Genomic DNA, 57,671 nt, shown 5'->3' with positions numbered 1-57,671 from the left:
TGTCCCACTGCTTCAAGGAGGCAAGCAGGAAGAGATAGTTGGCAAAGAAGTCAGGTTTACCGAACTTATCAAATCCGAGCTTTGCGTACTTAACGGCCCTCTCGGGCTCCCTGTAGTAGTAATAGTAGATAACGCGGGTAAAGTCGGTCTCATCTGCCTTGTCGAGCTCTATGAGCCTTTCGGCAACCTCTACAGCCGTTTTAAAGTCGCCGAGGCTCCAGCTCAGAGACTCCAGAGTGTTCAGGTAGTCTACGCTGTTAACTTTCCGCCACTCCTCCTTTAAGGTGGCAAGGGCCTCTTTAAGCCTGTGCATGGCAAAAAGGAGCCTTGCCTTTGCGAGCCTGTCCTCAGGGGATAGGCCGAACCTCTGCTGTATAAGGTCGAGGACCTTTAACGCCTTTTGAAGCTCTCCCCTGTACCAGTAGATATTAAAGGCAAGATGAAGGGCATCGGGGTTATTGGAAAAGTGCTCAACCAAAAAGTCGGCCCCCTCCTCGGGCCGACCGACCCTGTGGAAGAGGTCAACTATATCAGTATAGTCAACGTTTCCTTCCCCGGAAGCTACAAGGAACTTCACACTCTTAAGGGCAGTTTCAAAGTCTCCCACCGCAAGGGCAACAGAGTAAAGGGGCCGAGCATACTCGTAGCGGTGGAACCTAAAAACAAGCTCCCTGTAAGCTTTCAAGGCCACTTTCGGCCTGTTCAGCCACACGGCCACGGTAGCAAGCCTCTTCCACCACTTTAAACTGTCTGGGTGGCGTTTTACGGCGAGTTGGGCAACCTTTAGCGCCCCCTTTAGGTCTCCGTTACCCAGGTAAACGGAGTAGAGAAAATCGAGGCCCACATGGCCCTGCCTGCTCTCTTCCGGTTTCTCAGGAACGGAAGGGGCAGAAACTTCACCGGCAGGTTTCTGCCCTGCTCCCCGTAGCTTTTTCACATCGGTTTCAACGAATGAGTAACTCTTTATCCCGAGCTCTTCAAGTTCGGTAACTTTCTCCCTTAAAGCCCTAACCGTAGGTGAAACAAGGTACCTGACCGTGTAGTACCCCGAGTCTGTCCTGTAGACAAACGCCTTTCTCCTTATAGCCGGGGGCAACTTCTTTAAAAATGCTTCCGCCCTCCCGTAGGAGTTGGTGGTAACAAGTTGAATGGAGTAGAACTTCCCTAAGGCGGGAGCGGTAAGAGCCAGCCACAGGGAAGCGGCAATAAGCACTCTCCTCATTTCTCTCCTCCGTACTGCTTCAACAGCCTATCGGCAAGCTCCACAGAGAGCCGCCTTAAGTTCTGGGCAACGGCCACCTTCAGGAAGAAAGAGAGGGCATCCTTCGAGGTGTAACGGCCGAGGTTCTCCCTGATTAACTCCTCAACTACACCTCTGTTACCCGACCACATTGCAAGATTCAAACACTCCTTGAGGACCTTAAACGAGCCGTTGCGTTTTAAAAAGGCCCTACAGAAGTCGAGGGCCCCCCGATAGTTACGTTTTGCAAGCTCAACATCTATTAGCTTCTTCAGGTCTTGGTAGGTAAAAACACCCCTATCGATGAGCCTACGGGCAACCTCAGTGTAGAGCTTCTCATCCTTAATCTGAAGCGCCACGGTAAAGAACTTCTTCAAGTCGGCATCGGAGAGCCGACACCTGGAAAGACAGAGCTCCAAAAGCCCTTTAAGGGTGGAAGTATCCCCTTCGGCCCATGCAAGGTCTATGGCCTTGCGGAGCCACCGCTCCTCCCCGGTTAAAAGGGCAAGCTTATAGGCAGCACTCTCTGCAACATCAAGGGCCCCTATGGTTAAAGCGGTTGAGTAAACCGCTTCAAGGCTTGAAACCCCGCCGCTGTTAAGCAGCTTCTTAAGCAGTGCAACAACCTTCTCCTTATAGAGCTCCTTCTCGGCGGGCCTTGCGGTGGAGTAAAGCCCCAAAAGGGCCTTCAACTTCAGAGCGAAGAACTTATCCCTGTAGCCGGGAGCGTTTAAAATGCCGGCATACCTGTTCAGCAGGTCGTAAGCCCTGCCGAACTCTCCAACCGACAAGTTCTTCTCCACCAGAGTAAAAACGAGCCGGGGGCTCTTAGAGTGGGCAAGAACGCTCTCAACGTAGTACTTTGCAAGGGGGTAGTTGTAGTTGGGGTCCTCAACGAAAAACTCCTCTATCTTCCCCTTCGGAAAGAGGAGATAGGCCACAAACAAAACGAAAACCACAAAGGCCAGTATCTCCCAGAAACTGAAAACCTTAACCCTTGCAATGGACTTCCAGTCTAACCTCTTTCTCTGGAGACTCAACCTTTAAAACCTCCCCCTCTTTTCTTACCTTTGCACCCTTGGAAAGGACCTTCACACTGCAAGCAGGGGAAACGTCAAAAACGGCCTCAAGGCCGTCTGTCTCGCTCTTAAGCGATAGGAAATAGCCGTCTCCCTTTCTGTCAAAGGAAGTAACAACGCCGTTGGAGCGAACAAGCCTGAACGGACTGCCGCCGCCAAAGCGCAATACCCTACATTTTTCCGGAGACAGGGTAACGTAAATCGAACCGTTAATACGCCTGTAACCTACAACTCCCCGAGAGGCCGAAACGGAAGGAGCGCTGCCACTATCAATCCGAACAGTTTTTAAAGAACCGGCAGAGCAGACAACCAAACCGGGCCTGCCGTCGTTAAAGGAGGCAACAGCCGTACCCCTAAATTCAAGAACCCTCTGAGCGTACTGAGATAGGTAAAGGGGAACAACCTCCTGAGAGAGTGCCCACCTGTAAACGGCCTTCAGAGCGTTAAAGGCACTCGGGTCCTCTCCGGAGTAGAAGTGGTAGTAAATCGAAATGGGTTTTAACCTTCTGGGAGAGTCGGTGAGCTTAAAACCGGATATGACTCTCAAGTAGCCGTCTTTAACGGTCCACTCGTTTGTGTAAACGTTTTCGTTCTGGAAGGGAGCGTAAACCTGGAAGTAACCGGCCTTGTTTATCCCCATGGGGGAAACTCTGCACAGGTAAGGAAAGGTGTCGCTTATGGTGGTATCGCCGCCGTTTACGTTGTAGAGCTTCAGGTCGTAAACCCTCTTTACAACCGGTGCAGGCGGGTCGCAATCCCCCGACCAGAGAAAGTCCTTAACCTCTTTCCCGGGTGGAGTAAGGTAACGGTCTATAAAGTGAACAGAGTAGTCTATCTCCTTGGAGATGCTCACCTTCGTATAGCCGGGAATGTTCAGGTGGTAGCCGTAGGGCAGCTCCTTAGGGTTGGGAGGTGGAAGCTTCTTACCGAGGCTCATAAGGTATATATCCCACCAGTTAAAGGGGTGGGAGTAGGTGTGGCTTGCAGGCTCAACGTTGGGTAGAGCAAATATAGAGCGGGCAACGGCCATCAGCCTTTCCGCCTTATCCGGGTAGAGGCCATGAGGGTCGAGCTCTCCCACTATAACCGAAACGGTATGGGGAACCTTAAAGACCTTGAAAATCTTATCCCTCAACACCTCTCCCGTATACTCTCCGGGAACAACCGCAGACTTATCGGCAAAGCCGTCGCCGTCGAGGTGAACCGTGAGTATCCGGCTTCCCGACTCAGTAGTTACGTCGGGCACAAGGGGGAGAGAGCCGAAAACCTCCCTGAAGAGGACAAAGGGGTTACAAACCCAGAGGACGTCGTTGAACATGTCCTTTACAAGGTACTGGCTGTAGCCGTAGCCTCCCCAGTCGGTTACGGCTACAGGAACAAAGCGCTGCCCCAAGGGGTTGACGAACTCCAAAAGGGCCCTGTAGTTACCCTCGGGAACCACAAAGGTATCGGTGGGAGTCGGATAGGCCTTAACCTCAAAAGGGTAGCCCTTAAAGTGGTAAACGAGCTTCAACGGAGCAAAGGGTTTTTTATTGGGGAAAGACTTAACGCCGAGCCTCTTCAGCTGGGAGTCCGTAAAGGAGCTGATATCCATAATGAACACCTTTACTCCTTTAGAGCGCAGGGCAAGGAGCTCTTCTGTAAGCTTCTCGGAAAGCTCCGGCCTGAAGTTCCATACAACAACCCCTTTGGGCAGGTAGTGGGTCTTCAGGTAGTCATCAAGGCTGGTTATGGGAACGGGAGTGGGAGCGTAACCGAGCCACTCAAGGGGCGTCTGAACTATCCTGTGAACGTCGGAGTTGGAGGCGGAAGAGAGCTTCGGGTCGTAAAGGAGCAGTATCTTCCTGTTAAACAGGTGGTAAACACCCTCCCCGAGGGCGGTAAGGCTCTTATTTGTTATCCAAGGTATAAAGCCGAGCCCCATTATCCTCCGGGCAAGCTCCCTTGCAGCGGCAGACCTGGGCTTCTCCATGTAATCCACAACTACAACGGGCATCCACCCCGCTATCCGCTTAAGGAGGGTAAGCCTTACCGTCTGCTCCCGACGAGGGACGCTAACGTAAGAGAGGTTCCTTCCGAGACCGGAAAAGAGGGACTCGGTAACGAAAGCGTTAACCTCTCCCTTAACCTTACCGACTATCCTAAACTGACCGTTTAAAAGGAGGATTTTCTTCGGATACCGGGCCCTGAGGGCCTTTATCAGTCTTACTTCAGCAGACTCGTAACCGGCCCACTCACTCTTAGGCAGAACGAGCTGGTAGGAGTTCAAAGTATCGAGGAAGAGGCCGTCGTAGAACGAAAGGAGGCTCTCGGCCTTCTGAAGCTGGTATTCAAAACAGCTCTGCTTCCTGAGGTCGATAACCGCCGTATGCCAAACCGGGTTTTCACCGATTACACAGCCGGCCGGAAGGCTCTGGAGCCGACTCTTTAAAACCTCTCCGGTGCTAAAGTAGGCAACGAGCTTAGCCCTCTTTTTTAAGTAGAACCGCTCGGAGACCCTTTCGGGGGTGAAAACGCTCGGGTCAACAACCACCCAGTCGTAGGCGTAGAGCAGCTCATCCGGCACGTCGCCGTAGAAGAAGGCAACCGACGGCTTTCCTCCCAAAGCAGCACCGGAAAAGAGCGACAGAAACAGGCTAAGCAAACATAAAAGTCTTATAGTGAACATCGTAGAGGAACCTCCTCAAGAATATCAGGGCAACAACAAACGAAACCAGCAGAGAGAAGAGGAACCCGTAACCGTAGAAATAGGGACCGAGGTGAAGAGTAACGTAGGTAAAAAGGGCGTTTGTCACCAGGAAGATGGCCGTAGAAATCAGAGCTTCACGCCTTAAATCGAAGTAAAAGAGCAGAGACAACACAACTATAAAGAGTAGCTGAAGGGAGGTTGCAACGGCCAGTATGTTAAAGAGCGGGATGTAAACCAGAGAGAGGCGAAAGAGCTTAAAGAGCCCCACTTCCAGCAGGAAGATAATCACAAGAGTAACGGCCTGAATCCTTAAAACCTCCTGAACGAAAGTCCTTACTGAGTTGATAAGGTCGTAGCCTATCTCAAAGATTCTTATGAGGGTCTCACCCTCCCTTACGGCGTCGTAGTAGCGCTGGTAGTGCTGAGCAAACTCACCCTCGAGCTTCAGGAAGAAAAACCCCATACCGGGAGCTATGGAGAGGTAAGCGAGGAACATCGGAATGTCGTAAATAAACGAAGCCTTAAACGGCCCCAAGATGGTAACGCCGGTAACCTTGGAGTGCCAGAACTCAAACTTATCAATCCAGATTGCGAGGTTGTAAAAGAGCCCCGACAGGGCAAGGGAGTAGAAAACCCTGTTCCTCTTCAGGAAGTCAAACTCCAAAAGCCTGTTAGAGGGAAACTCCCTGAATATGGCGGCAAGAAGCAGGAAGTAAACAACGAGAAAGCCTATAGCGTAAGCGTAGAGGAAGCCGTACTCGGAATACTCCTGAAAGTAGGGCGCCAACAGAACCATGAGCAGGAAACCGAAGACAAAGGAGAACAGGATGTACTTGTAACTCTTAAGGGAGGTCAGCAACGTGTTCGCAACCCAGAAGGAAGAGGCGAAAACGGTTGTCACAGTAAACAGGATAACCAAGTGAGGCGAAAGCTCAAAGAGCCATCCCCTCAGAAAGAGCAGCGAGACGAAAAGCCCCAAGAACATGCTGAGTATGAGGGCACCGAGCAGGTTCGGAAGGACCCTGTCGCTCTGCTTCTCAAAGAGCCTATCTGAAACGTAACGGCTGAAAAGAAGCTGAAACGGACCGGAGGCTATAAGGCTCAAGGCCATTATGTAGGTGATAATAACCTGGGATGTCCTGACGTTGGTCACATCTCCGGTAATTTGGGCAACCCACACCCCTGCGAATATTATGGCGAGAATCGAAATGACCCACGGCCCCGCAGCAAGGGCGGTAGAGTAGAAGAAAGAGGCTACTATACTCGAGAAGCTCCTCTTTGCAAGGAGCTTCCTAAGTTCGAAACTGATACCTGCCATCGGCTACACCCCTAAACACTTACCCGAATAAACTCTTCGTATATGGAGCGGTAACTCTCAAGGAAAGAGTCGAAACTGTAGAAGCGACTCACCCTGTTAAACGCCGTTTCGCTACACCTGCTCCACAACTGCGGTTTCGTAAGGAGCTCCACGTAGGCTTCGGCGGCTGCCGCCGGGTCTGCAACGGGAACCACCCTGCCCGCCCTTCCGAGGGCAACGTCTTCCTCGGAGAGCCCGCCGTTTATCAGCTGAGGGCACGCCCCCACATCGGTGGCAACAAACGGCACTCCGGCGGCGAACGATTCAAGTATTACAAGGGGCATCCCCTCGCTTATCGACGTAAGGGTTGCAACCTTAACCTGGGAGAGGACTTCCTTCACGGGACGGAAGCCGGTAAACTTGACAACTCCGTCGAGCTTCAGAACCGAGACAAGCCGCCTACACTCTTCGTAGTAGGAAGGGTCTTCGTCGGTAGGCCCTACAATCCAAGCCTCAAAGTCGTCTATCTTATCTGCAACTATTCTGGCGGCTTTAATGAAGGTTTTCACATCCTTAATGGGAACCACCCTGCCGATGAGGGCCACAACGTTTTTCCTCCTCTTAACGGCCCTCACCTCCTCAAACTGTGAAACGTCTATACCGTTGGGGATAACCCTCGTCTTCTCGGGCGGCGCCCCGAGGGATATCTGGGCCTCTCGGGCCTTATCGAAGAGGGAGATTATGACGTCTGCAGAGAGGTAGGCTATTTTTCCCAAGCTGTAGAAGAAGTTGATAAGCATCTTCTTGAAGTAATCTATCTCACCGTACTCCCTCTGGAAGAAGTAGCGGTGCTTTGTAAACGTTTCCGAGCTGAGGATGTCTATTTTCCTCTCCCTTGTGTAAATACCGTGCTCTGTGAGAACGAAGGGAATCCCCCGACTGTTTTTCAACATCGACGCCACAAAGCCGGCATAACCGGTAGAAGGGCTGTGGACCAAGTTGGCACTGGGCAGCTCCCCAACGCTTGTGGCAACCCTCCACAGGGGCAGGTGGGAGTTCCTCACCGACCAGAAGTAATCTACAAAGGGGAGCTCGCCGGCGTACTTTATGCACGCCTCACAGATGTACTCCCAAGAGCTTCTGCCGTAAAGGAACTCCTCCTCCTCGATAACGGTGGTAAAAGTCTCAGGGTCAACGGCAGGGTAGGGAACCTCATCGTAGTCGGTTTTTAGGTAGTCGTGAAGCGTTCTCACCCTGTGGAGGAGCTCCTCGTCGAACTTCCTCGGGGCGGGAGGAGGAAGCTCACTCTCCTCAAACAGGAAAATCTCCCTGTAGAAGGTGAGGTTATCGGGGAACGTATAGGCCGGCTCCCCGTAATCTTCACGGCGACTTCCTATGAAGAAAACTCCGAAACTGTACTCCTTAAGGTTCCTCACTAAAGAGTCAATCCACGCAGAAACACCTCCCCTGATGTAGGGGTAGGTTCCCTCGGCAACTATAAGAACGTCGGGCTTAAACAACTTTCCTCCCCTGCCAGAAGTTCTTCATAAACACAACATCCGGGTGGAGGGAAAGGGGAAGCTCACTGAAGAGCTCTTTCACCCTCTCTACGTTCCCCTTCTCAAACTCTGCCTCGGCAAGGTAGGGAATGGCCCGCTTCCTCGTAACCGGGTCTCCCGATATGTAAGCCTTGCGGAGAAAGGGATACGCCTCTTCTTTCTTGCCGTACTTTAAGAAAAGCCTACCGACGAGGAAGAAGGTCTCCGGGTCTTTTATCCTCTTAACCGACTCCTGGGCCCACCTGAGGGCCTCCTCTATTACGAACTTCTTAAGCTCATCGTCTACAAGGTTGTAGTAGAGGAGCTCCCAGTAACTCTGGGCTATCTCTTTGGCCAGCTTTCCCTTTTCAACCTCGGAAGAGGCCACCGAGAAGCGCTCCTTCAAACGGGCTATCCGCTCGTTCAAGCGCCCCTCAAGCCTGGAGACTATCGAGAAAGCGGCAAGGCGCACCTCATCGGCACCGTTAAGCAGGGCCTTTTTTGCTATCTCTATTGCAGAAGGAGTTCCAAGCTCCTCAAGGAGTACAAGGGCATCCTCCTTAAGGGCTTCCGGCTTCTGCGAGAGGAACCTAACAACCGACTCCCCGTACCTGCGGGGAGCCACCCTCACCTTTTCGAGGGTAAGCTCCTCAACCGGTATCTTCTCTAAGCCCAAAGGCTCCTCTTCCCTCTGGAACCTCAGAACAATCAGGAAAAGCGGAATGTAGAGCAGGTACCCGATAACCGGCAGGAGGAATATGGAGAGGAATATTCCGAGGAAATTCACAAGCCTTCTCGAGTAGCGCTTCGGAAGGAACAGGAAGATAATCAGCGAAGTAACCAAAGAGAGAACGAAGTGAACGCCGATAAAAACCAGCGGCGAGTACAGAAAGAGGGTCACAACAAAGGCCGCAAAGAGAAGAATTAAAGAAACAAAGGCCTTTACTATGAACTCCATTCTACACACCCACCACAGAGCGGATTTTCTCCTCTATAGCGTCGTCAACCTTAAGGACCCTGTAGGGAGGAAGCTCATCGGAACCGAACGTCCTCTCGTAATCCCTGGCTATCCTATCGAGGAAGCCCTTAGCCGACGACGCATCGGAGAGGGGAAGGAGAACAAAGTAGTAATCGCTACCGTTACCCCTGAACGAATCCATAAAGTCTACAGCCCGTAAACGCTCCTTAAGGAAGAACCCGAAATCCTCTGAAGGGTGGGGCAGCTTAAAAACGACAACCGTACTATCGGCCTTGAGCCTGGAGTAGAGCTTCTTCAGGATAACAACCTCCCTCAGGAAGTCGTAAGAGAGAGGTAACGTTGCAAGCTCAACCGGGTTAAGGTTTGAGAGCCTCTCAACCTCGTTGAGGAACCAGTAGAGGATAACGCTCAGCGAGAGAACAGTATCGGAGTTCAAGTAGTTAAAGGGAATCTTCCTGAGGACAAAAAGGCCCAGGAGCCTATCGTCGTTAACGTAGCTGTAAACCGGGATAACCGCAAGGTAGGAAGAGTTACCGTTAATCTCCGAAAGGAAAACCGATTCTCTTGAGTCGAGGGCCTTCCTCACAAGGGGGTCTTCAAGGTTCAAAGGTTCCGACGGCCCAACGGCGAGAATCGAGTGGAAAGAGTCGTTGGAGTACCTGTAGAGCTCGCCGCTCTGAACGTAAAAGGCGGCATCGAGTATATCCCTGAGGACTTGGAAAGGGCCCTTATCACCTTGAGAACGCCCCATAAGGGCCTCTTTCACCTGGGCAACAAGGCTACGTATGCTCACGGGCTTTACAAGGTAGTGCTTCTCAAGCTGGTCGTGAGATAGCTTAAGAATCATAGAGTCGGAGGCGAAACGGCGGAGCTTATCCTGAAAGTAATCGTTCTTCTCCTGGAGAATCTCTATCTTCTTGCTCCAGAAGTAGTGGAACTCACCTACAACCACAACGTTAAGCAGGTGCCACAGTATCGTCCTCAGTGGGAAGTTGGGGTAGAGCAGTTTGGCCAACAACACCTCCACGATAAAGGCAACAATACCGTAGGCCAAACCGTAGTAGAGGGTTATAACGAGGAGGAGCAGAAAGACCGGACTTATGGGCCCCGTCAGGTAAAGGGGGTCCGACGGGTTAAAGTAGTGACCCACAAGAGTAAACAGGACAACGAAGAAAACAACCTCAACAAGGACGAACTTTACTCCCAGGTCCCTAAACAGCATCTTAGAAAGCCTTCCTAAAGAGTTCTTGGGTCAGAACGCCGAGGGACTTATTGCCCCATTCGGTGGCAGAAAGGGTTCCGGACGCGTAAGTCCTGCCGGTTTTCGGGTTCTCAACCATGTAGGTAACGCTGACGGCAGGCTCTCCGTCTATCCCAACCTTGTAACGCCACTCGTTTACAGAACCCCTTATTACACAGTCGAAACGCTGAAGCTCAGACTTGGGAACCTCATTCTCGAGGAGGATAACCTTGTACCCCTTAGAGCGCAGAACTCCGTAAGCGATGGCAGCTACCCTTTTACCTGCCAGAGGGGTTTCGGAGTAGTTATCAAAGGGGACTATGACGCAAACCTGGCGCTTAACTTGAGTGACGGGAGAGGTATTGGTCACAACGGTCGCACACCCGGAAAAGAGTAACCCAACGGATGCAATAGCTAAAAACTTCTTCATGGCTAACCTCCGGAAGTTTAATGTTTAACTAAATATAAAGATAGCAGCGGTGAACCCCGATTCCCCCACGAAGTTTGTTTATTATCAGGTTGAGCGTATTCTAACTAAATGAGGCATTAGATATGTTTAAATATTTTAAAAGAGTCAACCTTCCAATAGGGAAAAAAGGGCACGAACGTGAGAAAAGGAGGAGAAAACGGAACGCAAAGAGCGGACGGATACGCATAACCACCTCAAATATAAAGGTTTTTTAACTTAGTTCTGAATCAAAACTTCCCTAATCAGATTGGAAAGACCCTCTTTAACCGAAAACCGAGGGGAAAAGCCGAGCTTTTCAAGCTTCGATATGTCTGCAACCGAGCGTTTAATATCACCCGGCCTCTCGGGAAGGAAGCGGATTTCCGGAAGTGTACCTACAATATCCCTTATGTAGTCAAGGAGTTCAAGCAGTGAAGTCTCCTTCCCCGTTCCCACGTTGTAGACCTCTCCCGGAACGCCCCTCTCTTCGGCGATGAGGAGGGCCGAAACCACGTCTTTAACGTAGATGAAGTCCCTGGTCTGCCTACCGTCTCCGAAGATATCTACGGTTACAGGCTCTCCAGTTAAGTAACGCTTTACCCGGTCTATGAAAATAGAGATGACCCCCGAGTAGGGAGAAGACGGGTCCTGCCTCTCCCCGAACACGTTGAAAAAGCGCAGTGCAACACCCTCTAAGCCGTAGAGCCGAAAGGAGTTTACAACGTAACGCTCCGAAGCGTACTTATCAACTGCGTAAGGGGTAAGAGGGCTCACCGGCATCTCTTCCCTTTTGGGAAGCTGGGGGAGGTCTCCGTAAACGGCCGCAGATGAGGCAAAGATAAAACGCTTCACCCCCCTACTTACCGCAGACTGAAGCAGGTAAAGGGTTCCATCGCAGTTAACCCTGTGGCAGTAAAGGGGTTCCTCAACGGAGCGCTGAACGGAGGCAACGGCCGCAAGGTGAAAGACCGAAGAGAAGTTAAACTCCTCAAATAACCGCCTCACCAACTCTTCGTCTGTAACAGAGCCCTTTACAAATTCCAGGGAAGAAGAGTCGGGAAGGTTGGAAAGCTTTCCGGTAGAGAGGTCGTCGAGAACTACCACTTCCCTTCCCTGAGAAAGTAGGACCTCTACAAGGTGGGAGCCTATAAAACCGGCACCGCCTGTAACGAGAACTGACATGTTTCCCCCCTTGTTCTATCTTATCACTTCGGAGATATCCCCCCAACGGCGGAGAATTATAATACCTTCCAGCCCTCAAAGGAGGCCTCAGTTGAGGATACACATTGTAGGAATAGGCGGAATAGGGATGTCGGGCATTGCCCTGATACTCAACGAAAAGGGGTACAGCGTTCAAGGGTCGGACCTGAGAGAGAGCCCCATAGTAAAAAGACTGAAGGAGCGGGGTATAAAGGTCTTCATCGGTCACAGCCCGGAAAACGTTAAAGGGGCCGACGTGGTTATACACTCCTCGGCGGTAAAGCCTTCGAATCCGGAAATAGTGGAGGCCAAAAAGCTCGGGATTCCAGTGATTCCCAGGGCAGATGTGGTTTCGGATATCATGCGCCTTAAAGAGGGTATAGCCGTAGGGGGAACCCACGGAAAAACCACAACCAGCTCTATGATAGCCACGATACTCCACTCGGCCGGCACGTCGCCTACAATCCTCGTTGGCGGGAGGCTCCCCTTCCTGGGAGGTGATAACGCCGCCCTGGGCAGCGGCAAGTGGATAGTTATTGAGGCCGACGAGAGCGACGGGACGTTCCTGAAGCTAACTCCCACCCTATCGGTGATAACGAACGTAGACAACGACCACCTTGACTTTTACGGCTCACCCGAGGAGATAGATAAGGCCTTCACGGCCTTTGCAAACAGGGTGGCGTTCTACGGCAAGGTTTTTCTGTGTATCGAGTGTCCAAGGGTCAGGAAGATTTCTCCTAAAGTGTACAAGAGGAAAGAGACTTACGGGTTTGAGGGGGCGGATTTTACCGCAGAGGAGGTAACTCAGGTAGGGCTCAGCTCTATTTTCACGGTTAGGTATAAGGGGAAAAAGCTCGGGAAGGTAAGGCTCAACGTTCCCGGTAAACACAACGTCCTTAACGCTTTAGGGGCTATAGCCGTTGCCCTGGAAACCGGAGTTCCTTTTAAGGAAGCGGCAGAGGCCCTCGGGCAGTTCAGGAACGCAAGCAGACGGATGGAGTTAAAGGGCACCGTGAAGGGGATAACCTTCTTCGACGACTACGGCCACCACCCCACGGAGATAAAGGCTTCCTACGAGGCGATAAAGAGCGCATTCCCGAATAGAAGGGTGGTGGTTCTCTTCCAGCCCCACAGGTTCAGCAGAACGAAGCTCCTGTGGAGAGAGTTCGTAGAGACCCTCAAAGGGTTTGAGAATTTGTTCCTGTGCGATATTTACCCGGCAGGGGAGGAGCCGATAGAGGGGATAGACTCCAGGAAGCTGGCCTCTGAATGCAAGGCCGTTTACGCAGGCGGCCTTGAGGAGGCCTGCAAGTTAATGGCAAAGGTGCTAAGGCCGGGAGATGTGTTCCTGTCTTTAGGTGCAGGCTCCGTCACGAACGCTTTCAACCTCATATCGAAAGAGATGGGAGAGTAGTATGGATAGGGTTTTCCTGTTCGACGGCACCGGGCTGGCCTACAAAGCCTACCACGCCATTAAAGGGCTATCGACAACCGACGGATTCCCCACAAACGCCGTTTACGGCTTCGCAAGGCTTTTTTTAAAAATGCTCAGAGAGCTGAAACCCCGCTACTGTGCGGTGGCGTTCGACGCCGGCCGGAAAACGTTCAGGAGTGAGATTTCAAAGGACTACAAGGCCAACAGGAAACCCACCCCCGACGACTTTAAGGTTCAGCTTCCCTACATTAAGGAGTTTCTAAAATGCCTGGGGGTTAAGGTGCTGGAGCTCCCGGGCTACGAAGCAGACGACATTATAGGAACGCTCGTCAAAAGGCTTCAGGAAAAGGGATTTGAGGTTGTAATTGTAACTTCCGATAAGGACATGAAGCAGCTGCTCTCCCCGAGGGTTTCGATTCTGGTACCTCCGAAAGGTAAGGAGAAGGCAAAGTGGATAGACTACAGCTCCTTTAAGGAGGAAACCGGCATAGAGCCCGAAACAGTACCGGACCTGTTCGGGTTGAGCGGAGACAGAACGGATAATATACCGGGAGTTCCGGGGATAGGGGAGAAAACGGCCCTAAAGCTTTTAAGGGAGTTTAAAAACCTTGAGGGTATATACGAAAACCTCGACAGACTCCCTAAAGGCCAGAGGGAAAAGCTGGAGAAGCACAGGGAGTCGGCCTTTAAAAGTCGGGAGCTTGCCAGGATAGAGACAAACGCTCCTGTAGATGTGGCGCTTGAGGAGCTTCTCCTGAAGGAACCAAACGGCGAGTGCCTCGGGAAGCTCATAGAGAAGCTCCAGATGAGGAGCCTGTACGGAGAGATTGAGAAGCTCTTCCCCAACATCCGGTTCTCCCCTCCGCTCCAAGAGGGAGAGGAGGTTGAAGCAGACGAGATTAAATCGCTGCTCACAGCCGACCTTCTGCCCAAAGAGGTTGCCACGGCAGAGGTAAAGGGTGGGATTTACGTAGCCGCCGACGGCAAGTTCTCGAAAGTAAGCCCGAGAGAGCTTCCAGCCCTCGCAAGGGGCAACAAACTCTACGTGTTCAACCTGAAAGAGCTCTACCACACCGTAGGAGCCGAGCTCAAAAAGTTAAAGACCTTCGACATCTCACTGGGTTACTACCTGCTGAACCCCCTACTCAAGGACTACTCCCCGGAGCAGGTAATAGGGAACCTCCTCGGAGCAAAAGTTGAGCTTCCCGTCCACCTACACCACGGTATAAAGGCGGGCAAAGAGGTAGAGAAAAAGCTCAAAGAGGAGGGACTCTACAGGCTCTACGCCGAGGTGGAGCACCCCCTAAGCTACGTTCTGTACAAAATGGAAAAAAGGGGGGTTCCCTTCTCTGAGAAGGCCCTAATGGAACTCGAGAGGGAGCTGGAGGAGAAGATTTCCGAGGTGGAGACCAAAATTTTCGAGCTGGCAGGCGAGAAGTTCAACTTGAACTCGCCGAAACAGCTCTCGAAGGTGCTGTTCGAAAAGCTCGGGCTCAAGCCGGTAAAGAAAACCCGGTCAGGCTACTCAACAGACGTTGAGACCCTGACAACCCTCGCACTCGAAGGCCACGAAATAGCGGTTCACATACTGGACTACAGGAAACTATCGAAACTCCTCAGCTCGTTTGTAAAGGCCCTCCTAAAGAGAATAGACGAAACCGGAAGAGTGCACGGCAATTTTATCCAGACAGGAACGGCAACCGGCAGGCTCAGTTCGGCAGAGCCGAACCTACAGAACCTTCCCGTTTCAGACCCCCTTTCCCTCAGGGTGAGGAGAGCCGTCAGGGCCCCCGAAGGCTACACTCTGGTGTGGGCCGATTACTCTCAGGTAGAGCTGAGAATACTGGCCCACCTGTCTCAGGACAGGAACTTGATAGAGGCGTTCTTAAAGGGGGAAGACATCCACACCGAAACGGCAAAGCACCTGTTCCACACCCGGCAAATCACCGATAGAGAGAGGCGAGTTGCAAAAACCGTCAACTTCGGCATCATCTACGGGATGAGCCCCCACGGCCTCGCAGAGAGGCTCTCAATCCCCCTTCAGGAGGCAAAAGATTACATAGAGCGCTACTTCCAGAAGTTTCCGAAAGTCAGAGAGTTCATTGAAGAGACCGTAAGAGAAGCCTACAAAAAGGGGTTTGTAGAAACGGCCTTCGGCCGGAGAAGGCCCCTGCCGGAGCTTAAAGAGAAGAGCTTCCACAAGAGGAGCTTCGGCGAGAGGGCCGCAGTGAACACAGTAATCCAGGGAACCGCCGCCGACATTATGAAGATGGCCATGGTAAACCTGCAGCCGGAGGCGGAAAAGCTCAACAGCTACATAATACTCCAGGTACACGATGAACTCGTACTCGAAGCCCCAGAAGGGGCAGAAGAGGAGGTAGCCGCCAAAGTAAAACAGGTAATGGAGGGAGCAGCCAACTTGTCGGTTCCGCTGACAGTAGAAGTGAAAAGCGGCAAAGAGTGGAGCTAAGAAAAGAGCGCTTCCAACGCCTTAGCCAGCGTAGGGTACTCCTCCTTAACTACCTCTACACCGTAGAGTTTAAGCCCCTCTTCGGTTTTGGGGGGAAGTTCCCTGCCGACAACCCGCTTAACGCCGTAAGAGAGTAGAAGCTCAAGAAGCTCCTGCTCGTCCTTTGCCGGGTTCTCGTAAAGCTCAAGCCTCAAATCACTCCCCTCAACAGAAGCCAAGAAGAAGAGGGGAGCTTCTATAAACGAACGGGCCACCGGTGAGTCAAGCCCCCTATCCTCAACAACGGGAATTGCAGTCTTCATAAAAACCTCCATAAAAGTAGTAGAATATCTGTAAATGGAATTTAAGAGGTGGAGGAACCTAAGCGAAATTTTACCCCAGGACGTAGAAGAGTTCTGCAACAGCTTTAACAGCGAAGAGCCCATACTCAGAGAACTTCGAGAGCTGGCAACAAGGGAGAAAGTTCCCATCCTGCTCCCCTCAGCAGCACAGCTACTGAGGCTCATAGTAAAGCTCCGCAAACCCCGAAAAGTTCTCGAGGTGGGAACGGGAATAGGCTACAGCACCCTCACCATCCACTTTGCCAGCCCCGAAAGCTCCATTACAACCGTAGACTCTAACCCGAAGAGGCTAAAAACTGCAGAGAGCTTCTTCCAGAGGGCAAACGCCCCCGTAGAAACCGTTCTGGCCGACGGCCTCGAGTTTATGAGGGAGGCGCTGTCGGCGGGGGAGGAGTATGACCTCATCTTTATCGATTCAACAAAAGGAGAGTACCCGTTCTACATCTATAAAGTTGAGGCCCTTCTATCCGATAGGGGTATCGCCATCTTCGACAACGTCCTGTTCAGAGGTCTCGTTGCAAAAGACGAAGAGGAGATACCCGATAAGTACAAAAGGAGCACGAATCTTCTTAAATTATTCCTTAATCAATTGGTTAAATTTCCAAACTATTCCACAATTATCCTACCTATTGGAGATGGATTTGCGATTCATCAACCACTTCGATAAAGAATTTTGTATATTTAACCACGCATAAGTTAACGGGAGGGGTTCTATGGAAAGAAAACCGAAAGTAGCAGTCATTGGTATGGGCTACGTAGGTATCGTTGGAGCAGTGTGTTTGGCAAAAATGGGCCATGAAGTTGTGGGAGTTGACGTTAACGAGAGGAAAATCTCCATGCTAAAGAAGGGGAAGCTCCCCATTTACGAAACGGACCTCGACAAATACTTTAACGAAGTTAAAGATAAACTTACCTTCACAACCGACACTAAAGAGGCAGTAAAGGAGACCGAGCTCTGCTTCGTCTGCGTTGGAACTCCCTCAAGACCCGACGGAGAGGTAGACCTCTCCTACGTTAAAGCCTCCGCAGAGGCAATAGGGGAGGGCCTCAAGGAGAAAGAGGGCTTCTACACCGTTGTCTACAGGAGCACCATTCCCCCCGGAACATCCCACAACCTCATAATACCCACCATAGAGAAACACTCCGGCAAGAAAAGGGGAAAAGACTTCGGCTACGCATTCAACCCCGAGTTCCTCCGAGAGGGAACGGCCATCTACGACTTCTTCAATCCTCCAAAAACGGTCGTCGGGACGGAAGAAGAAGAGGTGGCACAGCTCCTATTCGACATCTACAAAGAACTTCCGGAGGCCAAAATCAAACTCCCCATAGTAGAGTCTGAGATGGTCAAGTACGTAGACAACGTATGGCACGCAATAAAGGTTGCCTTTGCCAACGAGGTGGGGTACTTTGCAAAGCGCCACGGAGCCGACGGAAGGCTCGTTATGGAGGTGTTCTGCAAAGACAGGAAACTGAACCTATCTCCCTACTACCTAAAGCCGGGATTCGCCTTCGGAGGTTCCTGTTTGCCCAAAGACGTTAAAGGCTTTGTAGCGATAGCCAGAGAAAAGGGAATTGAAATTCCCCTGATAGAGCACGTAATGCCCTCAAACAGGAAACACATAGAGAAAGCCAAAAAGATGGTTGAAGAAGTGGTTCCGAAAACGGAGCCGGTAACCATAGTAGGCCTTGCATTCAAGCCGGGAACCGACGACGTCAGAGAGTCGCCGGCAGTCTACCTTGCGAAAGAGCTCCAAGAAGCCGGATACACCTTAAACTTCTATGACCCCCTCGTGAAGAGGGAGCACATCGAAGGGTACTTCGGAAAGGGGTTCATAGACTTCTCAAAAGTCAAGTTCCTCAACTCCCCCGAAGAGACCTTTAAAGAGAAGAACCTGGTTTTAACCGGGAGCTTCAAGGAAATCCCCCAAGAGCCCGAAGCCTACGAGGGCAAACGGGTATTCGACCTTAACGGTCTACTCTACAAGCGCAACGACCTGATAGAGAGGTGTGAATACTATGGAATGTGCTGGTAAGGCGCTTAAGCTTTTAAGTCTATCTGTGGCCTTACTCATAACAGCCACCGGCTGCTCAACTGCAGCCCAAAGAGTCCAGACAGAGCCGACCCTGCCGCCAGTAAAAATCTACAACGGCGGCAGGGTCTTCTTCGTGTCCCCGGAGGGGGACGACGACAACACTGGCCTCTCCTCAAAGTACCCCCTGAAACACATACAGAGTGCCCTGGAGCTTGCCCAACCGGGAGACACAATAGTCCTGATGCCGGGAACCTACCGAGAAAACATCAAAACGGTCAGAGACGGCCTACCCGGAAAACCAATCACAGTAGTGGGAACCCCGGGAAGCCTCATAGTGGGGAACGACAAACCTAAAGGGCGCATAATCGACGTCAGAAACAGCTACATTCAGCTCCTCCACCTGAACATAAACGGCCAGTTCGCCGACTGTACAGAGGAGAACTGCTACCACGACAAGCTCATATACATCCACGGCTCACCGGAGAAGATGCTATCCGGCATAAGGGTAGAGGCCGTTAACCTGAAAAACGCACTGGGAGAGTGTCTGAGAATCAAATACTCCGAAAACAGCGAAATAGCCTGGAACTCGATATCCCACTGCGGACTTAGGGACTTCGTATTCGGAAGGGGGAAGCAAAACGGGGAAGGTATCTACGTAGGAACTGCACCCGAGCAGACCCACGGCCACCCGGACCATACAAAGAACATACTCATAAGGTACAACACCATAGCCACCTACGGAGCCGAATGTGTAGACGTTAAGGAGGGAGCAACCAAAATCGTAATAGAGAACAACGTGTGTCTCAAAAGTATGCAGAAGACAAGCGGGGGGATATCGGTAAGGGGGAACCGAGAGGTTATACGCTACAACATAGTTTTCGACAACAAAGGTGCCGGAATAAGGTTGGGAGGGGACACAAAGGAGTTCGGAATAGAGAACGAGGTAACCTACAACTTCCTCGACAACAACCTTAAAGCCGCCTTAAAGATAATGAGGACTCCTCAGGATAAGATGTGCAGTAACCGCTCAACCGATACAGAGAAGCTCTACTACCCTAAAGAAAAACGATTTATGGGGGCCTTTGAACCTTGCAACAGATAATCTACACGATTATCTACATCCTCTTCCTCATAGGTTACGCCCTTTGGCTATGGCCGATATACTTCGTGCCGGAAGCGAAAAGGTACCTAATCATCATCGGAGCCATAGCCGCCTGGAGGTACACCTGGTTCATCATCAACGCACTCAGGGCAACCTTTTACAAGAAGGTCTACTTTCCCACAATCAGGAAGAGGGCAAGGGCCCTGCCGAGAGAGATGCTGCCCAAGAACGTATTCATACTGGTCACAACCTACCGAATCCCCGAACACATCTCCATAAGCGTTTACAGGGCCGCCATAAGGGAAATCATAAACTGTGCAAACAAAGGTATGAAAGCCACGCTTATCGCCTCTGTCGTTGAGAAATCGGAGGAGAACCTCGTTAAGAAACTCTGGACCACCCTCAAACCGCCCCAGAATACAAAGCTGATAATCGTTCGGTTTGCCGGAACCGGAAAGAGGGACGGACTGGCTGTGGCCTTCAGGGCCCTGCTCAAAGAGCCCGTAAACCTTAAAGACGCAATCGTAGCCCTTGTAGACGGAGACTCCATACTGACAGACGGCGTTATGGAGAAGTGTGCAGAGCTCTTTGCCCTCTACCCGAAGCTGGGGGCCGTAACCACAGACGAAGACTGTATCCTTGAGGAGAAGAACTTTGCCTACAAAGTTTACAAACAGTGGTATAAACTCCGCTTTGCCCAGCGCGACACCTACATGGCCTCCGCCGCCCTCTCAAGGCGCGTTCCGACCCTAACCGGAAGGATGTCCGTTTACAGGGGAATCCTCTTCCTGGACCCTGAGTTTACAGAGACCGTCCAGTACGACTTTATAGAGCACTGGCGGATAGGATGGCTGCGCTTTTTAACGGGAGACGACAAGTCCACCTGGTACTACGTACTGAAGAACGGGTGGGAGATGCTCTACGTATCGGACGCGATGGTGTACACCCACGAAGACCCTCCCGACCCGAACTTCCTCAAAGGCGCAACCATGCTGATGATGCGCTGGTACGGTAACTCCCTTCGGGCAACCTACAGGGCGATGAAAATACCCTCCAGTATCGCCTCTCTCTACATGTGGTACATGATAAGGGACCAGCGTATAACGATGTGGACCGGGCTCTACGGCCTACTTGCCGCAATACTCGGAGAGATAAAGTGGGGCGGCGGAATAATATTTGCCTACTTCTGGTGGATACTCTTTACGAGGTTCATAATCATCCTCTACTACGCCATGCAACGGGGCTACTACTACATGTCGTGGCCCTTCTTCCTCTACTTCAACCAGATATACGGCTCACTGGTGAAAATCTACATCACCAGTCACCTCTACAGACAGAAGTGGACAAGACAGAAGACGATTCTGGCCGGAGAGGAGACCATCTGGGATAGGCTCTACGTAGTGGCAACATCCCACATGGAGCTTGTGGCAAAGATACTGACCTTCTTCATACTAACGGGCTACTCGGTCGGGTTCTTCAACATCTACGACCTGATTAACCTAACAAGAATTTTCGGGGGAAGGTAGAATGAGCGAGGAGAAGAACCAGAACAACATAGGGAAGATGAAGTTCCGGGCGGAGCCGACCCGCCACTTTCCCAGGTACAGGATACCCGCCTACATAGAGATAGACGGGAAAAGGTACAAGCTCAAAGACTGGTCAATCGGCGGATGTGCAATCATAGGCCTGCCGGAGGAGTACCTCCAGAAGCGCTGGGCAACCGGTAACCTTATCGTTCCGTTCGACACTTTCGATACCGTTATAAAGAACATAAAGCTCGAGTTCCTCAGGAAAAACCCCGACGGGACAATAGGGTGCAGGTTCACAGAGCTCCGCCCCGACCAGATATCCCTGATGCAGGACATAATAGAGGCCTACCTTGAGGGAAGCATAGAGCCTTCGGTAGACGAGTTCATAAACACCATTAAAAGGGAAGACCTCAGAGAGGCCCTGGAGGCGAGAAAGCCCAAGGCTCCCAAAAGGGCTGAAGCAGAGGAGATACTCAGGAGGATATTCATAACCTTCCTCTTCGTGGTTATCATACTGACGCTGGTTATCTTCATTCTGGAAGCCCTCTACACCCGTGTTTACCTGGTCAGGGCGGTATCGGCCTTCTACGATGCGCCTTTAAAGGTTATCAGAACCCCCGCAAGCGGCTTTTTCAAGTTTAAGAACCCTATCCATCCGGGAGACCGGATAAAGAAAGACGAGATTCTGGGATTTATGAACGTTCCGGGCTTAGTGTCGTTTGTAATCCCCTCGCCTGTAGAGGGAACGGTTACCAAGGTGTTTGTTACGAACAACGACGCAGTGAGGGAAGGGGACCCTCTGATGCTGGTCCTGCCCAAAGGGAAGAGGGTTTACGTTTTCGCCAACATACTCCACAAAGACCTTGAAAGGGTCAGGGTGGGAGACACGGCAAGGGTGATAAGGTTCGACGGCAAGGTGATAATAGGCAAGATAGTGGAAATCAAGGCCTCGCCTTCCCTTGCGGCTCTCCACTCCACCTCGCCTATGCCGGCCTACTCGTTCGCCTGGAACTACGACAGGGTAAAGATTGAGCTTCCCCCCGACAGCTGCTCACTGGACGACATAGGAAACTCGGTAGAGGTCCAGATAGACCTCACCCCTCCCCTGCTCAAACCGGTTTTCGCCCTACTGCCTAAGTTTTAGTTAGGGGCCCCAGATGAAGAAGCTGATAAAAACCGTCTCCTTAGCCCTTGCGTGGGCGGCACTTTCGGGTGCCGCCCGTGCGGAGAGCCCTCTTGTAGTGGAGAAAAACCCACCGAAAGTTTACCTTGAGAAGTACTACAAGAAGCAGGTAATAGTTCCCTACTTCAAACACCCGAAGCTGATACTGCCCAAAAAACTGGAAAAGAGAGTATCAATCCCCTCGTTTGAAGAGGTCAGGAAACGGTACTCCCCCGAAAAGCTGTCTAAGCCTTTCAGAAAGACGAAGGTTCATCAGGTCAGCCTCGTACCGGTGAAGTTCATGTTCTTCCTTCCCTTTGAAGACTACTTTCTCAAGTGGAGTAAGTACCCGAACCTTAAGATGGTTATCCTCGAGAAGGGTAACTTCACCCTCGAGGAGCTTCACAGAATTGTGGGTAACCGCTACCTTGAGAAGAACAGTAGGCACACTTACACCCTAAAAGCCCCGATGTTCATAGGGGAGAAGGCAAAGCTCTTTATAAAGGGAGAAACCCTTAGGCTTGCTTTTAACCCCGGCGCCCCCATAATGAACGCCGGAGAGCTGAAAATAGTAAACTCAACGGTCCTCACCTGGGATACAGAGAAGAACCGGTACCTGCCGCTGGGAAAAATCCCGAAGGAGGCCTACTACCTCTACGGGGTAATCCCCCAGAGGCCCCACATACTCACGATAAGGGGAGGAAAAGTCACCGTTGTAGGCTCAACGGTAAAGGGGCTGGGATACAGGGGCCTCTTCTCCTCCTTTGGAATTTCGGTAAGTCAGTGGGAGCTGGAGAATAAACTCTTCCACTCTCCCATAGCCAACCTGTTCATAAATCTGTCGGTTCCGCTGAAAGAGTTTGAAACGCCGCAGTTTGTAGAGCTCTTCACGCTCCACAGAAAACCGGTTGCATACATTGTAGGGAACAACCTGGAAGATAACTTCATGGGTTTCTACTCCAACAACACGAAAAGGGCCGTTTTGATAGCAAACATTCTGAGGGACAACTTCCAGTATAACGTTGACCCCCACGACTGGAGCAGGAACTTAATCGTAGGCTACAACCTCATAGAGGGGGCCCACAAAGCCCACGGAATCGTCTTCTCCAGGTACGTTACGGGAAAAATCTTTAGAAACCTCTGCATGGGCAACCACGGAGCGGGCGTGATGATGGATAGGCGCTCGTCTGCCCTTATAGAGGGGAACGTTCTGCTGGGGAACAGGCTCGGAGGGGTTTCCCTCCTTGAAAGCGACAACGTGTTCATAGAGAAGAACTTTATTATGAGGAACGGAGCCTACGGGGTTTACGTGAGGAACAGCCTCAATGCCCAGGTGATGAACAACCGGATAAGGAGGAATCTGGGCTCAGGGACGGAGGTTTCGGTTATAAACATCCTCTACCAGAGTTACAGAAACTTATACAGGGACCCCTTCCACCTTGCGGCCTCGGCCTGGACACAGGGCAACAGCTACGAAGACAACCTAAAAAGCGCCATAAAAACGTTTTTCGGCGGAATAGCCATATACAAAAACGGCTTTAAGGCGAGCCCCTTCATCTTCAGCGGGGATTTAACCCCTTACACCGAGGAGATTTTGAAGTACCAAAACTCCCGCCCGGTAATAGTTCCGGGAATCGGGGACCCCAGCCTTATAAGGGAAACGGTTCCGGAGTTTAAAGAGGCCTTCCTCAAGCTCGAGCAGAACCTGTTGAAGGCCGGGAACAGGGAGGCCCTTGTACCGATAGCGCTGATGAGGATTATAGAGGCGAGGGAGCAGGTAGAAAAAGGCATAAGCAGCGTTAAAGAGTTCAAGAGCTCGGCCTTGGCATCGGGGGTGAAGCTCCTGATAGAAGCGGCACAGAACGGCCAAGCCGATGCAGTTTTAGAGCTGGGTCTTACGGCCCTCTCCCTTGCAGAAGAGGGCTCTCCCCTTTTTAAAGAGGGGGAGGTTCTCCTCTCGGAGGCGGCCATTCTCGGCTCCAACAAAGCCTACTACTCACTCTACCTGCTGCCCATTTTGAAAGACCGAAAAGAGAAGGAAAACGTTGAGATAGCTTTTAAAGAGGCTCAGAGGCGCATCAGAGAAGGGGTGCTCCTGGAGAGTAAAGTCTGGGGAGTTGAACCGGCCGAAAGGGAAGCGGAAGCGGAAGAGGCGGTGAAGCTCTCCTACAGGAAGTTCAGGAAGCTCGAGGCAAAGTTTGGAGGAGTTTGGGGAGTTTTAGACGCAAAAGCAGAGAGAATAGCAGATAAGGCATTCCAGAAAAAACTTGCACGTATGGAGAAGAGGATAAAGAGAAAAAACGTTCGCTTCTACCGCTACTTCCGTTGGGAGGAAAACGTCCTTAAAAAGGTCGGAGACGAGTACCTGGAGCAGAACCCGGACCTCATAAGGTTCATAGAAAAGAAGCTTACCGTCTCGAAAGTATGGCGGCTCAAGCTCAAAATGACCGGGAAGTCCGACTTTGAGGAGGTTAAACCGGAAATAGCGGATATCCTCTCGAAGATGAACCAACTCAGACCGAAAGACAAACAGGTAGACATCGAGGCCGAACTTTCCAGAATTAAGAGGAGGTACTTCGGTGAGGAAGTTCATTAATATAGCCGCTCTCTTTCTCCTTCTACCGGCAACGGCCTTCGGGCTTGAGGAGGACGAATACTACTGTATTCAGGTAGCATCGTCTCCCGGGAACCTGGACCTTCTAATAGAAGAGGCAAAAGAGCTTCAAAACCAATTCCCCCAAGTAAGGGTAGAGAAAATCGGCCACATGTACACGGTGAGAGTGGGCTTTTGGAAAGACTTTAAGAAGGCAAAGAGCGCCCTATCCGAAGTTAAACAGCTCTTCCCCAGCGCCTTCTTAAGGGACTGTTACTATAAACCGCAAAGGTGGGTCTTCCCCGCCCGAACCGAAACGGAGAAAAGGGCAAACAAAATAGAAACAAGGGAAACAGCTACCGAAAAGGGAATTCCGGAAAAACCCGGCAAACCTTCCACCTCTCCCCTCTCCTTCAAGTGGGAGGAGGAGTTCGAAAAGGTAAAGTCGCAGATAAAGGTAACTGAGCCCAAACTTCCGCAACCGCTGAAGCAACCTACAGAAGAGGAAAAGAGGGCAGAAACCGCTTCCTCCAAAACCACCACCTTTATAGGAGAGACCTACCTCTTCGTAGACGGCTCCTTTGTAGAGGGGCTCGACCCGAGAACCGGGTGCAGAAAGAGGGGCAGGGAGCTGATAGGAAGGCTCGGCTACAGGTTCGTCACAGACCTTTTCAACTCCTTTTCGGTATGGGGCGACATCTACGGAGGAATCGGCTACCAGCGGTTCCGGCACACAACAAGGAGAAAAGGCTGGTGGGACATCAGATACCTATACCTCAACACGAAAACCTTTGAAGAGAGGAACACCCCCGGCTACGACCTCTCGCTGGGTAGAATGCCGCTACTTGAGCCGAGGGGCTTTTGGTACAGGAACTACTTAGACGGCTTAAGGCTCAGATACCAGAGCACCTTACTGAACTGGTACCTGTTTGCAGGAGGCAGGTTCAGCGACTCAAGGGTGAGCAGTAGCGAGGAGAGGATAAACCTGCAAGGTTACAGGTACTTGGTGGCCAGGGCAGACTACCAGTACTACTACAGGCAACACTTGGGCTTCTTCTTCATAAAGGAGTACAAGAAGAGGTTCTCAAACCTCAACGACCCCAGCGTTTGGAAAGGGGTAAGGCCGAAAGAGAACCTCAACTGGCTCGGAGTGAGGCTAAAGGGAGAGAAGGAGTGGGGCAGCTACTGGCTGGACTTGGGCTACATGTGGGGCAAAAGGGGCTTCACAGACTCAATCGAGCAGGACTGTACGGCCTACAAGGTTGTCACCGCAACGTACTACAAGGGCGTTCACGGTATAGGGGCGGAAATCGGTGCAAAGAGACTCCTCGGTGATGAGAGAAACAAAGGAGTGGGCTTCCGGTTTGCAGTTGGTCAGGGAAGTAACAGCAGAACGGGGAGCACGAACTTTTACCTCCCCAAAATCTCAACATCAATGTCTTACCTGTTTGGGCCCAACAGAATCAGGTACTACGGGGAGCTTGCAAACCCCGACCTAAACAACCTGGTGCTCCTTTCGCTCTTTGGAGGCTACAAGGTAGGGGAAGATACTTGGCTGGAAGCAAACCTCATCAAGTACCTGCAGTACAAAATCTCCCCCTACGCTCCCTTCTCGAGGTACTTCATAGCTCCCAACGGTAAAAGCAGAGACCTGGGAACAGAGCTCGACCTGCTCATCGATGGAGAGATAACCGGCAACGGACGCTGGAGGTACGTTGCCGCCGGCACCCTGTTTATCCCGGGAGGGGCTTATTCCGGGAAGCTCGACCAGTGGAACGCCTACGGCGTCTTCTTAAGAATAAAGAGGTACTGGTGATGAAACGGCTTGCTCTACTTATCTTAGGGCTGAGCGTGGCCTTTATAAGCTCCTGTGCAGACATAAAGCTGGCAAAAGAGTACTACGCTCAGGGCAACTACCCGGCAGCAGTCAAAGAGCTTAGACCCCTCGTGAAAAGGGGCTTTCCACAGGCCTACTACCTATACGGGAAGCTAATTGTAGAGGGTAAAGTTAAGGGGGTGCCCCCCGAAGAGGGAGTGAAGTTCTTGGAGCTCGCCTACGAGAAGGGGATTAAGAAGGCGTTACTGGATATAGCGAAGTTCTACTTAAAGGAAGGAGAAGTTAATAAGGCGATAAAGTACCTAAGGCTCGCCTCAGAAGAGGGAGTTCCGGGAGCACAGGAGCTTCTCATCAAAACCTTGATAAAGAACAACCGGGTAAACGAGAGGGTAATCGGGCAAGCGTTAGCACTTGCCCGGCAGAACCCTCAGCTCTACAAACTCCTTGCAAACTACTACCTTGAGAAGGGAAACGTTAAAAGGGCCGAGGAGCTCTTAGAGAAGGCCTACAAGGCGGGGATTGAAAAGGCGGGCCTGACGCTTGCCTCACTGCTTATAAGGGAGGGGAAACTCTCCGAGGCAGAGAAGCTCCTGGAAGAGCTCTACGTAAAGTACGGGGATAAAGAGGCCGCTCTTAAACTGGGAAAGATTTACGAAATTCGGGCCAAAAGCCTTAAACTGAGCTACTGCCCGATTGTCACGGCAAAAACACCCGAGGAGTTCTTTAAGGCAAAACTGAAACTTCAGGCAGAGAGGAAAGAGTACCTGTTAACCGCCCTCAGGTGGTACGAAAGGGCCCTTCCGCTCCTTGAGGCACAGTATCGGGTAGCCAGGGTAAAGTGGGAGCTTTCGGGTAACAGCTGCGGCGACTTTAAAACCATCCTGCGGTTTGCCAAACTGGGCGTAAAGCCGGCAATAGCAGACCTTCAACGGCTGTACGGGGCGGCAGGCAGGTGCCCGGCTCCGCCGCAGATGGAACAAGAGAGGAAAGAGCTTCGCCGCCTAAAGGAGCTCTACGGAGTAGAAGTGAAAGCCACAAAGGAAAACCCGTCAGAAGTACTCTTCAAAAGGGGGATGGAACTTCTAAAGTACAACCCGGAAAAGGCCCTTAAACTCCTTGAAGAGGCGTGCAGCTACGGTAATACCAAGGCGGAAATAGAGCTGGCCCTGTTCCTCAAAGATAAAAACCCCCAAATTGCCGGCGCAGTGCTCTACTACTACGCAAAGGTAAAGGGGGTACCGAGAGCTATGGTTGCCCTGGCGAAGCTCTACCTCAGCGCCGGCAACGAGGAGAAGTACCTCTACTGGATAGAGAAAGCTGCGAAGCTCAGGTACACGCCGGCCATGAGGCTCTACGCCCTCTACCTGATAAACCACAACCGGGAAGAGTTGGCAATCAAACTACTAAAAGAGTGGGAGGAGGAAGGTTACTGTTTTGCAGCAATACTCCTCGGGGCCATATACGAAGGGGACTACGGGGACCTTCCGATAGACTTTAAAAAAGCCGAGTTCCACTACAAACTGGCCGTTGAAAACGGCTGTGTAGACGGTTACTACAGGCTCGCAAGGCTTTACAACTTCCTCAACAGGCCCAAAGAGGCCCTACCGCTGGCAGAGGAGTACCACAGACTCGTTCCCAGCCAGGTGAAGGGCCTGGTGCTACTGACGAGAATCGAGATGAACCTAAACAACTACCAAAGGGCGGGGAGTTACCTTTCGCAGGCGATAGAGATGGGATACATACCCACCTATAACGAGATAGCCCAGCTTGCAAGGTTCGTACCCACAAAACTTCTGCTCTCGGGACAGGTAAGGTACAGGAGCTACATGGTTGTAGCCATGAAACTGGGTAAAAGTAACTTCCCCTTAAGCTTCTGCCTTGCCTACGAGGCAGGCCTTCACAAGGCCCCGAGGGCCGCAATGCTGATGTTTAACCTCGCCTCCCTCGTAAATACGAGGGAAGACGCACTGGCGATAATAAACGCAGGAAAAAGGGAAAACTACTGTAAAAACCTGATAGAGCGTAGGCTGGTAACGGTTGTCAGGGTGTTAAAGGAAGGGCGTTAAGCCCTTCCGTAGTCGTCCTGGAACCTTACGATATCGTCTTCTCCCAGGTACTCACCAACCTGAACCTCTATAACCTCGAGGGGAACCTTTCCGGGGTTCTCAAGCCTGTGGGGAGTGGTTTTGGGTATGAAAACGCTCTCGTTTTCGTGGACGAACATCTCCTGGTCCCCTATGGTGACCTTAGCAGTTCCCTTAACCACTATCCAGTGCTCGCTCCTGTGGTAGTGCATCTGGTAGCTGAGCTTACCGCCGGGCTTAACGGTAATCCTCTTTATCTTGTAACGCTCACCCCTGCCGAGCTCTATAAAGTGGCCCCACGGCCTGTAAACGAGGGGATGGGTCATGGCGTAGCGGGCAAACTCCGGGTCGGCCTTTAAAGCTTTAACAATCTCTTTAACTTTTTGACTCTCACCCCTCTTGGCCACAAGGGTCACATCCTTTGTCCCGACAACCATAACATCTTCAAGGCCTACCGTCACGATTAACCTATCGCCCTCAAAGTCCCTGTTGAGAACCAGGCTGTTCTTGGTCTCAAGGAGGAAGGTTTTATCGTCCTTCACGTTACCGTTGGAGTCCTTTGGAAGCAGGTCGTAGATTGAATCCCAACACCCCACGTCGGACCACACAAAGTCACACAGAATAACGGCGGCCCTGTCGGTCTTCTCCATAACGGCGTAGTCGATGGAGATATCGGGAAGGGTATCGAACCGTTCGAGGGCCTCCTGGAAGGTACCCCCGAAAATCACTTCGTAGATTTCAGGAGCGAACCTCTTAAGCTCGGACGTAAAGGTCTCTACGGTAAAGGCAAACATACCGGAGTTCCAGTAGTAGTTGCCAGAAGAGACGTACTCAAGGGCCTTTTCAAAGTTGGGTTTTTCTACAAAGCGCTCCACCCTGTAAACGTTACCCTTAACCTTTTCTCCGAGGAGGATGTAACCGTAGCCCGTTTCGGGCTTGGTCGGCTTTATACCGAAGGTCACTATGTATCCCGCCTTCGCGGCCTCCTCAACCTCTACAGAGAGGTTTTTTATAGCCTCCTTCGGCCTGATGAAGTGGTCCGACGGAGCAACAAAAACCACCTCGTCTGCAGACGCCCCCTCCTCAAGGAGGGCCCTTACCGCTAAAGCTATAGCCGGAGCCGTATTTCTGCTGGACGGCTCTAGAACCAGCGAAACCCGGGAGTTATCAACCCCTATCTGCTCAAGCTGGTCCTTAACGAGGAAGGCATAGTCTTTCCTCGTTGAGACGAGAAGGTCTTGGGGGGACAAAAAGGTCAGGAAACGCTCTACCGTGTCCTGAAAGAAGGATTTCCCGGAGATAAGCTCTATGAACTGTTTCGGGTAGTTGTTACGGGAGAGTGGAAAAAGCCTCGTTCCCGAACCCCCTGCAAGGATTATCGCCTTCAAGGTGTCCCTCCGAAGAGTTTTTATTTTTAGCCATTCTAACACAAGTTGTTGTATAATCGTGACTCGGGTTCCGAGTCTGGTTACCTAAGGGCTACAGCCTACGGTGCCAGACCGATAGGGTACAGCTGGAAACGGCTGTGCCTCCCGGGCTTGGAAAGGAACCCGCCAAAAAAGGGTCAGTTCCGGCTCGGGGCTGACCCTTTTTTAATTTTACGGGTAAGGAGGTGGAGCGTGAAAAGGCTGAAGCTACTGCTGAGCCTGCTGCTTGTTGCCCTCTGGCTCTCTGATGCCGGCGCAAAGGAGGTTTGGGTGTTCTGCGCCATGGGGATGAGGGACCTCGCAAAAGATGCCGCCAACCACTTTAAGGGAAGAGTTGTATTCAACTTCTCCTCTTCCGGAAGGTTGGCCAAACAGATAGAGGAGGGAGCTTCAGCCGACGTTTACCTTTCGGCCAACAAAAGGTGGGTAGAGTACCTAAAAAAGAAAGGGCTGCTCGTAGAAAGCTCGATAGAACCGGTGGCAAAAACCCAGCTGGTTGTAATCGTTCCGAAGGACTCAAAAATCAAGAGCCTAAAAGAGGCCAAAACCATAGCCGTAGGCGATAAATCGGCCCCAGTGGGAAGGTACGCGTTAGAGGCTTTAAAGAACTTGAAGCTCTATGGAGAACTCAAAAACAGGCTCGTGTTTGCCCCAAACGTCAGGCAGGTTGCAGTTTGGGTGGCAACCGGGAACGCAGACGCCGGAATCGTCTACCTGTCCGACTACCTAAAGTTCAAAAAGAGCGTAAAGCTACTTAAGGTGCTTCCCGAAAAGAGCCACTCGCCGGCAATCTTTTACGGGGCCGCCGTTAAAGGGGGGAACGTTAAAGAGGCCGAAGCATTCCTGAACACGCTACATAGCCTCCCAGAGAGAGAGATGGAACGTTTCGGATTCAGGAGGCCGTAGTGGGACTGGACCCCCTGGCCCTCTTTTCGGTGAAGCTCTCTTTAAAGGTGGCAATCTCGTCAACCGCCATAGTTACGCTCTTAGGAACCCCCCTGGCCTACATGCTCGCAACAAGGGATTTCCCCTTTAAAAACGCCGTAGATGCCCTCATCACACTGCCCCTTGTCTTTCCGCCGACGGTAACCGGCTACATACTGCTACTGCTGCTCGGCAGGAAAGGACCAATCGGGGAGCTTCTCTACACACTGTTTCACAAGGGGATAGTGTTCACCTGGTACGCGGCGGTAGTTGCGGCAGCCGTGGCCTCCTTTCCCATATTTGTAAAGAGCGCAAGGGCGGCAATAGAGGCCGTAGATAAGAGGCTCCTTACGGTCTCCTACACGCTGGGAAAGGGAGAGGTAAACACCTTCTTCAGGATTGTGCTCCCCCTCGCAAAGCGGGGGATAGTGGCGGCCGTAATTCTATCCTTTGCAAGGGCCCTCGGGGAGTTCGGCGCAACGCTGATGTTGGCCGGCTACATACCGTTCAAAACAAACACCATTCCACTCGAGATATACAGCTCCGTATCCAACGGCGATTTTGAAAGGGCAAACCTGCTGACCGCAGTTACCGCAGCCATAGCCCTCGTAACCATCTACGCAATCAACCGACTCTCGAACCGGAGCAAGCAGTGGTAGAGGTTAGGGTAAAGAAACGCCTTCCGAAGTTTAACCTTAACGTCTCTTTTAAGTCCGAGGGGCTCGTGACTGTCCTCTTTGCTCCGTCGGGCTCGGGAAAGAGCCTTACTCTCAACTGCGTTGCGGGAGTTGTGAAGCCAGATAGCGGCCACATAGAGGTTAACGGAAAAGTCTTCTACTCCTCCGAGGAGGGCATAAACCTCAAACCCCAACACAGGAGAGTGGGTTTTCTGTTTCAAGACTTTGCCCTATTCCCCCACTTAAACGTATGGGCAAACGTAACTTACGGCTGCAGGAGGCGGGAGCTTGCCAACGAGCTACTCAAACTCCTCCAGATAGAGCACCTGAAGGAGAAACTCCCGAGCCAGCTATCGGGAGGGCAGAAACAGAGGGTTGCCCTTGCAAGGGCTCTTGCAGCAGAACCAGAACTCCTACTGCTGGATGAGCCGTTTTCAGCGCTTCACGCCGGCCTGAAGGAGGAGCTTCACAGAGAAATCCTCAGAATAATCAGAGAGTTCTCCCTACCCACACTCCTTGTAACCCACGACATAGACGAGGCCTTCGAGCTGGGAGACCAAGTAGTGGTCATGGACGGCGGCAAAACCCTGGCCCAGGGAGAGCCGAGGGAGATATACCTATCGCCGGGGAGCAAGCGAGTGGCGGAAATCCTCGGCCACCGGTGCTTCATAGAAGCAACCGTGTGCGAGGTCAACGGCAACCAAACGGTTGTAAAAACGGCAGGGGGAAAGAGGATAAAGTGCAGGAAGGGACCCTTCAAGAGGGGAGAAAAGGTGCTCGTATCGGTCCTCCCCTTCTCGGTTGCCCTGAACCCGGCCCAAGAGACAAACAGGCTGGAGCTCAAAGTTAAAGAGGTGAAGCTCCGTAGGGGCACCACCCAAGTAACGGCCCTCTTTGAGGGGAGAGAAGTTGAGCTCCACCTTCCCCCTTCGCTTCTGCCCAATAAGCTCTTGGAGCCCGGTAGGGTTGCAACCTTTTACCTATCACCACAACTGCTACCGGTTTTAAAGGAGGAACCATGAAGAGACTGGTAAAAGTGGAAGAGGCAGTGGGACTCGTTCTCGCCCACGACATAACAGAAGTGGACCTTGAGAGGAACTTTAAGGGCAGGGCCTTCAAAAAGGGCCACGTAATCAGGGAGGAAGACGTTGAGAAACTGAAAAAGCTGGGGAAAGAGCACATCTACGTTCTGGAGCTTTCAGAAGACGAAATCCACGAAGATGAAGCCGCCGTAATGCTCGCAGATGCCCTAATGGGGGAAAACCTCTACAGGGACAGCCAGCCGAAAGAGGGCAAGGTAAACATCTACTCATCGGTTTTCGGCCTCTTCAAGGTAGATGTAGAGAAGCTGATAGCCTTCAACTCCATAGGGGAACCCTCGTGTCCCACAATCCACTCCGATATGTACGTTAAGCCCGGAACAAAAGTGGCGGCCGTCAGGATAATATCGCTTGTGGCCCCAAGGAAAGAGGTAGAGGAGGCCGTAGAGCTCGCAAAAGGCGGAATAATGAAGGTAATTCCGTTTACAGAGAAAAAGGCAGGCCTCATAATAACCGGTAACGAGGTGTACAGCGGCCGCATAGAGGACAAGTTCTACGAAAGACTTAAGCCGAAACTTGAATTTTTCAAGTGCCAGGTGGCTAAGAGGGTGATACTCCCCGACGACAAAGAGAGGATAAGGCAGAAGATAGAAGAGTTTGCCCAGAAGTTCGATATAGTAATACTCACGGGAGGCACCTCGGTAGACCCCGACGACGTTACCTACAGGGCACTGAGGGAGGCCGGAGCGGAGAACTTCATCAGGGGGAATCCAATCCAGCCGGGGAATATGCTGACAATGGGCTGGGTAAAGGGGAAACCGGTTGTGGCAGTTCCTGCTGCAGCCCTCTTCTTCAAGGCAACCTCCTTTGACATATGGCTACCGAAGCTCCTGGTTGGAGAGAGAATCTCCAAAGGGGAAGTTGCCGCAAAAAGCCACGGAGGCCTATGCCACAGCTGCCCGGTGTGTGTATTCCCCATCTGTCCTTTCGGCAGACCTTAAGGAGGAGAGTGATGAAAGTAACAAGGGAAGAGGCCCTGCGCCTTATACTCTCTCACGTTAAACCGGTGGGGAAAGAGGTAAAAACGCTCCACGAGTGTTACGGCAGAGTCCTGGGGGAAAACCTCTTCTCCCCGGAAGAGCTACCCAACGCCGACCTCTCTGCAGTAGACGGCTTTGCAGTTGTAAGTAGCTCCTGCAGGGAGCTTCCGGCAGAGCTCAAGGTAGTGGAAACCGTAGAGGCCGGAAAAGAGCCTGTAGCCCCCATAGGGCCGGGAGAGGCCGCATTTGTGATGACCGGCGGCATAGTCCCGGAAGGGGCAGATGCAGTAGTCAGGGTGGAAGATACGCTCCAGAAGGGAAGCTCCGTAGTGATTGAAAAAGCGGTAAAGCCGGGCCAACTAATAAACTACAGGGGGAGCGAAGCTAAAAAAGGAGAGAAAATCCTCTCAGAGGGAGAGCTCTTAACACCCAGGAAAGTGGCCCTCATCGCCCACGTGGGCATCTATACAGTAAAGGTCTTCAGGAGACCCAAGGTGGCCCTCATAACAACCGGCAACGAGATACTTGAACCTTACCACTCTTCAAAGCCCGGGGCCGCAAGGAACACAAACTACTACCTCCTAAAAGGGTTACTGGAGAGTGAAGGGGTCGAAACGGTGTACATGGGAACAGTTGAAGACTCTCCGGAGAAGCTAAAAACCGTGATAGAAGAGGCAGCAGAGAACGCAGACCTTGTAGTGACCACAGGCGGCATCTCTAAGGGCAAGTTTGACTTTGTAAAAAGGGCAGTTCCGGAACTCGGCTTCAAAGTGTTTTTCAATTCCACGAACATAAGGCCCGGAAGGCCCTTGCTCTTTGCCGTTAAAGAAGGAAAAACCTTAATAGGCCTTCCCGGATACCCGGCCGCAACCACAGTGAACGCCCTTGAGTTCCTGTTACCGGCAGTTAGAAAGCTGGCCGGAAGGAGCGATGTAGAGAACAGGTACATAAAGGCAACGGCGGCCGAGAAGCTCCACTCCCGGGAGGGGCGAGTGGACTTCGTAAGAGTTACAATCCACCAAGAAAACGGTAAAATCACCGTAAAGAACGCAGGCAGTCAACAGACTGCAAACTACACATCTATGGCCCTCTGCGACGGACTCGCGGTGGTTGAAGCCCACAGGGGGGAGGTCAAGGCAGGTGAGCAGGTGGAAGTTCTTCCCCTCAGCTGGCCTTGATATGCTAATCAGTAGATTAGGAATGAGGTATTTTCTTAAAAACTTGACAGCGAATTATCCGGTTATGTAGTATTTTAAAACACAGCTTCAGCAGAGAGGGATTAACGTGGGGATAGAGAGAGCAGCTCTGGCGGTTATCGCCTCGGGGATAGGGCTCCTTTCTGCAACACAAACACAGGCAGCCATAAAGGTCCCGGGGTACGAGGGGGAGCTTAAAACCCAAATCGAGTTCCGACAGGACATATACGACCGAGACTCAATCCCCTTCGACAACTACCTGAAGCTGGACGTTAGAGACCTTAAGGGAAACTCCGAGCTGCACTTCTACGGTAAGCTCTGGAAAGACCTCGGCTACGGAACCGACTGGAACGTAGACATCTACCAGCTCTACGTGGAAGTTCCCTTCGATAAGAGAAAAGACAACGTTTTAACCGTAGGTCGTCAGTTCATATCTGAAGGCTTTGAAACCTACATAGCAGACGCCGTTAGGTACCAGGGGAAAACCGGTAAGGTCAGATACGTTTTCTACGTAGGAAAACCGCGCTACTTTGAGCCGAACTCCCCCAGCGGAGACGACTTCCTCGGGGGATTCAGGTTCGACTACAACGGGCTCTTTTTGGGTTTTGAGCACCTCAGGCACGGAGGGCACGTCCAGAAGAGCTCGGTAGCAGTCGGTAACTTTAAATACCTAACGCCCAAAATCTCCCAGTTCAGCCGGTTCGAGTACGACGTTGCCAACGGTAAGTGGGTGAGCGCAAACTTCGGAGTCAACCTCTTCCCCTCTATAAGAACCAGGCTCACTTCAGAGTTTGAATACTACAACGGCAGCTACACCTACTACGATAACCGCTACGAGAACACTATATTCCACCTCTTCTCTCCCCAAGGCAGGGAGCTGAGGTTTACACAGAGCGCCTACTACCAGCTTAACAGAACTTGGCAGCTCTTCGGAAACTACTCAATAACCGACCTTCAAAGGAACGGAAAAGACAGGGGCCACCTTCTCAAGGTGGGTCTCATAAGGGACCGCTGGTTTGAGGAGGGTCTCAGAGCCTACGGTGCACTGCTTTACCAGAACAGCTGGATAGGAATTTTAAGGGGCTTTGAGTTCGGCTTCACAAAGTTCATCTGTCCCAAGTTTACCTTAACAGGAACCGTAGACGTAGCAAGGTACAGCAAGATTACCTACGGGAAGCAGTGGGCAACCGCCTACTACCTCAGAGGAACCTACCAAACCACCGACTTCTCTAACCTTGAGTTCGGTATAGACCTCAGACAGAACGAGGACTTCGACAGAGACCTTAGACTCATAGTCCGCTACAACTACCTCTTCTGGGGTGGTAGCTGGAGAACTGAAAAACAGACAGAGGACAGGAAATGAGAAGAGCCGTAGCCATACTCTCCCTTTTAGCCGCGGGAGTGCTCCTCAACTCCTGCGGACAGGAGTGTGAGAAGGTCAACTACAAGGAGGAGCTTGGAGCATTTGCCAAGTTCCACCACTTAGACCACAAGAAGTTCATAGACGAGCACGGCTGTATTCCCTGTCACAAGATGAACGTTGAGATGAGCTGGGCCGATATAGAGGCCGCAGAGAAGGGCTCCAAGAAAATCATAATGCCCTCAAAAGTTACCTGTCACTACTGCCACAATAATCCGGGAGTATCTCCTGCTCCCAATGCACCTACTCAGTGCTACATCTGCCACTTCAACATGAAGGAGATAGAGCCTGCAGACCACAAAACGGGAGACTGGCTCAAGACCCACAGGTTCGCCTACGAGGCAGCTCCCAAGAAGTGTAGCGACTGCCACAGGCAACGCTTCTGTATAGAGTGCCACGAAAGACGCGACGTTATACAGCACAGGTATCACCCGAGGAACTACGAATACACCCACAGCATAGAGGCTGCAGCAGACCCGGCCAAGTGCGGCAGGTGCCACAGGCCGGGATTCTGTATGGAATGCCATACAAAGGGGACCTGGACGAGATGAGGAAGGGAGTTTTAGCGGTAGCTTTAACGGCTCTACTTGGAGCACACCCGGCTGCTGTTGCGGCCGAGTGCGGAGGAGTGGGCTATACGGGAACGAACGATAGCTTCTGTCTGCAGTGCCACACCAAGGGGTGTCCCGTTGTTCACCCGACAGAGTGCAAGGTTATATACACCAAGTGCATACAGGTTCCTCCCTCTTTCCCGATGAAAAACGGCCACATGGTGTGTACAACCTGTCACGATATGACAAGCCACAACAAGTTCTTCCTGAGGTCGAAACGGCCGCTCAGGAACAGGTTTGACTTCTGTTACCAGTGCCACAACCCAGAGTGCTACAGGAAATTCAACCCCCACAAGGTTATAGCCTCTAAGATACCGTGGGACGAGAAGAAGAGGGCGTGTATCTACTGCCACGGGGTTGGAGCGGAGCTTGAGGCCTACAAGGCGTGTGTGGGCTGTCACACCGAAACGCCCCACGTTGGAGCACCGGAACACCTAATGGCAAAGAGGGAGAAAGTTGAGAAGCTCGTAAAGGGCAAAGCCCAGATAGTTGATATCTCGTCTATGGCAGAGCTTCACCCGAAGATAGATATTAAAGTTCTCGAGAAGAGAAAGCCGAAGATGATACTGGTTAAAGGGAAAATCGCCTGTATAACCTGCCACAACCCGCACCCGCAGATAGCTATACCCGCTCCGCCGGAGTCTAAGGAGTGGGCAGAAGTTGAGAGGAGGGACCTCGACTACAAGCTTGAGAAACTCAGACTCGACCTTAACAGGTTTAAGCTGAATACAAAAGGCGTGAAACTAATGAGTTACGAGCTTCAAGGCGGCAAACTCTGCCAAGTTTGCCACACCATCAACTCGTTAAAGTAGGGGGTATGGAGTGAAAGCCTTCATAGTAGGACTAACAGGGGCCATAGCGATAGCAACGAGCGCCTTCGGAATGAGCGATGACGGCTGTCTCGTGTGTCACCGCCTGAAGGGCCTCTCAATCGTCGACAAGGAGAACAAGGTTCACGACTGCAGCATCTCTGACGCCCTATACGCCCACTCCATACACAGGAACGTAGGCTGTACCGAGTGTCACACGAAGATAGAGCAGTACCCGCACAAGCCCGGTAACGGCAAGGTGAACTGTGCTACCAAGTGTCACGTTGTAGACCCCTCCACGAAGAAGCCGTTCTCCCACGAGGCGGTCTACAAAACCTGGAAGGAGAGCGTTCACGGTAAGAACTACGAAAAGGCACCGAACCTCTACCCTTACTGTACCTACTGCCATACCAACAGGCTACTCATCGACGTAGACAAGTTCAACGCCCTCAAGATGAGCTTCGACAGGTGTTCAATCTGTCACCAAAACAAGGAGTGGATAAAGGACAGGCTCGCCCACGTTGCAAGCCGCGAGCCCATACCGATAATCAAAAACGGGTTCACCCACAGCTTCGTAAAGACAAGACGCGACGGCTGGGAGATAGTGGAGCTGTGTGCCTCCTGTCACGCCAACGAGAAGAAGATGGAAAAGGCTCTCGACGTTGAGGGCATCCACAACAAGTACGAAAGGGAAAGGGTTCTTACGGCTGTTGAGTCCTACGAAGTTACAATGCACGCCAAAATGCTCTACCTGGACAGACACGACAACCGGGCGGCCGACTGCTTAGACTGCCACACAAACAAAGACGGAAACTTCCACGACATATTCCACAAGAACGACCCCCGCTCCTCGATTAATCCCAAGAACATAGAGATGACCTGCGGACGCTCAACCGAGTGTCACCCCCTTGCACCGATAAAGCACATGAAGAACTTCGCTACAACCAAGTGGGTCCACATGCACCCGGTTCCCGATACACTGGGCCAGAAGATAGTGAAGATTATCGAGGAGTTTATGTTCTGGCTCACAACCGGAACGCTGCTGTTTGCAGTATCCATCGTAGGATTAGACCTTCTTAAAAACCTGAGGAGGAAGCACTAATGGGACTCTGGGAGGCCTTTAAGAGAAGGTTCAGACTGAGAGCTGAACAGGATAAGCTCCTCATAGTAGACGGCGAGAAGATAATGATACAGAAGTTCACCCTCTTCCAGAGGCTACTTCACGTAGGTATCTTCTCCACCTTCATATGGCAGATTATCACCGGGTATCCCCTCAAGTTCTACAAGGTTGAGTGGGCAAAGCCCCTCATTGCCCTGCTGGGCGGCATTCCCGGTGAGATGACAATCCACCGCATATCCGGTTTCATAATGTTCTCCGACTTCCTCCTTACGGTTCTCTACCTGATTCTCATACTGATAGCCAACTGGGACCTGGCCAAGAAGGACTTCTTCGGTTACTTCAAGATAGTGCCCGGACCTACCGACGTGACCTTCGTCCACTACATCAAGTACCTGCTGGGCTTCAGGAAGGTGCCGCCAGACTGGGACGAGTACATCTGGGTAGACAAATTCGACTTCTGGGCGGTCGGTTGGGGTATGCTCGCCATCGGTATTACCGGCTGGATACTCTGGCTCCCGGAAGTGTTTACAGGCTACCTCGGCCTGCCCCCCGAGACGATTCAGATTGCCTACCTGATGCACTCCGACGAGGCGGTTCTGGCCCTCGGCTGGATTGCCCTGGTTCACATGTACATAGTCCACTACGGCCCCAACAAGTTCCCGATGGACTGGATTTGGCTTACTGGAACGGCCTCCGAGGTTGAGTGGATAGAGGAGAGGCCCCGCAGCTACAGGAGGATTATCAAGGCCGTTGCAGAGAACGAACCCCACCTGTTGGAGAAGTACCCGTTCCTTAAAGAGCGCTACCAGTTTGTCTTAGAGGTGGAGAAGCTCCCCGAAGAGGAGATGATTAAGAAGATGCACGAATACGCACACCACCTCTTAGAGAAGGAAGTTGAAGGGAGGAATGGATAATGAGGAAGCTCCTTCTTGCGGCTTTACTGATACCGGCGGCAGCCGTTGCCGCTGAGAACCCGCTGCTTTCTGCACCGGCAACAGACGTTGCAAAGTGGAAGGAGAAGCTCAAGGAGTTTGAAAGGCCAGAGCTTCCCAACCTGAAGGAGTACCCCAAGCCCTTCCACTCTCCCAACAGCTACAAGTACCCGATGAACGACGTGTGCAGCGCCTGCCACACCTACGCTGCCCACAAGAAGGACAGGAAGTTCTCTCCCTTCTACAACGCGCACGGAACGTTTATGAGCTGTAACGTGTGCCACTTTGTAAAGCCCGGAGTCACCTACAGCTGGGCAGAGATAAAGGGAGGCGAGGTAAAGCTCCTGAAGAAAGGGGACTTTTACGGCCTGCGCTACATACAGGTTGGTAACAGGGTTATGCTCTCTGGCGAGGAGAGCCAGGCGAAGATAGTTCCCGTTTACAACGGCGTTCCCGTGGAGCTTCCCCTTAAAGGGAACGAGAAGCTCTTAAAAGACCCCAAAGCCGTAGCCAAAATGCACAATGCCCTCACCGAGAAGGTCTTAAAGTGTGAGGACTGTCATAAACCCCACGGCGCCCTCGACTTTAGGGCCCTCGGCTTTAGCCCCGAAAGGGTAAAAGACTTAGAGCACAACGAAATAGTTAAAGGGCTCAAAGAGTACAAGACAATCCACTTCCCTAACTTCATCTGGTAGGGGTTAAGTAATGAGGAAACTGCTGGCAACGCTATCTGCCGTTTTGATATCCGCATCTGCGGTTGCGGGAACCATAACCGGTAACTGGAAGTTCCCCTCCGATATCGCGGTTTCCAACGGGAAGCTCTTTGTGGTAGACGGCCTCAACAACAGAATAGCCGTTTACGACCTCTACGGAGAGCACGAAACGGACATAAAGGTGAAAAACCCGTTCGGAATAGATGCAAAAGACGGGCTACTCTACGTGGTGAGCCAAGACGGAACCCTATACGTTTTAGACGAGTACGGTAACCTCGAGAAGAAGCTCCACCTTGAAGGACGTCCGATAGACGTGGCAAAGGTGGGCAACAGGCTGTTTGTCACAGACGGTAAAACCCAAACCGTAGATATCTACGACCTTAACGGCAACCTCATAAAGAAGGTGGGCGGCAAGGGAACCGCCCCCGGCCAGTTCATAAGCATCTACACCATAAGCGCTTCTAAGGACAGGGTCTTCGTTGTTGACTCTGTGAACGCGAAAGTCCAGGAGTTTGATAAAAACGGCAACTTCGTTAACTCCTTCGGTGTTTTCGGCATAGAGGAGGGAGACCTCTTCAGGCCGAAAGGTGTGGCCTACTGTAACGGTAAGCTGGTTGTAAGCGACGGTATTACCGGAGCCGTTCAGCTCTTTGAGACAGCAGGCGGATTTGACGAAGTTGTGGCGAAAGGGCTCTACTACCCTACTTCAGTAGCGTGCTACAAGGGAGAGGTTTTCGTTCTCGAGCCTCTGAAGCACAAAGTATCTACATTTAGTATTCAAGGGGTCAAGTAATGAGGAAAACGCTACTGATACTCCTGTCTGTTCTGGCCATACCGGGCGTTTCCGAGGCGAAGCTCAAAAAGAGTATGAAGAAGGAGTGTCTCGTCTGTCACGAGAACTGGCTCCTTGAGGCCAAGGTTAAGTCGCCGAAGCTCCTTACGAAAAGGGCTTTTGCCGCGGCCGACAAGCTCATGTGTCTGTCGTGTCACGACGGTTCAATGGCAGACGACAGGCTCACCTTTCTGGGCCTTAACCACTTCTCACACCCGGTAAACAAGAAAGTTCCCGAAGACTTTAAGATACCTAAAGGTTTCCCCCTTAAGGACGGAAAGCTCTACTGCGGAACCTGCCACACTCCCCACACGAAGACCGGTAGCGAGAAGAAGCTCGACTACACCTTTATGCGCTACCCCAACGTTAACTCCGCACTCTGTATCAAGTGTCACGAGGCCAACTCTAAGCACGGCATGAACCACCCAATACTGGAGGATACAAAGGGTAAACTGAAGCCCGAGTTTGCCCTGAAAATCAAGGAGCTCGGCGGAAAAGTAACCAGGAACGGCGAGCTTCAGTGTGAATCGTGCCACTCGGCCCACAGGGGAAGGGCCAAAGAGGCCCTTTTAGAGCCGGTTAACCGCTCCCAGCTGTGTGCAGTTTGCCACATAGACAACGTTAACTCGAAAGAGCACCCCAACTTCAGGAACCACCCGATACACAAGAAGTTCCCAAAAGGTGCAGACCTTGCCTTCTTCAAGGAGCAGAAGGCTATAACCGAGTCGGTTGAGTGTCTCACCTGCCACAAAGTCCACAAGGAGAAGAACAAACACCTTGTAGTGGCAGAGGAAGGGAAGCTCTGTATCCTCTGTCACGTAGAGCAGAAGGCGGTAAACCTTACAAAGCACAACATAAACGGCAACTCCTGTAAGAGCTGCCACACTCCCCACAAGGCTAAAGGAAGGGAGCTGTGGAGCAGGGAGATACCGGAAAACGCCTTCGACTACGCATCCCTCATAAACGCCAAGGGTAAAGACGATATCCTCTGTCTGTCCTGCCACTACCCGCAGAGCGTAGTAGACGGCAAAAAGGTTGAAGACGTAGGACTGCTCACACACCCGACCGGCAAAAAAGTTAAGGAGAAAGTCCACCTGCCGCTACCCGGCGGCACGATGAGCTGTACCACCTGTCACGACCCCCACCACGCATACAACAACAGCCCCAAGGGCAAGTTCCTGAGAGAGCCCCGGCTGAAGCTGTGTTACACCTGCCACAAACAGGAAGCCGACGTTAAGAACGGTCCCCACGGCGAGATAGACAAGAAGAGGTGGAAGAGAGGGGACTGTGCGGCGTGCCATAACGTCCATAAAGCCAAAGGCGGCTACCTATCCAGGGTCGTTTACGGTGAAATCTCACCGATGGAGCCTCCGGTAGACGGCTTCTGCCTCGCCTGCCACGACCCGGAGGGCATGGCTAAACACAAAATCAAGCAGTCGGTCTTTAACGAACACCCGGTTGGAGTTAAGAACCCGACAGATAAACTGCCGGGTAAGAAGGTATCCTGCGTTACCTGCCACAATCCCCACACCCACAAGGAGGAGCTCCTCAGGATTCCGGTTAGAGGAAGCTCCCAGCTGTGTCTCACCTGCCACAGCGACCAGAACCTCAAAGGAACACCCCACGACCTCCTCAACAACAGAGAGGTTAAGCTCACCGAGAAAGAGAGGAAAGAGCTCCTCAAGAAGGGAGCCTGCTCGGCATGCCACACTCCGCACAACCCCAAGTTCAAAGTCCTCTGGGCACTGGAGCCAGGCAAAGGCAAGACAATCGGTGAGAAGCTGTGTAGCTCCTGCCACGCCAAGGGCGGCTTAGCTGCCGATAAAACCGTAGGCAAGCACACCCACCCGATGGGTAGGGAGGTAACCGAGAAGAACCTCAAGATGATAGAGAACTCCAGGCTTCCGCTCATAAACCAGATGACCGGTCACCCGGCCAAGAGGGGTGAACCCGGCGTCCTCGACTGTATGACCTGCCACAACCCCCACAACGGCGCCGACAACGAAAGGCTCACCCGCTACACGGTTGCAGGCGACAGCGCACTGTGTACCGCCTGCCACGTTAAAGAGGGTGCAGTTATCGGAACTCCCCACGATATGCGCGTTGTCCATAAAGACTTTAAGAACGCTCTGGGCAAGTCGGTTCTCAAAGACGGAGTCTGCTCGGCCTGCCACGTTCCCCACAGGGCAAAAGACAGCCTCCTGTGGGCTACGGAGATTAAAAAGGTTACCGACAACAGGATGTCCAACTACTGTCTCACCTGCCACTCCAAGGGCGGCGTAGCAGAGGATAAGGTTGTTAAGTACTACACCCACCCCCACAAAGACGTTGTTCTGCGGAACTTCAACAGGCCCGGAAGGCAGGGAGACTGGCCGCTCTTCACAAAGGACGGCAAAGAGGTCCACGTGGGCGGAGAGATTGCCTGCGAAACCTGCCACGACCCGCACGTTTGGAGCAAGTGGCAGAAGAACCCGCCCGGAAAGCCTGTTGAGGGAACGGTTATTAACAGCTTCCTCAGGAACAGGGATGTTAGCGGCAGCATCTGCGTAGACTGCCACGGACTCGATGCCCTCTACAGGTATAAATTCTTCCACTACAAGCAGGCCCGCTCGGGCAAGGAATCCTACCGTTAAGGAGGAGTTAGATGGCAAAGGAGGTTAGCTCCAGGGACATAGAGAAGGAGGCTTGGATAGTTTTGGCCGCAGTTCTGGCCATTCTGCTCCTGCCGATACTCGGAGTCTGGTTCGTTAAGTTCGTTCACTGGTACTCTCAGTCCATCTTTATGTGGTTCTAAAAGGAGGGAGAGATGGCAAGCAGGGCTATAAAAACGATATTCCACTTCCGGAAGTGGATGGCGGCTGTTGAGATAATCCTCTACATCTTCATGTTCCTTACGCTGATACTCACAGCCTACAGACACCTATTTGGCGGAGGCCACTAATTGCCCCGTCCCTCGTGGGATGAGTACTTTATGTCGATAGCTCAAATGGTGGCAACCCGCTCCACCTGCTTAAGGAGGCAGGTGGGAGCGGTTCTCGTTAAAGACAAGAGAATAATATCCACCGGCTACAACGGCCCTCCCTCGGGACTAAAGCACCCCGAAGAGGTTGGGTGTCTGAGGGAGAAGCTGGGAATCCCCAGCGGGGAGCGACACGAGCTGTGCAGGGGGCTTCACGCCGAGCAGAATGCGATTATTCAGGCAGCCCTTCACGGCGTTTCAACTAAAGGTTCTGTCCTCTACTGTACCCACTGCCCCTGCTCCCTGTGTGTAAAGATGCTCATAAACGCCGGTATAGAGAAGGTGATTTACAAGGAAGGCTACCCCGACTGGCTCGCCAAGGAGATAGCGAAAGAGGCCAACCTCCCCCTCATCCAGTTCAAAGGGTGAATCTCGTATAATTTTGCCCACTTCCCCGACTTTAAGGAGGTCCCGTGGAAGTTCTCTTGCTTGCCGTTAACGCTCCACCCCTTGAAGGGGAGAAGGAGCTTCTCCGCCACTCCTACTTCACCTTTCTCGTAGACGGAATCTCAAGGGCCTGTTCTCACCAGCTCGTAAGACACAGGGTTGCCTCCTACAGCCAGCAGTCTCAAAGGTACGTGGCAATGAAGAAGTTCCCCTACGTAACTCCAGAAACTTTAAAAGGGGTAGAGGTTGAGGTCGGGGGCAGAAAGCTGAGCTACGACGATATAATGGAGGAGATAGGGGAGTTCTACGAAAAACTGGTAGATGCAGGCGTGCCGAAAGAGGACGCAAGGTTCGTTCTCCCCAACGCCTGCACAACAAGAATAGTGTTCACGATGAACGGGGAGGAGCTTGTCCACTTCCTCAGGCTCAGGACCTGTTCCAGGGCCCAGTGGGAGATAAGGAAGATGGCCGTTAAGATGCTCCGGAAGCTCAGGGACAGGTTCCCGAAGCTCTTTGGTAAAGTAGGGCCGAACTGCTACTACCTCGGCTACTGCACCGAAGGGAAAAAGAGCTGCGGGAGGCCGGAGGAGGTAAGGGCCTTCTTCTCAAAACTCGAGGGGGTGGAAAATGGTTAAACTGATAGAGAAGGCTGCAAACCTGCTCAGGAAGCAGAGCGTAGAGCTGTTTGATATCTTCCTCGTAGAGAGCAGGGGAACGGCGGTAGAGGTTAAAAAGGGAAGCGTTGAGAAAATCAGACGCTCTCAGAAGGTAGGCCTTGCCATAAGGGCCGTAGTTGAGGGGAGGCTCGGCTTTGCCTACACAAACGACGTAAGCGAAGAGGGAATCAGAATAGCCATAGAGTGCGCAAAGGAGAACGCCCTATACACCTCTCAAGACGAGTACACTTTCTCCATGCCCCAACAGGCACCGGACTTTGACTTCCCCCTTGCAGATTCCGCCTACAACGAGATTCCCATAACGAGGAAGATAGAGCTTGCCGCAGAAGTCGAGGAGCGGGTTCTTAACTACGACCCGAGAGTAAAGCGGGTGCGGAAGGCCTCTTACGCCGACGCCCTCTCTACCGTTTTCTACTACAACTCCAACGACCACAGCTTCACGTACACAACAACGAACTTCTCTTTGAGCGTTCTGGCCGCAGCCGAGGAAAACGGAGATTCCCAAATCGGGTGGGATTACCAGTCTAAACGGTTCTTCTCAGAGCTCAACCCGGTTGAGGTTGCCGTAAACGCTGCCGACGGAGCGGTTGAACTCCTCGGCGCAAGGCCCATAACCAGTATGAAGGTGCCGGTGATTTTTAAGAACGCGGTTTTCGCAGAGCTCATAGAGACCCTTTCGGCAGGGTTCCTCGGGACTAACGTTTTAAGGAAAAAGTCTCTGTTTGCAGAGAAGCTCGGCCACGAGATAGCAAGCTCGGCACTGAGCATATACGACGACCCCTTCCAGCGTGAGGGAACCGGAAGCGCCCCCTTCGACGATGAAGGCGTTGCAACAAGGAAGAAGGCCGTAGTTGAGAGGGGAGTTTTAAAGAACTTCCTCACAGACCTCTACTCGGCCAAAAAGCTGGGCCTGCCGGCAACGGGAAACGGCATGAGGAGTTCGGTTGGAGCCCTGCCAACTTCCGGAATCACCAACCTGGTGGTTGAAAGGGGCGCACTCGGGCTTGAGGAGCTGGTAAAAACGCCGGAGAAGGTCCTTGTTGTAACGGATGCAATGGGAATACACACAATCAACCCAATATCGGGAGAGTTCTCAATAGGAATAAGCGGCGTATTTTTCAAAGACGGCAACAGAGTTACTCCGGTAACGGGGATGACCGTTGCCGGTAACGTGAACGAGCTTCTGAAAGGTATAACCCAAGTGGGAGCCGACTTAAAGTGGCTGGGGAACGTATGTTCACCCTCGGTTCTCATTAAAGAGCTTACGGTAAGCGGAGAGTAGATGAGAGAGAGGAGAAGAGAGAGGCTAAAGTCCGTTCTGGTTAGGGAGCTATCCCAGATAATCCGCGAGGAGATTGACCTTCCCGAGAACCTCTTTGTCACGGTTCAAGGGGTAGAGCTCTCTAAGGACGGCAGCAAGGCCAAAGTGTTCATATCGGCCCTCAACAGGGAGGATGCGGTAAGAGCCGTTGAACAGCTCAACAGGGCACAAGGGTACATACACCACCTTTTGGGTAAAAGGTTAAGGCTGAAAGTTGTTCCAAGGCCCGAATTCTTCGTTTCACCAGAGGTGCTACTATGAGCAAGAGGCTGAGCCGTGAGGAGACCGCAGAGCTTATAAAGGGGATGAAGGGCAGAATAGCCGTAACAACCCACAAAAACCCCGACGGCGACGCGGTTGGAAGCTCTTTAGGTTGGTTTAACTTCCTGAAGAAGCTGGGAAAAGAGGTAAAGGTCGTATACAAAGACCCCATCCCCTACTTTTTCGACTTCCTCCCGGGAGTTGAGAAGGTAGAGGTTGTGGGAGAGCCGGAAGTTAAGGAGGAGTTCGACTGGCTGATAATCACCGACGTTTCAGACCCGAAAAGGACCGGCTTTGAGTCTATAAACGCGAAGAAGAGCCTTGTAATAGACCACCACATAACGGCAGAGCCGTTTACAGACTACGCAATAGTTGAGCCGGAGATTTCGAGCACCTGTGAGCTTTCCTACCACATTATGAAGCTCATAGAGCCCGAGGCCATAGATTACTCGGTTGCCCTGCCGATTTATACAGGGATAGTTACAGATACCGGGAGCTTCGGCTACTCAAACACCTCCCCCGAGACCCACTTCGTTGCAGCCGAGCTAATGAGGAAGGGGGTAGACCCTTACTTCGTTATAAAGAACCTGTTTGAGAGAAACAGAATCAACAGGTTTAAGCTTCTTGAGTTGGTTCTAAAGACACTCTCGTTTGCCCTCAACAACAGGGTGGCCCACATAACCCTCTACCAGAAGTTCCTCAAAGAGACCGGAGCCTACCCAGAGGAAGCGGAAGGCTTCATCAGCTACCCCCGCTCCATAGCCGGCGTTGAGGTGGCGGTTTTCTTTAAGGAGATTGAGGAGGGGAGCTGGAAGGTCTCTTTAAGGTCTAAGGGGAAAGTGGACGTGGCTCAGGTGGCCAAGAAATTCGGCGGCGGAGGCCACAAAATGGCCGCAGGTTACGAGGTGAAGGGAGAGCTAAAGGAGATTCAGGAGGCCCTCTTTAAGGAGCTGGCCCTCTCCTTTGAGGAGGCCGAGTTTAAGGAGCTCTCTTCCTAAAATGGATAGCCGAAGGATATGTGGAACCTGCCCGGACCCTGACCCGGAATTCTCTTGAGCTTGTAGCCGTAGTCGAACCTTAAAGGCCCAACCGGGGTCAGGTAGCGAATTCCGAAACCTACCGATGAGTACCAGCCGGAGAGTTTAAAATCCTTTACAGTGGGGAAGACCCGGCCGGAGTCGTAGAAAAGGGCAAGCTGAACGTTCTTTCTTACGTTGTAGCGGAGCTCCAAGCTGAAGAGACCGTAGGCCTTACCCCCAACGAAATTGCCGTTACTGTCGGTCGGCGATATAGTGCCGTATTTGTAACCCCTTACGCTCTCGGCACCGCCGAGGAAGAATCTATCGAGCACCGGAACGGCTTTACCGTTTAAAGACCTTATCACTCCGCCCCCCACCCTAAGGGCGATAACCTCTCTACTTCCCAAGGGGTGAAGGAGCTGGAGTCTGGACTCAAGCAGGGTGTAGTCGGTGTTCCCCCCCAGGAGGGTTCCGGCAAGGGAGAACTTGCTCCTGAGGTAGTAACCTTCAGTGGGGTTTGAGAGGCTGTTCAGGTGGTTGTAGGTTTGAAGGTAAACGAGTCTGCGCTCTAAGAAGCGGCGCTGGGTCTGGATTTTTGTGTCTTTAACTTTCTCACGGGAGATTTCGAAGCGGAAGTCCTGGGTAAGGTAGCGGGAGGCCTTCCTCAGGAGGGAGAAGCTGTAGATTGTTCGGTCGGATTTGAAGCTCTCGTAAATCTGCTCCTTTTTAACTATAGAGTAGGATAGGTCGTAGTCCTTAAAGGGGAAGGCCGGCTTTAAGAGTTTGAAAACTGCATCGTACCCCTCTTTCTGCCTGTAGTTCCCGAAGAGGAAATACTTCATACCCATACCGAACGGAGAGGTAGAGGAGAGAAAACCGTTTAAGACAAGGCCGCTATCGGTGCCGTACCCTATAAAACCCCGGGAGCTCAAAAGGGCTCCCTCATCGACCTTTATAACCTCGGAAATTGCTCCGTCGGTTTTTACATCGTTTATCGAAACAAACGAAAAGAGCCTGCTGTCTGAAAGGCGGGAGTACTGCTTAACAACCGCCCTGTGAGAGTAAACGGTTCCCGGCTCAACGGTTAGAAGGTTCTTTACCGCCCAGAGCTTCGTCCGTTTTAAACCCCTTATCAGGACGAAACCGAAAACGTAACCGGGCCCCGGGTTCACCTTAAGATTCAGACGAACCGAAACCCTGCGGCCCTTCCTATTAAAGAGGGGCTCTGCAGAAACGGCAGCGTCGGGGTGCCCCCTGTCTGCAAGGCACTCCTGTATAAAGTTCTCAAGGTCTGAAACGAGTCTGTCGGTGTAGGGTTTCCCCTTTACGTTAGGCAGCCTGCAGGGCAGTTTAACCCCTTTTACAACCACAGAGTCCACCACAAATTGCGGACCCGGAAGAACGCTGAAGATGAGACTATCTCCTTTTAAGGTGTAGTTAACTTTGGCCTTTATGTAACCCTTACTTTTTAAGGAGTAGAGAATTTGAGCCCTAAGCTCTTTTACCTTCTTTAAAGAGAAAGGCTCCCCCTCAAGCCGGGAGAGGGCGTCGTCGAGCCCCTCTTCAAGCTCTTTAGGAAGGCCCTCCAGTTTAACCGACTCAACCCTAACAAAGGGACCTTCATCGATTTGAAAGAGGACAACCACCTCTCGGGGCTTTTCGGTAACCGAGGCTTTAACCTTAACAAAGGGAAAACCGTGGTTCCTGTAGAAACGGACGATTCTACGCCGCGAGTTCTCAAGTTCAAACTCGTCGAAGGACTTGGCCTTAGGGAAAGTTAAGAGCTTAAAGAGCTCTTTGTAACTAAAGAGCCTGTTACCCTTAAAAACAACCTTGTAGGGCTTACCGGGAAGAACTTTAAAGATGAGCTTCACAGGCCTCAGCTTCCCCACTCCTCCTTCAAGGGGAACAATGCGGTAGATGACCTTACAGTTGTAGTAACCTTCAGCAACGAGGCGGCTCTCTACCTTTTCCTGAAGGGAGCGAACCTGAGTAAGGTTTACCGGGTTATCAACAAGGGGCTTAAGGAGCTTCCCAACCCACCCCTTCAGCCACTTGGGGGCTTCCACCTGAACGCTTTTAACAAGCAGAAGGGAGCCGGCGTTAAACCTGAAAAGAACCCTATAGCCGCACCTGCTCTTTTCCACTTCGGCATCCACTTCCGGAGAGGCGTAACCGAGCGCCTTCAGCCTCAGGAGCAAGAGCTGTTTGGCACTCTGAAGGGCCTGAGGGTCAAAGGGCTTATCCTGAAGCAAAAGCCTTACCGTTTTCAGGCTCTCGGAGAGCCCCTTAGGAGGGTTCTGGAACTCCACTCTCTTAACGAGGCGAAACTCCTCAACAACAACCTCTTTCCCTTTAAGCCGAACCGAGTAGCCCAGGTAGCTGAAGAGGGAGGCAAGGGCCTTCCTGCAGTCTGCAACAGAGCAGACCTCCGTCAGCTGCCGGTTAACCTGCTTCACAAGCAGCGGGTCTACACAGACACCCTTTTCCACAACGAGCCTAACTTCAGAGGCCCGTGCAAAAGCGGGAAACAGAAGAAGAAAAATCAGCCAGAAAGCCCTTTTACGTATGGCTCCCCTCCGAAAAGAAGCTCCTTCACCCTCCCCTCTCTCTTGAGCTCTTCAACGGCCCTTTCCACCTCCTCGGGCGAAACGCCGAGGGCATCGGATATCTCCTCAAGGGGACACGGGCGCCTCACAACGAGGTTGTAGATTTCCTCCTTAAGGTCGGGCAGGGGGAGTTTCCGCCTCTTAACCCCTCCCCGGGCAACAATCTCCGTGTTGGGGTAGCCTACCCTATCGGCAATGCCCTTGAGCTCCTCGTACGACAGCCCCTCAACACCGTAAGCCGGCGGGCGGGCAACGGTGTTAAGCTGCCACTTGTGGGGTTTAAGGGCGTGGATAACCTCTCCCAGCTTCTCTACCTCTTCCGGGGAGTCGTTAATCCCCTTAACAAACAGGGTTTCCACCCAGGTCTGGCAGTCGCACTCTTTTATAAGGCGCCCTATGCCGGCAATAACGTCATCAACCATTAGCCCCTTAACCGGCCTGTTCAGTTTTTCAAAGGTGGGCTGAGTTGCGGCGTCCAGAGAGGGAAGGACAACGTCTATACCTTTCACGTCCTCTATAACGTCGTCCCTGTAAAGGAGGGTAGCGTTGGTGAGAAGGGCCAGCCTGTAGTCGGGGTAGTTCTCCTTCAGGTACCTAACGAGCTCACCGAGCCCCGAGTGGAGGGTAGGTTCACCGTAGCCGGAGAAGGTTATAAAGTCGAGCTCGGGCTTAAAGGCCAGAAACTCATCGAGCTCCGCCTTAACCCCCGACAGGGGAACGTACTCGGCCCGCTCAACCGTTTTCTCGGTTGTGGGCCCAACTTCACAGTAGAGACAGTCCATACTGCATATCTTGTGGGGAACGAGGTCAACCCCCAGAGAGAGCCCCAGCCTTCTGGAGAAAACCGGACCGAATATATACCTCATAAAACCTCCGCCGTTCATTTAAAATAACTACTCAATTTATACAAAATGGCCGGAGGTTGAAATGGCCGGAGAGTTCAGAGAACACTGGGGAAGTAAACTGGGCCTGATACTGGCCATGGCGGGAAACGCCGTAGGCCTCGGCAACTTCCTCAGGTTTCCCACCCAGGCTGCCGAAAACGGCGGCGGAGCCTTCATGATTCCCTACATGATAGCCATGCTCCTGATAGCCATTCCCCTTATGTGGACAGAGTGGGCAATAGGTAGATACGGAGGCAGCAAAGGCCACGGAACAACACCCGCAATCTTTGAGCTCTTGTGGAGAAACCCGATAGCCAAGTACATAGGAGCTCTGGGGCTCTTTGTTCCCTTCGTTGTCTTGTGCTACTACGTTTACATAGAGTCGTGGACCTTAGGGTACTCGTTCTTCTCCCTGTTCGGTATGCTGCCCCACCCGGACCCCAGCCTGCCCCAGAAGGAGTACCTCCAACCCTTTGAGGAGTTCCTGAGGAACTACACAAGGCCCTCCCCGGTGGCCTACCTGTTCTTCCTGATAACAATGGCATTCAACGCCTACATACTCTACAGAGGCATAAGGGGAGGAATCGAGAAGTTTGCCAAGGTGGCAATGCCTACCCTGTTCATCTTAGCCTTCATCCTGATGGTTCGGGTCATCCTGATAGAAACCCCCCACGGCACGGCCGTTCAGGGGCTCGACTTCCTATGGCACCCGGATTTCAGCCAGCTTGCAAACCCCAAAGTTTGGCTTGCGGCCGCAGGTCAGGTATTCTTCACCCTCTCGCTGGGCTTCGGGGCGATAATCACCTACGCCTCCTACATTAAGAAGGACGACGACATAGTTGCATCGGGCCTCTCGGCGGCCTCGCTGAACGAGCTTGCAGAGGTTATCCTGGGGGGCTCCATAGCCATCCCGGCGGCGGTTGCCTTCTTCGGGGTTATGAACGCAACATCTGTGGCAAAGAGCGGGGCATTTAACCTTGCCTTTGTGAGCCTTCCCGCAATATTCTCGAACCTAACGGGAGGCGACGTAATAGGGTTCTTCTGGTTCTTCCTGCTCTTCTTTGCCGGTGCAACCTCCTCGGTTGCAATAGCCATGCCGGTTGTTGCCTTCCTCGAGGATGAGTTCAGCTTCAGCAGAAAGGTGGCGGTTACGGTAACTGTGATATTCGCATTCCTGGTTGCCCAGGTTCCGATATTTATGCCCAAAGCGCTGAGCGAGATGGACTTCTGGGCGGGAACTTTCTTCGTTGTCCTGTTCGCACTGCTGGAGGTCGTTATCTTCTTCTGGCTCTTCGGAGGCGAAAGGGCGTGGGAGGAGATTAACAGGGGAGCCCTCTTTAAGGTGCCCCGTTTCTACTACTACGTGATGAAGTTTGTCACACCTGTGGTTCTCTTTATCATCTTGGTCGCCTGGAGCGTTTCGAGCCTGCCGGCCGTTTTAAAGTCGGGGGACTTACAGGTGTGGACGGCCCGGTTCGTGATGATATTCGTTCTGGCCCTTCAGATGTTCATGGTTTACCTTGCAGGTAAGCGGAGAAGGCAGGAGGTTTAAAGATGAGGGGAAGTTCCCTGCTGTTTATGGTTTTCTCCTGGATGGTGGTTTTCGGGTTTGTCGTTTTCTGCTTCACGGTTATTTTAAGAGAGGGGGAGAGGAAGGCGGTAAAGGGGGCGGAAGAGTTCGATGAGTTTGAGAGGGAAGAGATAACTTGATAAGGCTGAGGGGACTGAGCTTAAAGAACTTCCTCTCCCATAGGAGCACGGAGATACCCTTTACCGACCAGGCCTTTGTTATTCTCGGCGAGAACGCCTCCGGGAAGACCTCTATACTCCGGGGCGTTTTCTTCGGGGTGTTCGGGGAAGACCTAAAAAGGGCAAAGGCCGAAGAGCTCATAAACAGGGCCTCAAACTCGGCAGAGGTAAAGGTTGAGTTCCTCTACAAGGGGAAGCTCTACACCTTAGAGCGGAGAATCCACGTCCGCAGGAGCTCCGAGGCGGAGCTATACGAAGACGGCAGACTCGTAGCAAGGGGCGTTAAACAGGTTAAAGCCTACCTCCTTGAGAACCTGGGCCTCGACGGTAACCTGTTTAAGAACACGGTGTTCGTGCCTCAGGGGGAGATTCTCGACCTCTTCAAGGGGACCCCCAAGGAGAGGCGGAAGGTTCTGAACAGGCTACTGGGCCTGGAGGAGATAGGGGAGCTTCACAGGCGGATAAAGGAGGAGCTTCAAAAACTCAAAAACACCCTAAACTTGGTTGTTGAAAGGGTTAAGCACTACCAGGAGAGCCGGCAGAGGCTAAGGGAGCTTCAGCTCCGCCTTCAGGAGAAGGAGAGGGAGCTTGAGCGGGTTGAAAGGCTGAGAGAGCTCGAAACCGAAAAAGTAGAGGGAATCAAAGAGGAGCTCCGCGCTCTGCAGGCGGAAAAGGAGAAGCTCCTGAGGGTCGAAACATCCCTAAAGAACGCTTCCAGCAACGTTAAAAGGCTTGCCGAGAGCGTTGAACGGCTGAAGGCAAGGGAAACGGAGCTTTTAAAGCTGGAGGCAGAGCTTCCCCGACTCCAAGAGGAGGTTAAGGCCCTTGAACCGCTGAAGGAGATAAGGGAGCTCCTTTTAAGAGCCGGAGAGCTTCAAAACCGCGAGCGCACCCTCCAGAGGGATGTTGAGCAGGCGGAAGAGGCGCTTGAGAAGAAGCGGCTCATACCCGATTTTGAAGAGAAACTCAAAATCCAACAGGAGAAAAACCTCCTCTCCAGAGAGAAAATTAAAAAGGCCCAGCAGAGGCTTAAAGAAAAGAGGGAAGCTCTTGCGGCCAAAGAGGCCGAGCTGAAAAAGCTCCAAGAGGCGGAGGAGAGGCTCCGAAAACTCCGGGAGACCCTGCCTCAAGTAACCGAAGAAACGGTTCTACAGACCCAAAACAGGCTCTCCGAGGTAGAGAGGGCAATAAGGGAGAAAGAGCTTCAACTCCGCACCCTGAATGAGCAGGTGGAGCTATTGAAAAAGAGGCTCCAAACCCTTGAAACGGCCGAGTCTGCCTGCCCCATATGCGGCTCCAAACTGACGCCGGAGAAAAAAGAGAGGCTCTTAGAGGAGACCCGGCAAGAGCTAAACAGCTCCCTTACCCTGATAGAGCAGCTGGAGAGGGAGCTCAGAGAGCTCCGGCAGGAAGAGCCCGCCCTAAAAAGGAGACTGAAAGAGCTCCAGAGGAAACTGGAGGAAAAAAGGCTCCTTGCCGCCCAAATAAAAGAGCTGGAAGTAGAAACCCGGGAACTCTCAAAGCTAAAAGAGGAGACAAACGGGCTTAAAGAGGAGCTCTTAAAGGAGGAAAAACAGTTTAAAAAACTCGAGGAGGAAAACCTCAAAGAGGTTCAAGAGCTGAGCGCCCTAAAAGAGAGACTCCAGGCCCTAAAGAAGGAGGCTTCCCGCTTCTCCGAAGAGGAGCTCCAAAAACTCAAGGAAGAGCTCGAGGCCACAAAGAGGGAGAAGGAGGAGCTCTTAAAAAGGGCAGGGGAAATCAGGGACAGAGTGGCCCCCGAGCTCAAGAAGAGAGAGCAGGTAGAGGCCAGAATCAGAGAGCTCGAAAAGAGCGCAAGGGAGCTGGAGAAGATAAAGGGAGCGCTATCAGAAAAGGAGCGGATACGGGAAGAGCTAAACCGCCTTGAACAAGAGTTAAAGAGCTTTAAGGAAAAAGAGCGAGAGCTCTCCCAAGAGCTTAAAGCTCTGAACCCGGTGAGGGATAAGCTCCGGAAGCTCCAGAAGGAGGAAGAGGACGGAGAGAGGAGAATCAGAAGCCTCATAGAGGAGGCCTCAAAGCTCAAAGGGGAGATAGAGGAGCTCCGCAGGCAGATAGGGGCAATAAGGGAAGAGCTCAAGAGGCTGGAAGTTGAAAAACAGTGTGCATCGAAGCTGAAGGACGCCGTCTCCCTCCTTGAGATACAGGAGAGGAGCTTCCACCCCGAAAGGGGCTTCCTCCAGAGGGTAAGGAGGGAGCTTCTGCCCCAAGTTGCCCAGCAGTGTAAAGAGCTCTTTGCGGCCTTCGACTTCGACTTCAGCGAAGTGGAGATAGACGAAGACTTTACAGTCTCCTTCGGAGTACCCGGCAGGGGAACACTAACCTTAGAGCAGCTGTCGGGGGGCCAGCAGATAGCCTTCGCCCTGGCCCTAAGGTTTGCAATGGCTAAGCAGTTTAACCAAAAGATGGAGCTCTTAGTCCTCGACGAGCCCACAGTCCACCTGGACCAGCCCAGGAGAACGGCCCTTACAGAGCTCCTGATGAAGCTGAAAAACTCCATACCCCAAATGGTTGTAATAACCCACGACCCCGAACTTGAAGTTGTTGCAGACCAAACGATTAAAGTGAGAATGGTAAACGGCTACTCGGAGGTGACCGTTGAGTAGCCAGCTGCCGCTCTTTCTCAGAGAGCACGCCCCCTTCCTGCTGTTCATTTTGCTCGTTGTTGGAGCTCTGGGGCTGGAGCTCCTTGTGCGCCGACTGGTTGTAACAAGGCTTAAAGAGCGGCTCGTTGCAGATGCAGCCGTTATAACGGTGGTGTCGCTGGCGCTGTTTGGGGCGGGCTGGCAGCTGTCGGACTACTACAAGGAGTGGGTCTTCAGGGAGCTCCTGCGGAACACGGCCATTCTGGTTGCGGCCCTGCACCTTACCCGGGCGGTTCACCTGCTAACCGGCAAACGGGGAAGGAAGAAGCTCCTGCCCTACTTGGCCTTCATAGTGGCATACCTGCTCTCTCTCTTCTTCCTATTCCCGCCGGTTCAGAACGCCCAGGTGTTGGTGTGGAGCGTTAGGCTGAAGAAGCTCTTCATCTTCCTCGGAGCCACGGCGGTAGTCTGGGAGATTGGAGAGACCCTTAAAAACGAGTTCGTCGCAAGGATTTTCAGGCTAAGCAGTACAACGGCCATGCTCCTGCTCTTCGGCCTGTGGGAAGTAAACTACCTGAACTTCAACTTCAAAACCCTCATCGGAATAGCAATCATCGTCTTCCTCACCGCCGTTTTCACCTTCGCCTACTCAAAGGGGATACCGGAGCTCGTAAAAAGGGTCTGCAAAGAGCTTCCCCAGCAGGACTCAAAAGTGGTAGAGAACAACCTCAAAAGCCTCCTGACGGTTCTCTACCTGATACTCCTGGTGAAGCTCCTTTCGGGCTTTTCAAACCTCGGCTCCCTCTTTGACAAGCTGGAGAACGCCTACCTGATAAAAACAGACTTGGTAAAGATATCGGTGGGGAACATAATAACCTTCGGCACCCTCGCCGTTATACTCTTCAACCTGCTCAACATAGTGAAGAAACTGATAAAACTCACATTCCCGAAGGAGCGCAGGGAGGTTGAAGGGGGCTCGGCAGAGGCACTCATCTTCAACCTGGGGGTTCTGTTTAACTCCATAATACTGCTCTCTACCTTAGGAATCACCTGGAAGGTGATACTGCCGATTGCGGGAACCTTGGGAGTCGGACTGGGCTTTGGCCTTCAGACCATAATGAACAACTACGTCAGCGGCTTCATCCTACTGTTCAGCAAGAAGCTTAAAGTGGGAGACATAGTCGAGCTACCGTCGGTGTCGGTTTCCACGCTTGGAAGCACCAGCCCCAGCGTTTTCGGCAAAGTTGAAGACATAGGGATACTCTCAACAATCATCAGGACAAACGACGGGGTGGAGATATCGATTCCCAACTCATCGTTCATAAGCTCCCCGATAGTCAACTTCTCCCTCAAAGACCCGTACGTGAGGCTCAAGATACCCGTAGGGGTTGCCTACTCCTCCGACCCGAAAGAGGTGAAGAGGCTACTCGAAGAGGTGATAGAGGAGCTTCCCTACACCGTCAGGTTCCTGCCGAAAATGGTAAGGTTCGAGGAGCTGGGAGACAGTGCCCTAATCTTCAGGGCGATATTCTGGATAGACGTAAGAAAGGATATGTGGGTCAGGAACATAATCAGCGACTTCTACTTCAGGGCTTGGTATAAACTGAAAGAGGCGGGGGTTGAGATTCCGTTCCCGCAGAACGACGTTTGGTTTAGAAACAGCCTGAAGGTGGAGATAGAGAGACCAAACCTTCCCAAGGAGGAGAGTTGATAAAGGTAATACTGGAGCTTGAACCGGAAGACTTCTACACGATTGTAGGCCACCACGAGGAGAACCTGCGGAAGCTCGGCCAGATACTCAACCTGAAGCTGGGCTCCCGCGGAAACGAGATAATGATAAACGGAAGCTCCGAAGACGAAGAGAAAGCAAGGCAGTTCCTCAAAGAGCTGGAGGGGCTGGTAAAGTCGGGCCACAAGCTCACAAAGAGCGACGTTGACATGTACCTCACCCAGCTGTCGGCCCACAGGGAGTCAAAAGTTAAAGAGTCCCAATCCCAGGTAATCGTTAAGACCTACCGGGGTAAGAAGATAATCGCCAAAACTCCCACCCAGAAGCGCTACGTGGAGGCCATAGAGAAGAACGACGT

At 52.2% G+C, this 57,671-nt stretch carries 48 protein-coding genes and 1 riboswitch (2 of these 49 only partly in view); of the genes, 35 read left to right on the top strand and 13 right to left on the bottom strand.

The genetic code is table 11. The annotated features are described in order from the left end of the window. The 9 genes from THEAM_RS04095 to THEAM_RS04055 form a co-directional block, all read right to left on the bottom strand. A protein-coding gene (locus THEAM_RS04095) for a tetratricopeptide repeat protein (RefSeq protein ID WP_013537564.1) crosses the window boundary here: on the bottom strand, nucleotides 1–1,222 show its 5' portion. It extends 1,793 nt beyond the left edge of the window; 1,222 of the gene's 3,015 nt are visible here — the first part of the coding sequence; it begins with the start codon at nucleotides 1,220–1,222; the stop codon falls past the left edge of the window. Next, complete coding sequence (locus tag THEAM_RS04090; protein ID WP_013537563.1) at nucleotides 1,219–2,280, bottom strand: hypothetical protein; 1,062 nt, start codon at nucleotides 2,278–2,280, stop codon at nucleotides 1,219–1,221. Before THEAM_RS04090 ends, THEAM_RS04095 begins: the two co-directional genes overlap by 4 nt. Next, nucleotides 2,231–4,987 (bottom strand): bifunctional glycoside hydrolase/polysaccharide deacetylase family protein, encoded by a 2,757-nt coding sequence (locus tag THEAM_RS04085; RefSeq protein WP_013537562.1) that lies wholly within the window; start codon nucleotides 4,985–4,987, stop codon nucleotides 2,231–2,233. Before THEAM_RS04085 ends, THEAM_RS04090 begins: the two co-directional genes overlap by 50 nt. After that, a complete protein-coding gene (pelG, locus tag THEAM_RS04080; RefSeq protein ID WP_013537561.1) occupies nucleotides 4,956–6,326 on the bottom strand; it encodes an exopolysaccharide Pel transporter PelG in 1,371 nt (456 codons plus the stop codon). Before pelG ends, THEAM_RS04085 begins: the two co-directional genes overlap by 32 nt. Before the next feature lie 11 nt (nucleotides 6,327–6,337). After that, entirely contained in the window at nucleotides 6,338–7,825 is a 1,488-nt protein-coding gene (pelF, locus tag THEAM_RS04075; RefSeq protein WP_013537560.1) for a GT4 family glycosyltransferase PelF, read from the bottom strand. Beyond that, on the bottom strand, nucleotides 7,818–8,801 hold the full coding sequence (locus tag THEAM_RS04070; RefSeq protein ID WP_013537559.1) for a tetratricopeptide repeat protein: 984 nt from the start codon (nucleotides 8,799–8,801) through the stop codon (nucleotides 7,818–7,820). Before THEAM_RS04070 ends, pelF begins: the two co-directional genes overlap by 8 nt. Before the next feature lies 1 nt (nucleotide 8,802). Then, nucleotides 8,803–10,044 (bottom strand): hypothetical protein, encoded by a 1,242-nt coding sequence (locus tag THEAM_RS04065; protein WP_013537558.1) that lies wholly within the window; start codon nucleotides 10,042–10,044, stop codon nucleotides 8,803–8,805. 1 nt (nucleotide 10,045) lies between these two features. After that, a complete protein-coding gene (locus THEAM_RS04060; protein WP_013537557.1) occupies nucleotides 10,046–10,492 on the bottom strand; it encodes a lipoprotein in 447 nt (148 codons plus the stop codon). A gap of 255 nt (nucleotides 10,493–10,747) precedes the next feature. Further along, nucleotides 10,748–11,692 carry an SDR family oxidoreductase gene (locus tag THEAM_RS04055; protein ID WP_013537555.1) on the bottom strand — a complete coding sequence of 315 codons (945 nt, stop codon included), beginning with the start codon at nucleotides 11,690–11,692 and terminating at the stop codon, nucleotides 10,748–10,750. A 91-nt stretch (nucleotides 11,693–11,783) separates the two neighbouring features. On the opposite strand from THEAM_RS04055, the gene murC reads away from it, so the two are divergent. After that, nucleotides 11,784–13,124 carry a UDP-N-acetylmuramate--L-alanine ligase gene (gene murC / locus THEAM_RS04050; protein WP_013537554.1) on the top strand — a complete coding sequence of 447 codons (1,341 nt, stop codon included), beginning with the start codon at nucleotides 11,784–11,786 and terminating at the stop codon, nucleotides 13,122–13,124. Nucleotide 13,125: 1 nt separating this feature from the next. Further along, complete coding sequence (locus THEAM_RS04045; protein ID WP_013537553.1) at nucleotides 13,126–15,615, top strand: DNA polymerase I; 2,490 nt, start codon at nucleotides 13,126–13,128, stop codon at nucleotides 15,613–15,615. Here THEAM_RS04045 and THEAM_RS04040 read toward each other — a convergent pair. Then, nucleotides 15,612–15,917, bottom strand: a complete 306-nt coding sequence (locus THEAM_RS04040) for a NifB/NifX family molybdenum-iron cluster-binding protein (protein ID WP_013537552.1) — start codon at nucleotides 15,915–15,917, stop codon at nucleotides 15,612–15,614. The two genes, THEAM_RS04045 and THEAM_RS04040, sit on opposite strands and share 4 nt — an antisense overlap. 34 nt (nucleotides 15,918–15,951) lie before the next feature. Here THEAM_RS04040 and THEAM_RS04035 point away from each other — a divergent pair, with 34 nt between their 5' ends. From THEAM_RS04035 to THEAM_RS04000, 8 genes are read left to right on the top strand one after another with little or no spacing between them, the layout of a single operon-like run. Then, nucleotides 15,952–16,623: an O-methyltransferase gene (locus tag THEAM_RS04035; protein WP_013537551.1), complete on the top strand. Its 672-nt coding sequence runs from the start codon at nucleotides 15,952–15,954 to the stop codon at nucleotides 16,621–16,623. Nucleotides 16,624–16,669: 46 nt separating this feature from the next. Then, nucleotides 16,670–17,989, top strand: a complete 1,320-nt coding sequence (locus THEAM_RS04030; RefSeq protein ID WP_013537550.1) for a nucleotide sugar dehydrogenase — start codon at nucleotides 16,670–16,672, stop codon at nucleotides 17,987–17,989. Continuing rightward, nucleotides 17,973–19,091, top strand: coding sequence for a DUF1565 domain-containing protein (locus THEAM_RS04025; protein ID WP_013537549.1), 1,119 nt, complete (start codon nucleotides 17,973–17,975; stop codon nucleotides 19,089–19,091). The genes THEAM_RS04030 and THEAM_RS04025 overlap by 17 nt, the downstream gene beginning before the upstream one ends. Continuing rightward, nucleotides 19,079–20,617, top strand: a complete 1,539-nt coding sequence (locus THEAM_RS04020) for a glycosyltransferase (RefSeq protein ID WP_013537548.1) — start codon at nucleotides 19,079–19,081, stop codon at nucleotides 20,615–20,617. Before THEAM_RS04025 ends, THEAM_RS04020 begins: the two co-directional genes overlap by 13 nt. 1 nt (nucleotide 20,618) lies before the next feature. Next, complete coding sequence (locus THEAM_RS04015) at nucleotides 20,619–21,764, top strand: biotin/lipoyl-containing protein (RefSeq protein WP_013537547.1); 1,146 nt, start codon at nucleotides 20,619–20,621, stop codon at nucleotides 21,762–21,764. Nucleotides 21,765–21,777: 13 nt separating this feature from the next. Next, nucleotides 21,778–24,378, top strand: a complete 2,601-nt coding sequence (locus tag THEAM_RS04010; RefSeq protein ID WP_013537546.1) for a right-handed parallel beta-helix repeat-containing protein — start codon at nucleotides 21,778–21,780, stop codon at nucleotides 24,376–24,378. Then, nucleotides 24,362–26,191 (top strand): SPOR domain-containing protein, encoded by a 1,830-nt coding sequence (locus THEAM_RS04005; protein ID WP_013537545.1) that lies wholly within the window; start codon nucleotides 24,362–24,364, stop codon nucleotides 26,189–26,191. The genes THEAM_RS04010 and THEAM_RS04005 overlap by 17 nt, the downstream gene beginning before the upstream one ends. Beyond that, nucleotides 26,191–28,278, top strand: a complete 2,088-nt coding sequence (locus THEAM_RS04000) for a tetratricopeptide repeat protein (RefSeq protein ID WP_013537544.1) — start codon at nucleotides 26,191–26,193, stop codon at nucleotides 28,276–28,278. The genes THEAM_RS04005 and THEAM_RS04000 overlap by 1 nt, the downstream gene beginning before the upstream one ends. Here the strand turns inward: THEAM_RS04000 and THEAM_RS03995 are convergent. After that, nucleotides 28,275–29,684, bottom strand: coding sequence for a mannose-1-phosphate guanylyltransferase/mannose-6-phosphate isomerase (locus THEAM_RS03995; protein WP_013537543.1), 1,410 nt, complete (start codon nucleotides 29,682–29,684; stop codon nucleotides 28,275–28,277). The genes THEAM_RS04000 and THEAM_RS03995 overlap by 4 nt on opposite strands. A 56-nt stretch (nucleotides 29,685–29,740) precedes the next feature. After that, nucleotides 29,741–29,861: riboswitch (molybdenum cofactor riboswitch) on the top strand. Nucleotides 29,862–29,915: 54 nt separating this feature from the next. Here THEAM_RS03995 and modA point away from each other — a divergent pair. From modA to THEAM_RS03905, 20 genes are all read left to right on the top strand, one after another. Beyond that, complete coding sequence (gene modA / locus THEAM_RS03990) at nucleotides 29,916–30,629, top strand: molybdate ABC transporter substrate-binding protein (protein WP_013537542.1); 714 nt, start codon at nucleotides 29,916–29,918, stop codon at nucleotides 30,627–30,629. After that, nucleotides 30,629–31,306 carry a molybdate ABC transporter permease subunit gene (gene modB / locus THEAM_RS03985; RefSeq protein ID WP_013537541.1) on the top strand — a complete coding sequence of 226 codons (678 nt, stop codon included), beginning with the start codon at nucleotides 30,629–30,631 and terminating at the stop codon, nucleotides 31,304–31,306. The genes modA and modB overlap by 1 nt, the downstream gene beginning before the upstream one ends. Further along, on the top strand, nucleotides 31,300–32,346 hold the full coding sequence (locus tag THEAM_RS09560; RefSeq protein WP_013537540.1) for an ABC transporter ATP-binding protein: 1,047 nt from the start codon (nucleotides 31,300–31,302) through the stop codon (nucleotides 32,344–32,346). The genes modB and THEAM_RS09560 overlap by 7 nt, the downstream gene beginning before the upstream one ends. Then, nucleotides 32,343–33,365, top strand: coding sequence for a molybdopterin-binding protein (locus THEAM_RS03975; protein WP_013537539.1), 1,023 nt, complete (start codon nucleotides 32,343–32,345; stop codon nucleotides 33,363–33,365). The genes THEAM_RS09560 and THEAM_RS03975 overlap by 4 nt, the downstream gene beginning before the upstream one ends. Nucleotides 33,366–33,376: 11 nt before the next feature. Then, entirely contained in the window at nucleotides 33,377–34,582 is a 1,206-nt protein-coding gene (locus tag THEAM_RS03970) for a molybdopterin molybdotransferase MoeA (protein ID WP_013537538.1), read from the top strand. A 106-nt stretch (nucleotides 34,583–34,688) separates the two neighbouring features. Continuing rightward, nucleotides 34,689–35,963 carry a hypothetical protein gene (locus THEAM_RS03965; protein WP_013537537.1) on the top strand — a complete coding sequence of 425 codons (1,275 nt, stop codon included), beginning with the start codon at nucleotides 34,689–34,691 and terminating at the stop codon, nucleotides 35,961–35,963. After that, the gene (locus tag THEAM_RS03960; RefSeq protein ID WP_013537536.1) at nucleotides 35,960–36,571 is read left to right on the top strand and encodes a hypothetical protein; all 612 of its coding nucleotides are present in this window, start codon (nucleotides 35,960–35,962) and stop codon (nucleotides 36,569–36,571) included. The genes THEAM_RS03965 and THEAM_RS03960 overlap by 4 nt, the downstream gene beginning before the upstream one ends. Beyond that, on the top strand, nucleotides 36,568–37,443 hold the full coding sequence (locus THEAM_RS03955) for a cytochrome c3 family protein (RefSeq protein WP_013537535.1): 876 nt from the start codon (nucleotides 36,568–36,570) through the stop codon (nucleotides 37,441–37,443). Before THEAM_RS03960 ends, THEAM_RS03955 begins: the two co-directional genes overlap by 4 nt. Before the next feature lie 10 nt (nucleotides 37,444–37,453). Then, on the top strand, nucleotides 37,454–38,542 hold the full coding sequence (locus tag THEAM_RS03950) for a hypothetical protein (RefSeq protein WP_013537534.1): 1,089 nt from the start codon (nucleotides 37,454–37,456) through the stop codon (nucleotides 38,540–38,542). Continuing rightward, nucleotides 38,542–39,474, top strand: a complete 933-nt coding sequence (locus THEAM_RS03945) for a formate dehydrogenase subunit gamma (protein WP_013537533.1) — start codon at nucleotides 38,542–38,544, stop codon at nucleotides 39,472–39,474. The genes THEAM_RS03950 and THEAM_RS03945 overlap by 1 nt, the downstream gene beginning before the upstream one ends. Next, nucleotides 39,474–40,187: a hypothetical protein gene (locus THEAM_RS03940; RefSeq protein WP_013537532.1), complete on the top strand. Its 714-nt coding sequence runs from the start codon at nucleotides 39,474–39,476 to the stop codon at nucleotides 40,185–40,187. Before THEAM_RS03945 ends, THEAM_RS03940 begins: the two co-directional genes overlap by 1 nt. Before the next feature lie 10 nt (nucleotides 40,188–40,197). After that, on the top strand, nucleotides 40,198–40,998 hold the full coding sequence (locus tag THEAM_RS03935; RefSeq protein ID WP_013537531.1) for an NHL repeat-containing protein: 801 nt from the start codon (nucleotides 40,198–40,200) through the stop codon (nucleotides 40,996–40,998). Beyond that, nucleotides 40,998–43,670, top strand: a complete 2,673-nt coding sequence (locus THEAM_RS03930) for a cytochrome c3 family protein (RefSeq protein WP_013537530.1) — start codon at nucleotides 40,998–41,000, stop codon at nucleotides 43,668–43,670. The genes THEAM_RS03935 and THEAM_RS03930 overlap by 1 nt, the downstream gene beginning before the upstream one ends. A gap of 11 nt (nucleotides 43,671–43,681) precedes the next feature. Then, nucleotides 43,682–43,831, top strand: coding sequence for a hypothetical protein (locus THEAM_RS09720; protein WP_013537529.1), 150 nt, complete (start codon nucleotides 43,682–43,684; stop codon nucleotides 43,829–43,831). Between the two features lie 12 nt (nucleotides 43,832–43,843). Then, nucleotides 43,844–43,978: a hypothetical protein gene (locus THEAM_RS09795; RefSeq protein ID WP_013537528.1), complete on the top strand. Its 135-nt coding sequence runs from the start codon at nucleotides 43,844–43,846 to the stop codon at nucleotides 43,976–43,978. Continuing rightward, entirely contained in the window at nucleotides 43,979–44,425 is a 447-nt protein-coding gene (locus tag THEAM_RS03925) for a deoxycytidylate deaminase (protein ID WP_013537527.1), read from the top strand. Nucleotides 44,426–44,469: 44 nt separating this feature from the next. Next, a complete protein-coding gene (thyX, locus tag THEAM_RS03920; RefSeq protein WP_013537526.1) occupies nucleotides 44,470–45,078 on the top strand; it encodes an FAD-dependent thymidylate synthase in 609 nt (202 codons plus the stop codon). After that, entirely contained in the window at nucleotides 45,071–46,402 is a 1,332-nt protein-coding gene (locus THEAM_RS03915) for a TldD/PmbA family protein (RefSeq protein WP_013537525.1), read from the top strand. Before thyX ends, THEAM_RS03915 begins: the two co-directional genes overlap by 8 nt. After that, nucleotides 46,403–46,702: a 30S ribosome-binding factor RbfA gene (gene rbfA, locus THEAM_RS03910; protein WP_013537524.1), complete on the top strand. Its 300-nt coding sequence runs from the start codon at nucleotides 46,403–46,405 to the stop codon at nucleotides 46,700–46,702. It begins immediately after the preceding gene. After that, a complete protein-coding gene (locus tag THEAM_RS03905) occupies nucleotides 46,699–47,700 on the top strand; it encodes a DHH family phosphoesterase (protein ID WP_013537523.1) in 1,002 nt (333 codons plus the stop codon). Before rbfA ends, THEAM_RS03905 begins: the two co-directional genes overlap by 4 nt. On the opposite strand, the gene THEAM_RS03900 is transcribed toward THEAM_RS03905, so the two are convergent. Next, nucleotides 47,697–50,213 carry a BamA/OMP85 family outer membrane protein gene (locus THEAM_RS03900; protein ID WP_013537522.1) on the bottom strand — a complete coding sequence of 839 codons (2,517 nt, stop codon included), beginning with the start codon at nucleotides 50,211–50,213 and terminating at the stop codon, nucleotides 47,697–47,699. The genes THEAM_RS03905 and THEAM_RS03900 overlap by 4 nt on opposite strands. A gap of 53 nt (nucleotides 50,214–50,266) precedes the next feature. Next, on the bottom strand, nucleotides 50,267–51,196 hold the full coding sequence (locus tag THEAM_RS03895; protein WP_013537521.1) for a radical SAM protein: 930 nt from the start codon (nucleotides 51,194–51,196) through the stop codon (nucleotides 50,267–50,269). 61 nt (nucleotides 51,197–51,257) lie between these two features. Here THEAM_RS03895 and THEAM_RS03890 point away from each other — a divergent pair, with 61 nt between their 5' ends. The 5 genes in view from THEAM_RS03890 to THEAM_RS03875 are tightly spaced (at most 2 nt apart) and all read left to right on the top strand, a layout consistent with a single transcriptional unit that may run on beyond the window. After that, nucleotides 51,258–52,766, top strand: a complete 1,509-nt coding sequence (locus tag THEAM_RS03890; protein WP_013537520.1) for a sodium:neurotransmitter symporter family protein — start codon at nucleotides 51,258–51,260, stop codon at nucleotides 52,764–52,766. 2 nt (nucleotides 52,767–52,768) lie between these two features. Continuing rightward, nucleotides 52,769–52,924, top strand: a complete 156-nt coding sequence (locus tag THEAM_RS09715) for a hypothetical protein (protein ID WP_013537519.1) — start codon at nucleotides 52,769–52,771, stop codon at nucleotides 52,922–52,924. Beyond that, nucleotides 52,921–55,605: an AAA family ATPase gene (locus THEAM_RS03885; RefSeq protein ID WP_013537518.1), complete on the top strand. Its 2,685-nt coding sequence runs from the start codon at nucleotides 52,921–52,923 to the stop codon at nucleotides 55,603–55,605. Before THEAM_RS09715 ends, THEAM_RS03885 begins: the two co-directional genes overlap by 4 nt. Beyond that, on the top strand, nucleotides 55,598–57,295 hold the full coding sequence (locus THEAM_RS03880) for a mechanosensitive ion channel family protein (protein WP_013537517.1): 1,698 nt from the start codon (nucleotides 55,598–55,600) through the stop codon (nucleotides 57,293–57,295). Before THEAM_RS03885 ends, THEAM_RS03880 begins: the two co-directional genes overlap by 8 nt. Further along, nucleotides 57,292–57,671, top strand: partial view of a PhoH family protein gene (locus tag THEAM_RS03875; protein ID WP_013537516.1) — the start only. It continues 580 nt past the right edge of the window; only the first 380 of its 960 coding nucleotides appear in the window; it begins with the start codon at nucleotides 57,292–57,294; the stop codon falls past the right edge of the window. Before THEAM_RS03880 ends, THEAM_RS03875 begins: the two co-directional genes overlap by 4 nt.

The organism is Thermovibrio ammonificans HB-1 (assembly GCF_000185805.1).
Taxonomy (GTDB): domain Bacteria; phylum Aquificota; class Aquificia; order Desulfurobacteriales; family Desulfurobacteriaceae; genus Thermovibrio; species Thermovibrio ammonificans.
Note: the sequence above shows the minus strand (reverse complement) of the source record. Positions and strands in the feature narration are given on the sequence as shown.

What these genes read in the sequence shown, in the direction of transcription:
- THEAM_RS03955 (WP_013537535.1), top strand. Translation starts at nt 36,568, where the DNA reads ATGAGGAAGGGAGTTTTAGCGGTAGCTTTAACGGCTCTACTTGGAGCA.
- THEAM_RS09795 (WP_013537528.1), top strand. Translation starts at nt 43,844, where the DNA reads ATGGCAAGCAGGGCTATAAAAACGATATTCCACTTCCGGAAGTGGATG.
- THEAM_RS04040 (WP_013537552.1), bottom strand. Translation starts at nt 15,917, where the DNA reads ATGAAGACTGCAATTCCCGTTGTTGAGGATAGGGGGCTTGACTCACCG.
- THEAM_RS03905 (WP_013537523.1), top strand. Translation starts at nt 46,699, where the DNA reads ATGAGCAAGAGGCTGAGCCGTGAGGAGACCGCAGAGCTTATAAAGGGG.
- THEAM_RS03975 (WP_013537539.1), top strand. Translation starts at nt 32,343, where the DNA reads ATGAAGAGACTGGTAAAAGTGGAAGAGGCAGTGGGACTCGTTCTCGCC.
- THEAM_RS04055 (WP_013537555.1), bottom strand. Translation starts at nt 11,692, where the DNA reads ATGTCAGTTCTCGTTACAGGCGGTGCCGGTTTTATAGGCTCCCACCTT.
- THEAM_RS04085 (WP_013537562.1), bottom strand. Translation starts at nt 4,987, where the DNA reads ATGTTCACTATAAGACTTTTATGTTTGCTTAGCCTGTTTCTGTCGCTC.
- THEAM_RS03940 (WP_013537532.1), top strand. Translation starts at nt 39,474, where the DNA reads ATGAGGAAGCTCCTTCTTGCGGCTTTACTGATACCGGCGGCAGCCGTT.
- THEAM_RS03895 (WP_013537521.1), bottom strand. Translation starts at nt 51,196, where the DNA reads ATGAGGTATATATTCGGTCCGGTTTTCTCCAGAAGGCTGGGGCTCTCT.
- THEAM_RS09715 (WP_013537519.1), top strand. Translation starts at nt 52,769, where the DNA reads ATGAGGGGAAGTTCCCTGCTGTTTATGGTTTTCTCCTGGATGGTGGTT.
- THEAM_RS04065 (WP_013537558.1), bottom strand. Translation starts at nt 10,044, where the DNA reads ATGCTGTTTAGGGACCTGGGAGTAAAGTTCGTCCTTGTTGAGGTTGTT.
- THEAM_RS03930 (WP_013537530.1), top strand. Translation starts at nt 40,998, where the DNA reads ATGAGGAAAACGCTACTGATACTCCTGTCTGTTCTGGCCATACCGGGC.
- THEAM_RS04070 (WP_013537559.1), bottom strand. Translation starts at nt 8,801, where the DNA reads ATGGAGTTCATAGTAAAGGCCTTTGTTTCTTTAATTCTTCTCTTTGCG.
- THEAM_RS03945 (WP_013537533.1), top strand. Translation starts at nt 38,542, where the DNA reads ATGGGACTCTGGGAGGCCTTTAAGAGAAGGTTCAGACTGAGAGCTGAA.
- pelG (WP_013537561.1), bottom strand. Translation starts at nt 6,326, where the DNA reads ATGGCAGGTATCAGTTTCGAACTTAGGAAGCTCCTTGCAAAGAGGAGC.
- THEAM_RS03935 (WP_013537531.1), top strand. Translation starts at nt 40,198, where the DNA reads ATGAGGAAACTGCTGGCAACGCTATCTGCCGTTTTGATATCCGCATCT.
- THEAM_RS04025 (WP_013537549.1), top strand. Translation starts at nt 17,973, where the DNA reads ATGGAATGTGCTGGTAAGGCGCTTAAGCTTTTAAGTCTATCTGTGGCC.
- THEAM_RS04060 (WP_013537557.1), bottom strand. Translation starts at nt 10,492, where the DNA reads ATGAAGAAGTTTTTAGCTATTGCATCCGTTGGGTTACTCTTTTCCGGG.
- THEAM_RS03960 (WP_013537536.1), top strand. Translation starts at nt 35,960, where the DNA reads ATGAGAAGAGCCGTAGCCATACTCTCCCTTTTAGCCGCGGGAGTGCTC.
- THEAM_RS09720 (WP_013537529.1), top strand. Translation starts at nt 43,682, where the DNA reads ATGGCAAAGGAGGTTAGCTCCAGGGACATAGAGAAGGAGGCTTGGATA.
- THEAM_RS04035 (WP_013537551.1), top strand. Translation starts at nt 15,952, where the DNA reads ATGGAATTTAAGAGGTGGAGGAACCTAAGCGAAATTTTACCCCAGGAC.
- THEAM_RS04000 (WP_013537544.1), top strand. Translation starts at nt 26,191, where the DNA reads ATGAAACGGCTTGCTCTACTTATCTTAGGGCTGAGCGTGGCCTTTATA.
- THEAM_RS04045 (WP_013537553.1), top strand. Translation starts at nt 13,126, where the DNA reads ATGGATAGGGTTTTCCTGTTCGACGGCACCGGGCTGGCCTACAAAGCC.
- rbfA (WP_013537524.1), top strand. Translation starts at nt 46,403, where the DNA reads ATGAGAGAGAGGAGAAGAGAGAGGCTAAAGTCCGTTCTGGTTAGGGAG.
- THEAM_RS04015 (WP_013537547.1), top strand. Translation starts at nt 20,619, where the DNA reads ATGAGCGAGGAGAAGAACCAGAACAACATAGGGAAGATGAAGTTCCGG.
- THEAM_RS03915 (WP_013537525.1), top strand. Translation starts at nt 45,071, where the DNA reads ATGGTTAAACTGATAGAGAAGGCTGCAAACCTGCTCAGGAAGCAGAGC.
- THEAM_RS03970 (WP_013537538.1), top strand. Translation starts at nt 33,377, where the DNA reads ATGAAAGTAACAAGGGAAGAGGCCCTGCGCCTTATACTCTCTCACGTT.
- THEAM_RS03890 (WP_013537520.1), top strand. Translation starts at nt 51,258, where the DNA reads ATGGCCGGAGAGTTCAGAGAACACTGGGGAAGTAAACTGGGCCTGATA.
- THEAM_RS04030 (WP_013537550.1), top strand. Translation starts at nt 16,670, where the DNA reads ATGGAAAGAAAACCGAAAGTAGCAGTCATTGGTATGGGCTACGTAGGT.
- THEAM_RS04010 (WP_013537546.1), top strand. Translation starts at nt 21,778, where the DNA reads ATGAAGAAGCTGATAAAAACCGTCTCCTTAGCCCTTGCGTGGGCGGCA.